The organism is Pseudomonadota bacterium (genome assembly GCA_039815145.1).
Classification (GTDB): Bacteria; Pseudomonadota; Gammaproteobacteria; order Steroidobacterales; family JBCBZW01; genus JBCBZW01.
Genome location: JBCBZW010000001.1, coordinates 115344 through 172526 on the forward strand (window position 1 = coordinate 115344; position 57183 = coordinate 172526).

A 57183-nucleotide genomic window follows, 5' to 3' on the forward strand; every position below is an offset into this window, starting at 1 on the left:
GGTACTTGGCTGGGCGCGCGATGCAATCCGTCGCCCCCGCCCCGAAGGCCGCCTCGAGCAGCGCCTCGGCGCCTGCCTCTCGGCTCATCGCGATCAGCACCAGATGCTCGCTGCCGGGAAGCGCCCGGAATTGGCGACACAGGTGAAGGCCCTCGCTCTGACTCGGCCCTTCGCCGCCGGCGAGCTCGAACAACACGGCCGCAGGCCGCAGGCGAAGGAACTCCTGGAAGGCATCGCGAAGCGACGCGGCGACCGCCACTTGATAGCCGGCTCGCGCGAGCGCGTCGCTGAGCGAGTCGCGCAGCAGCGGATCGGAGTCGATGATGAGTAGGCGCTGCGGTTCCGTCATCGTCACTCCAGCGCGGCGTACGGCCGCTTGGTTGGGGCATAAGCTGGGCGCATGACGAGGTTAACGACGGGTCTGGAAGTGACTTGAGATCAGGGCCCGGCAATGCTTGACAGGCACGAGGCTCAACCCGCTAGACTGCGAACCAGTTCACCGGCGGTACCCCAGGGCCCAGCCCGCCGCCTACCCTTTCGCCGTCCAGGCGGGTTTCCCATGAAGCTCCAGCAGCTACGTTATCTCCTCGCTATCGCGGATAACGAACTGAACATTACGGCCGCGGCCGAACGCTTGTTCACCTCGCAACCGGGCGTCAGCAAGCAGCTGAAGCTCCTCGAGGACGAGCTCGGCGTTCAGGTCTTCACCCGACGCGGCAAGAGCCTGGACAGCGTCACGCCCATCGGTCGGGAGATCATCGAGCGGGCCCGCCGCATTCTGAGCGAGGTGGAGAACATTCAACACCTCGCCGCCAATCAACACAGCGAACAGAGCGGCAGTCTCTCGATCGGCACCACCCACACGCAGGCCCGCTACGTGCTGCCGCCGGTGATCAAGCGCTTCCGCGACTGCTTCCCGAGCGTCTCCCTGCACCTTCACCAGGGAACGTCGGAGCAGATTTGGCAGATGATCCGTGGCAAGGAGATCGACTTTGCGATCGTCAGTTCGAGCGGCCAGCCCACGCCTCGCTCGGAGCTCATCATGCTGCCGTGCTACCGGTGGGATCGCACGGTCATCGTGCCGAGGCAACACGCCCTGGCGGAGAGCGACGAGAAGCTGACCCTGCCGCGCCTCGCCGAACACCCGCTGATCACCTATGTGTTCAGCTTCAGCGGCGAGTCGTCGCTGAAGCACGCCTTCGAGCAGGAGGGGTTGACGCCGGAGGTGGTCTTCACGGCACGCGATGCGGACGTGATCAAGACCTACGTGCGTATCGGCATGGGCGTGGGAATCGTCGCCAGCATGGCGGCCGAGTGCGATCCGCAGGGGGATCTCATGACCCTCGATGCGGCGGGCCTGTTCCCCCGCTGCACCACCTGGGTCGCCCTGCGCCGCGACGCGGTGTTGCCGCGGTACATGCAGGTGTTCCTGGAGCTGTTCGCCCCTCACCTAACGCATGAGCTGACCATGCAGGCGATGGAAGCGCCCGGTCAGACAGCCGTCGATGCCTTGCTGGCCGACACGGAACTCAAGCTCTACGGCCCCTGCGCGCAGGCAGAGGCCGACTGAGCATCAGGCTAGGAAAGCTCCGCATCAGCCTGGTCGCCAGCCCCGTGCGTCCAGCGGCGCGAGATCAAGGCGCGCGAAGTTCGCATCGCTGGTGCGCGGGGATGGTGGGCGGACCTGTGCAGAGATTCCCTAGGGCGCGGCGGCCCCGTCCACCTGCTGCAGGTCGATCTCGTGAATCCCGCACTCGCGTAGCAGACCGAAAAAGCGCGTGTCATCCACACTGCCCGCATCGTGCAACGACTGGGTGGTATGCACGTCGCCGATCGATACGTAGCCCTCGAACCACAGGGGGTGGTACGGCAACTCGTGGGCCTTCAGGTATTCGAAGACATCGCGGTCGCTCCAATCGACTACCGGCAGCACTTTCCATCGCTCCCCGCTGCCGCTGAGCACGGGCAAGGCACGCCGGGTGCTCGCTTGAACCCGGCGAAGACCGGAGAACCAGGTACCCACCTGCAGGTCGCGCAGGGCGCGCTCCATTGGCTCCACCTTGTTCTCACGGTTATACGCGGAGATGCCTTGCGCACCCTGCTCCCAACGCTTGCCGTAACGAGCCTCCTGCCAGGCCGCGCTGGTGGCGGGCCGGTAGACCTCGAGGTTCAGGGCCAAGCGCTCGGTCATCTCGTCGACGAAGCGATAGGTTTCGGGGAAGAGGTAGCCGGTGTCTATCAAGATAACGGGAATGTCGGGCCGCTGCTGAGTGACCATGTGCAGCATGACAGCGGACTGGGCACCGAAGCTCGACGTCATGGCCACGTTGCTCGGCAGGTGCTCGAGGGCCCAAGCGACGCGCTCGGGTGCCGTCATCGCAGCCAGGGTGTGGTTCGCATGCTCGACGGCGATCTCGCGGGTCTGTCCCTCATCGAGCACTTCCGTGGGTCTCATCAGGAGCTGTCGTTCAGCACTCATGGCGTCCTCATCCGGTAACCGCCGCCGCCAGGCGGTGGTAATCGCGACCGTGGTCCAAGGCTGGCACATGGCCTGCCCGCACCACGAAGTCACCAAAGCGCTCGCCCTCGTGACGATGCGCGGCGTAGTCCCCTAACAAGCGATCCAGCTCGGCGAGGATCTGCTCCTCACCGATGTTCTCCCGATACTGCGTATTCAGACGACTGCCGTCGGGCGCCGCACCGAGCAAGAGGTTGTAGGTACCAGGCCCCTTCCCCACGAGGCCGATCTCCGCAAGGTACGGCCGGGCGCACCCGTTGGGACAGCCGGTCATGCGGGTGACAATCGGGATGTCCCCAAGACTGTGCTCTGCCATCAACGCCTCGATGCGACTCAACAGCGACGGTAGGTAACGCTCCGCCTCCGCCATCGCCTGCGAACAGGTGGGGAAGGCGACGCAGGCCATGGCGTTTTGGCGCAGCGCTGTCGGCCCCTCCTTTCCCGTGACCCGATAGCGCTCGAGAAGTTCGCTCACCGCGTCTTTGCGTTGCGCATCGAGCCCGACGATCACCAGGTTCTGATTGGGCGTGATGCGGAAATCGGCACCGAACGCCGTCGCCAACTCACGCATGGCCGTGCGCATCTGGTGCTCCGCGTTGTCCGCGATGCGACCGTTCTCGACGAACAGCGTGTAGTTCCAGCGACCGTCCTCACGCTCGACCCAACCGTAGCGATCGCCGGTGGTATCGAATGCAAAGGGCCGCGCCGCCTGCAGTGGTTGCGCCAGGCGCGCGTTGAGCGTCTCGACGAACCAATCGACGCCGCGATCTTCGATCGTGTACTTAAGGCGAGCATGCTTACGGTTGGTGCGGTCACCGAAGTCGCGCTGCACGGTGACCACGTGCTCTGAGACGTCACGCACCTGATCGGGCGCGCAGAAGCCGATCACGTCGGCGAGGCGCGGGAACGTGCCCTGGTCGCCGTGGGTCATGCCGAGGCCGCCGCCCACGGTGACGTTGAAACCGACCAGCTCGCCGTCTTCCACGATGGCGATGAACCCCAGATCGTGGGCGAAGATGTCCACGTCGTTCACCGGCGGTAGGGCGACGACGGACTTGAACTTACGCGGCAGGTAGGTATCGCCGTAGATCGGCTCGACGTCAGGCCCTTCGACCTTCTTTCCGTCGAGCCAGATCTCGTGATACGCGCCCGTTTGGGGCGTCAGATGATCGTGCACCTGCTGTGCAGCCTCGAACACTTGGCGGTGAAGCGTCGAGTCATCCGGGTGGGCCGTGCACATGACGTTGCGGTTGACGTCGCCGCAGGCGGCCAGGGTGTCGAGCAGGGTCGCGTTGATCGAGGCCATGGCTTGCTTCAGGCCACGCTTGACGATGCCGTGGTACTGCACGGCCTGCCGTGTCGTGAGCCGCAGCGTGCCGTTGGCGTACTCGTCGGCGATGTCATCCAGGGCCACCCATTGCTGGCCGGTGACCAGTCCGCCGGGCACGCGCACGCGAATCATGAAACTGAACGCCGGCTCCAGCTTCTGCTTGCGCCGTTCGGCGCGCAGGTCGCGGTCGTCCTGCTGGTAGATGCCGTGAAACTTGCTCAGCTGCGTGTCATCGTCAGCCAGGGCGCCGGTGACCGCGTCGCCGAGGCTCTCCGAGAGGGTGCCCCGCAGGTGACGGCTGGCGGTCTTGATGCGCTCGACATCAGACAGGGGCGTATCGCTCATGCTCTCGCTCCTTGTGCTTACTCAGTACACGTCACGCTGGTAGCGACCGTTGGCGCGCAGCTCGGCCAGGTATTCGCTGGCCTGCTCATCGCCCCTCGCTCCGTGGGTTGCCACGATGCGCCGAAGGGTTTCGTCAACGTCGTTGGCCATACGCGAGGCATCGCCGCAGACATAGACGTGAGCGCCTTCCTGCAGCCAGGCGTAGAGCTCTGCGCCACGCTCTTGCAGACGATCTTGCACGTAAATCTTCTCGCGCTGATCACGGGAGAAGGCGACATCCAGCTTACTTAAGCTGCCCTGGCGCAGATGGCGTAGCCACTCGATTTGATACAGGAAATCGGTGTCGAAGTGCCGCGCGCCGAAGAAGAGCCAGTTGCGTCCGTTCGCGCCCAAGGCCTGGCGATGCTCGACGAAGGCCCGAAACGGCGCCACGCCGGTGCCTGGGCCGATCATGATGACCGGCGCGTCGTTGTTCGCAGGCAACCTAAAGCGACTATTGGGTTGGATGTAGACCGGGGCCGTGTCACCTTCAGCCACCGCGTCGGCAAGGTAGGTGGACGCGGCGCCCCAATGGCGCTCACCGAACAGCTCGTAACGCACCTCAGCCACCGTGAGGTGCACCTCCTCTGGGCTCGCCAACGGGCTGGAGGCGATCGAGTAGAGGCGCGGCGTGAGCTTGCGCAACATGCCAGCGAACTGCTCCGGCGCCAGCACCACAGGAAACTCGCGGAGCACGTCGATGACCTGACGCTGGCCAGCCCAGTCGCCGTAGACGCTGCGATCCCCGGCGAGCAGATCGGCAAGCACACTCGACTCGGCCACCTCGGCGTAGCGCTCGACGAAGCTGCGGCTGAGCACCGTCACTTCCAACCGCGATGCCAACGCCTCGTGCAGGGGCAACGCCTCGCCATCGTTCAGCGTGACCTCCTCGTCACCGCGCGCCTGCAGCCGATCCAGCAGCTGGGCGACCAGGGGCTGGGGGTTGCGCGGCATCACGCCGAGCGCATCGCCGGGTTCGTAGTCGAGGCCGCTGTCCTCGAGGGAGAACTCCAGGTGCCGCACGGGCCAGCCGGAGCCGCGCCCTGTGATCGGCTGGTTGGCCAGCAGCGGCGCGGGGAAGGGACTGCGCTTGTCATAGCGCGGCGCGTTCGCTACCGCGTGCAGGTGCACCGCCGGTCGCGGCGCCGCTGATTCGGTCGTGTCCTTGGCGAACACCTCTTGCACCTGGGCCAGCATGGCGTCGCGCCAAGCGTCGGCAGGGGCCTCGTAGTCAACGTCGCAATCGACGCGATCGGCCAGGCGCGTCGCGCCGAGGGCCGCGAGCCGCTCGTCGAAGTCTCTGCCGGTCTGGCAGAAATGCTCGTAGCTGGAGTCGCCGAGGGCGAGGACGGCGTAGTGCAGATGATCCAGGCGCGGCGCCCGCTTGGAGCCGAGGAACTCGTGCAGCGCCGCGGCCTCATCTGGCGGTTCCCCCTCACCGTGGGTGCTCACCACCACGAGCACGTGGGACTCCTTCTTCAGGCTCGCCGGGCGGTAGTCCTGCATCGCCTTGAGCTCCACCGCCATGCCTTGTTCGCCGGCCACGCGCGCGAGATCTTCGGCAATCGCCTGTCCGTTGCCGGTCTGGGAGCCAAACAGGACGGTAAGCGTGGGTGACGCCTCGGCCAGGGTGACGGGTGCCGTGGCGGTGTCGAGGGGCACGGTGGCACCCGCTGTTGCCGCAAGCCCTGCCAGGTAGCCGCTCACCCAGGTGAGTTGGGTCACGTTCAAGCCGTCGACGGCTTGACTGACCGCGGCAGCCTGAGCGGGGTCCAGGGGACCTTGATTGAAATCGAGCGCGGTGCTGGGTTGTGCCATGGCGGTGCCTTCCTCGGACTGAGGACGGGGAGTGTAGGGACGGCAACCCCGGGACCGAACGATCCTTTACTTATCCGCTTATAACGCTCCGCGATATTCGATTCGAAACAGCGTCTTACAGCGCTTGCCCGGCGATGACGGGAGCAACTTGTGACCTTTCGACGGCCCTCAGAGCAGCAGCAGGGACGCTACTGCGGTGACCACACCCACGGCCACGAGGTTGATCACGAAGCCCTCCCGAGCCATCTCGCGAATGCTGAGTCGACCGCTCGAGAACACGACGGCGTTCGGCCCGGTGGCCACGGGCAGCATGAAGGCGCAGCTGGCGGTCATGGCCGCAGGCGCCATCAGCAAGCGGGGGTCCAGTCCTGCCGCCACCCCAGCAGCGGCGAGGATCGGCATCAGCAACGCCGTGGTGGCGGTGTTGCTGGTGACCTCCGTCAGGTAGGTCACCATCACGCAGATCAAGCCGATCAACAGCCACGGCGGCAGCGCGCTGAGCCCGGCGAGGGCCTCCCCCAGGCTGGCGCTGATGCCGGTGGCTGCGAAGCCCTTGGCGATCGCGATGCCGGAGCCGAACAGCAGCAAGATGCCCCAGGGAATTTCCGAGGCCGTCTCCCAGTCGAGGAGGCGCCCGCCGCGACCGTTCGGCACCAGGCACATGAGCACCACGGCCAGCAGGGCCACGCTGGCATCGTTGGCGCCCGGCAGCCCCAGCCATTGGCTCCAACCCCCGCCGGGCTCCGTTCGCGTGATCCACGCGAGCGCCGTGAGCGCGAAGATGGCAAGCGTGCGCACCTCCTCCGCCCGCCAGGGGCCCGGGCTCGGAATGTCGATACGCTCCTTGGTACTGATCCCACGCGTTAGCCAAATGGCGATGAAAGGCACGAGGAGCAGCACCACGGGGATAGCAAACCCCATCCAGGAGAGAAAGCTCACCTCCGTGCCGGTGGTCTCCTGGTAGACGCGCAGGAAGATCAAGTTCGGCGGCGTGCCCACGGGCGTACCTATACCCCCCACGCTGCCGGCGTACGCGATGCCGAGGAGCAGTCCTCGCTGGAGCGCGCGATCGTCAGTCTTCTCGATGATGGCCACGACGATGGGCAGCAACATGAGCACCGTGGCGGTGTTTGAAATCCACATGCTCAAGGCGGCCGACACGGTCACAAAGCCGAACACCAGGGACCGACCACCACCGCGACCGAAGGCACGCACGGCGTTCAGCGCGAGGCGACGGTGGGCGCCGCTTCGCGCCATGGCGGTGGAGAGCATGAAGCCGCCCATCAGCAGCAAGATGAGGGGACTGCCCACGGACTCCCCCACCTGGCCGGGCGAGAGGATCCCAAGCAGCGGCAGCAGGGCCAGAGGCAGCAGAGAGGTGACCGGGATCGGGATCGGCTCGAAGATCCACCACACGGCAGCGAGGGTGGTGATGCCCGCCACCCACGGTGCCCCGGCGGAGCCGACGCCCTGCGCGGCGACCAGCATGCCCACCAGCGTCGCTATCACGGGTCCGCCCACCAGGGCTGCGTTTCGGATGATCTGCAAGTCGCTTCGGCTCCGCTCGACACACCACGGCGGCCTAGTGGCCGCGCGCTCATGTATTCTACGCGCGGTGCTCGCGCCCTGTGGACGGGACGCGGTCGACGCGGTTGAGGACGCAGGGGAAAGCTTGGAGATCTGGCAGGCAATTGCCCTGTGCGGCGTCGGCGTCGCGGCGGGTTGGATGAACGTGATGGCCGCCGGCGGCTCCATGCTGACCGTGCCCGTGATGCTCCTGTTCGGCCTCGACGGCCCCGTGGCGAACGGCACCAACCGGGTGGCCATCCTGGCCCAGAACGCCGTCGCCGTCCTCGCCTTTCGCAAGCGCGGCTACGAACAACCCCTGCTCGGCCTGTCCCTGGGGCTGGCGACGCTCCCGGGGGCGCTGGTCGGTGCGTTTACCGGCGTCCAGCTACGGGGTGAGCGCTTCGAACTCGTGCTGGCGGTAGTGATGCTCATCTCCATGGCGGCCATGTGGAGCCAAGGCCGGGAGAAGCAGCGACCCGACGCGCCTCCTACCGCCACACCAAGCCAACGGCCTAGCCGTCAGCGCCTGATCCTCGGACACCTGTGCATGATCGGCGTTGGTTTTTGGGGCGGACTGATTCAGGTGGGCGTGGGCTTCGTGCTCATGCCCGTACTCCACCGCGTCCTCGGCTTCGATCTGGTGCGCGTGAATCAGTACAAGGTGCTCGCCGTCCTCACCTACACGGTGCCCGTGCTCGCGGTGTACGCCTGGCAGTCCGGCGTGCTGTGGCTCACGGGCGCCGCCCTGGCCCTCGGCAATGCGATCGGGGGCTGGCTCGGCGCGCACCACACCATGACCCGCGGTGCGGGGCTGGTGCATCTGGTGTTCAACCTGGCGCTGATCGCGCTGGTGATTCGCCTAGTGTTCTTCTAGGCCATCGCGTGGGCCATCGCGCAACGCGTCTTGCTCGCCGCGCCGTCGGTAGGGCACCAGTTCGAGCACCTCGCCGCGCTCGTGACGCGCCTTCACATCGCGCCACCACGCCGCCGTGAACAACTCGCCGTGGAGTTCCAGGAAGCGATCGCGCAGTTCGCCGCCGAAGCCGAGGAACGAGGCGAACTGATGTGGGAAGACGTCGTTCTCCGCCACGTAGAACCAATCGGAGGGCCGCATCTCGTCTTCCTCGTAGGCGGCCTGCACCGGATCGCGGAAATTGCAGTCCGTAACGAGGCACAGCTCATCGTAGTCGAAGAACACGACCCGGCGCTGGCGACTCACGCCGAAGTTCTTCAATAGCAGATCGCCGGGGAAGATGTTGGCGTGGGCCAGGTCTCGAATAGCTTGTCCGTAGTCGATCACCACCTGCATGCGATCCTCACCGCTGGCCTCGCGCAAATATTTGTTGAGCGGGATCAGACGCCGCTCGACGTAGACGTGATCCAGCACCAGCGTGTTCTCGCCCTCGAGATGGGTGCTGGCGGTGGCTTCATTCAGCAACTCATCGCGAAGGGTGGGTTCGAAGCGATCCGCTGCGAACTTCATGCCGGCGAACTCCTGCGCCTCGACCAGGCGACCGACCCGATCGTGGGTCGCCACCAGGCGGTACTTGTCCTTCACGTCCTGCCGGGTGGTGGTTTTCGGGTAGGCGAAGTTGTCGCGGATCACCTTGAACACACCGCCGTAGGACGGCAGGGCGAATACGATCATCACCATGCCCTTGTCGAGGGCCGCGTCGCGGAAGCGTTCGCTGGACAGGGCGAGGTGCTCGCGAATCTCGTGGTAGCGCTGGGTCTTCCCCTGCTTGGCCCGCCCCAACATCGTGAACAGGTCCACCACGGACTTATGCGGCATGATCGAATGCAGGAAGATCACCGCGCTGGTCACGCTCTCTAGATCTACGTGGAAGTACGAGCGAGCGAAGCCGAAGACGAAGCTAACCTCATCGTCGTCGAGGAGCACCGCATCCACCTCGATACCCGTTTGCGCGTTGCGCAAGGCGATCAGCAACGGGTGTTGGCGGCTGGCGGAGGTCAGGCGGCCCACGAGGTAGGCGCGCGTATCGCGAAAAAAGACGGGACCGATCATCTCCACCAGCTGCGGCTCGCCTGCCCCAGCGCTCTCGAGGAACTCGCGCACCTCGCTCGCCACATGGTCACCGCTGCTCACGATGTCGCGATAGGTCACGGCGAAGGGGTAGTCGGCGAGCAACACGGTAAACAATTGTGTCAGGGACCCGCCCTGCAAGGCGTAGCGTCGCACGCCCAGCGGATGGGCAGACTGGGCGAGGGGCTGGCTGTCCTCCGACTGGAAGACGATGCGCTGCACGGCGTCGGCCACCCCGAACACCCGGCGCGCCACCGAATTGAAGTAGGTGCGCGTGAACTCGATGTCTCGGTAGGTGGCGATGTTCTCGGCGAAGCGCCGGCGCATGGCGTGCCAAACGCGCTCCTCGAGAATCGGGCAAGTCGGTGTTTGCTCAAACAATTCGCGCACGCGCGCGACGGTGGCGTTCACACAGTTGTCGTAGAGCTGAATCCGCTCCACCGCGTCCGCGCGACTTGCCGCCCACTTGCGTTGTTCGAAACGTTGCTTCGCGCGCTGTGTGATGGAGCGAAACTCGGAGTTGTAGCGCACAAAATCGATGAACACCTGGTGCGCGCAGGCATGCACGAGGCGCTCTTGCGCCTGGGGGTCGTTCGCCGACGCTCCGGGCCCTTCGCCGCTTGACGATGACTCAGGCGATCGCCTCACGCGCGGGTCCATGCTTTGTGTCACAGTGGGTCATCGCCTTGTCTCCTGGAGTGAGGGTCCCATGGTAACGGGTCGTCGTTATTCCGTGCTGCTGGTCGAGGATCAGGCCCTGGTGCGCGAGATGATCACCTCAGTGCTAGAGGCGAACGATTTCCGCGTCACCCCCGTGGCCTGCATGAACGAGGCAATCGACGCGTTCAGCGCCGCGTCGCTGGAGATCGACACGGTCTTGTCGGACGTGCGCCTGGGGGACGGCCGCAACGGCATCGAACTGGCCGATTGGGTGCGCGAGCGCCACGCGGACATGCCAGTGATACTGATGTCAGCGCTCACCGACGCGTCGTACGCGACCTATCACTTCTTGCAAAAACCCTTCACCGAAAGGGAATTACTAACCGTCATCGCGGACGCCACGGCCCAGGCATCCAAACCGAACCCCACCGTTACCTTGTAACGCACAAATCCTGCCCTAGCGAAACCGTTCAGCAGGCCCAACGGGCTTGGATAGACCCCAATGCCCTGTTTTTGTTAGGAACAGCTACCGTTATTCGTGCAGTGCCGCTACACTGCGCCTGACGAGCGGTCTGAGCAGCAGCGAACACTGGATGTACACCTGCGCCAAAGTCGCTCGTTTACGTTGATTTGTACAACAACGTGGTTATTTCTTGACCGGGAGTCTCCATGAAGAAAGCGAAACTGCTTAAGACCATCGACGCCGTGAAGGCGTACAAGTGGCCATCACCACAAAAACGCGCCGTAATCACCGCGCTAGCCCTGGGTGAAGAAGGCACCAGCGGGCATCTGTCTGACCTGTTGGGTATTCCCCTGCGCACCCTCCACGTGCTGTGGTCCTCGCTGCGCGCGGACGGCTGGGTGGAATGGGACGGCGAGCAGTACACCGTGAGCGACGACGTGCGCACCATCGTGGGTGTGTGGCAGCAACTCGCGAACGCCAACTAGCGCGCTGACCTACTACTGAGGGGGAACGGCGGGGCCGATTCGGCTCCCGCCAGAAAGTGGTGCCGGAAGAGGGACTTGAACCCCCAACCTACCGCTTACAAGGCGGTTGCTCTACCAATTGAGCCATTCCGGCAGTAAGGCCCGAAGAGGCCTCTGAGAACTCGAAGTGTAACGCGCCCGTCGCGTCATCCGCTATCGGCTGGCGCCGGGCGTTGTGCTGGTGGGTGAGGACCGGCGCACGACGAAAGGCTCGTCGGGCGCTGCCTTCGATCCGCCTTCAATCAGGCTCTGCCACAGACGCGATGGATCCCGCTCGAACACCTGCGCCGCGCTGGCAGGATGCACCTGCCATCCACCCGCGGCGATTTCCGCTTCCAGCTGACCGGGAGCCCAACCCGCGTAGCCGATGAAGATACGCAGGGCGCGCTCACCCACGGCGCCTCGCACCTGTAAGAGCCCTTCCAAGGTGGTCGGATCGTTACTGAGGTAGACGCCGTCCAGCACCGCCGTGCCGCCGGCGCCCTCGATCGCGAGCACGCTCACATGGCTCAGCTCCACCGGACCACCCAGGAACAGCATCCCCTGGTACCGACCGAGTCCACGAACCCCGGGAAACAGCTGGGCCGGCGCGATGTCCGAATGCTGATTGATGATGAGGCCGATGCTGCCGTCACCGTCATGGTGCAGCACCAACACGACCGTCTTCGCAAAGTTCGGGTCGTCGATAGCCTCGCTGGCCACGAGGAATCGCCCCGCGCCGGGCTCCATGGCGAAGGTAAAGGGCGCCAAGGCGCTGAGCAACAGCAGCAAAAGGCCTGCGCTTGCGATCAGGGTGGAGGATGAGCGACGTTTCATGCCGCTCAGCGTATCAGTCCTTATCCTGATCAGTCGCCTTCGGGGCGGCAAACAACGCCTCCAGCGCCTGGCGCGCGTCGTCGACCGCATCCGCGTGCGCCTCATTGGGTGAGGCGCCCTGCGCTTCCTGCTCACCTTCCGGCGCTCCGAACAGTGCGGCCAAGGCCTGCTCCGATTGGCGTGCTGCCGCGTCGTGGTCGACCTCGAACGCATGCAATCGCGGACGGAAGTAAGTGCAGTAGTTAGCCTGGGTACGATCGTTCGGCGGATCCGCTCGCTCGTGTCGACACTCATTCAGGCGCGTTCGATCGTGGTGACGGCACAAGCGACATGCGTGCAGATCAGCACGACAGTGCGGGCACCGCGCCAGGTGCGTGAGGGGAAGCAGCGCGAAGGGCAGCTGCTCGCCACAGCGCCAGCACACGTAGGGCTCCGCCGGCGGCTTGGGACGTTGGTTGCTTGGATCGTCCTCGAGGGGCATGCGGTGCTACGCCGCGGCGACTGCGCAAACGCCATTGCTGAGGCGACGACCCTGGCGCTCGAACCGGGATAGATCGACCCGCTTGCCAGGCGGCACTTCGAAATCCACGAAGTACACATCTGCCGTGCGTGTGCGATCGCGAATCTCGGGCTCGAACCCAAGCTCGCGAATAGCCTTCGCGTGACGATCCGCCCCGTCGCGCTGGCTGAACAAGCCCAGAGAGATGGCGTTGCGCAGGTCACCGCCGGGCTCGATGTACAGATCCTCCACGCCCGCCTCGCGCAGGGCGGCAGCCGTCGCCCGCGCATCCTCCCGCGAGGGCAGCGGCGGCAGCATCACCGAGTAGCCCACCCAAACATCCGAGGCGAGGCGACGCTGGCCAGGCTCCAAGCCCCGGGCCCGCACTGCCGCCGCAAACTCCGCCGCACCGGCGAGATCGAGAAAGGGGCCGACGGACGCACACTGCGCCTGCGCGCCCGGAGCGATCACCACCAGCTGGCTGCCGGCGAGTTCCACCGCCGGGCTGGTCGCCGCCACCGCCGCGGGGGGCGCGGGTTCGCCAGCTTCCTGTGGCTCAGACTCCGCACTGGCATCGGCCAGTACCTCACCGCTCACCTCGTCCTGCACGACCTGGCTGACGGGAGCCACCAACGCCAAACGCTCCACAGAAGCCGGCAGCGGGCGCGCCGAAGGGGCCGGCGCCGGGGCCACCCAACGACTCCACCCGAGCAACCCCAGGTTCACCAGTACCAGCAACAAGGCGATGGCTCTCATCGAATCTCCTCGACCCCCTCCAGCAGTGAGCGGGCCCCTTCGAGAACTAGATCATCCACGTGTTGGGCGTGTGCGGGCAACAGGGGCAGCAAATCGGGCGCATCGCCACCGGTGATGAGCAGCGGCGGCCATCCGGGTTCTGCCTGCGGGTCGGCCCCGGGGTCGAGCCTGCGCGCGGCGCTCGCATGGGCGAGCCGTACCAGCGCCGCGAGACCGTGATCGACCCCCGCGGCGACGGCCTCTCCCGTGTCACTGGCGAACAAGGAGGGGGGCACGGGTTCACGCCCGCCGGCACGGATCCGAGCTGTCGACTGGCGCAACGAGCGTCGTTGCAAGGTACGCCCAGGGGCGATGGCGCCGCCCAGGTGCTGTCCATCGCCATCCACCACGTCCACGGTGACCGCGGTGCCGAAATCGACCACCGTGCAGGGATATCCCACCAACCGCGCAGCCCCCAACATCGCCACCCAACGATCCACCCCCAGGTTGGCGGGCTGCTCGTAGCCGATGGTCAATCCGCGGAACTCCCGCTGCACCTTCCCCACTATCACCTGGCCCGAGGCGAGGCGCTGCAGGCGCGCACCTAATTCCTGGGCCATGTCCGGATGGCCAACGCTGACCACCACCGCTGCAGCTATCGCGGGCGGCAAGGCGTCCATCAGCGCGGCCACGGGCGCATGCTCGCCGAGCACCTCGTAGGGGCGAGAGCCGTGCGCCTCCAGGGCGTGTTCCTTCGCCGACGCCTGCGCCCACTTCACCCGTGAGTTGCCCATATCGATGAACAGCGCGGGATGAGTCATGGCAGGGGTCGCACCGAGACTTCGCCCGCGTGCACACGCAGGGGTGCCGGCATGTCGTCGAGGTGAACGCAGAGGGCCCCGTCGATATCGATGCCGCCGGCCACGCCGCGCTGCAGGCGTCCGTCGGTTCCCGACACCACCACTTCGCGCCCCCGGAGCATGTCCACCGGCGGCCAGCGATCGCGAAAGGCGGCAAACCCCAGCGCTTCGAACTGCACGAGGGCGGCACTAAGGGCCACGATGAGCCTGACGATAAGTGCGTTGCGAGCACGCGGATCGAGCCCCAGGGCGCAGAGGTCCGCCACCGCGTACTCCGTTTCCGTCTCGAGCGCGGCACGCAAGGCGCTCGGCAGGTGGAGATTGAGGCCGAGACCCACGACCACCTCGTGCACGCCATCGCCCTGCGCCCCCGCTCGCTGGCTGGCTTCGAGCAACAGCCCGCCAATTTTCCCGTAGGGGCGATCGCCCGCGCTCGTGCAAACGATATCATTAGGCCACTTGATCGCCAGGTGCTCCGCTCCTTGAGCGGCCAACACCTCGTACACGGCGATCGCGCAAGCAAGGCCCAACGGGGCAAGGCCGTGCGTCGTCCGCACCGGCCTGGCCAGGGAGAGGTGAATGGCGCTCCCCGGTGCGGTTCGCCACGATCGACCGCGCCGGCCGCGCCCGGTGTTCTGCTGATCTGCCACCACCGCGACCGCCCGGCCGTCGTCCGCCGCCAACGCACCGCGCCAGCGCGCCGCCTCACTGCTGGTCGAGTCCACCTCATCCAACACGCGAAGATCCGGCGCCAGAGCGCCCAGTTCAGCCCGACAGCCTCGCGAGATGCTCTCACCCTGCAAGGGCTCGAGGCGATGGCCGGAGCGCGACGCAGTCATCCGTTGCGTTCGCTGTTGCGTGCGAACAGCATGATCGCGTGCTTGCGGTCTTCCACACCGCGCAGCATGCGCGCGAGATTGCTGCGGTGGGTGTAGACCAAGAGCAGGGCCATGGCGAGGGCGAACACGACGAGCGCATCGGGCGCGGGCCCTGGCTGCAGCACCCAGACGGCGAGCGCGGCCGAGGCCGCCGCCACCATCGTGGAGAGTCCCACAAAGCCGCTCAACACGAGACAGAGTAACCACACCAAGAGGACGGGAATCACGACCACCGCGGCCAGCCCCAGGTAGGCGCCGACCAGAGTGGCGGCCCCTTTGCCACCGCGAAAGTTGAACCACACGGGGAACACGTGACCGACGACGGCGGCGGCCCCGCAGAGCATGGCGACGATGGGCGTCCCAAGGCTTGCGCTGGTGCCGAGCGGCACGTTCGCCACCCACGTCGCCGCCAGACTGCCCTTACCGATATCGATCGCGATCACCCCGAGAGCGAACGCCAAGCCGCGCGTGCGCAGGGCATTGGTGCCTCCCGCGTTGCCGCTGCCCTCCTCGCGGATATCACCGGCGCCGCTGAGTCGACCGACGATGAGTGCCCCCATCAACGACCCCAGCATGTACGCGAGCAGCAGGCGCAGCCCCAAGTCCACCATCGACGTCCCGTCCTACTTGTGCGGCACCGACGAGCACCGCTCACGGCGCCATTCTTTCCGGCCGCCGGGGATGTGACAAGGGTCGGCCTGGCACTCGCGCCGGCTCAGGGCCGTCAGCGGCGGGTGGCCGCGTAGATCGCCGCGATCGCAAGCCCTGCGCCCAACCCCTGAGAGGCGCTCATGGGCAGACCGAACAAGGCGATGTCCCAGAGGAAGGCCAGGGTGGGCTGGAGCAAGAGAATCAGCCCGATCAGCCCCGCCGGCACTCGCTCCAGACCGCTCGAGATGAGCAGCCAGCCCAGCACCTGCCCGACGACACCGTACGCGATCAGGGTGCCGAGGTTGGGTAGATCCGGAATACGCAAGCTCTCCCCGGACGCCAGCGCCAGCAGCGCCAGGAGGATCGCGGAGGCGGCGGACACGATGGCCAGATCGTTGGCGGCGCTGATCCCCGGGGAAAGCTGCCGCGCCCGGCGCAGGGACAGGATATAGCCACTGTAGAAGAACGCCGTCGCGAGCCCCCACAGCACGCCCTCGCGTTGCAAGGCCGGCAGTTCGCTCCACTGGATACCGATCAGCAGGGCCAATCCGGCCATGGCCAGGGGGATAGCCAACCAGAGGCTCAGGCGCGCGGGTTCCGCGAACACCACCACCCCCACCACGGCCAGCACGAACACTTGGAAATTGGCCAGCAGCGTAGCCAGCCCCGGTCCGACGAAGACGATACTGCGGTGCCAGGCGGCCAGGTCGGCGGCGAAGAACGCGGCCGCCACGAGCAGGGTGATCCACGGCCGGGGCCGAATCCACACCTGCTGGCGGGAGATCGCCAGCCAGGCGAAGAGCACCGCGCCGCCGAAGGCGCAGCGGTACACGGCGGAGACCGTGGGCGCCACGCTAGTGAGCTTGACGAACACGGCGGAGAAGCTGATCAGCACCGCGCCCAGGAGCAAGCGTGCCGTCGCGCCTCGACCGCCCTCCATCGACGACGCCGGCGCGCTAGCCACCTAGTGGGCCGATCCCCCGCCACCATTGCTCGCGCAGCGCGTCGGCCGCCGGGGAGGCATCCTCGATCAGGCTCAGATGTGCCGTGTCCACCGGCGGTTCGGCGAAGGTCACGTGGAACTGCATGAGCTCATCGCGCCTGAAGGCATGCAGGCTGGCCGTGGCCCCGGGGGCACTGTCGCGCAGCCGGGTACGCACGTTGTGCGCGTCCAGCCGGGTGCCGTCGAGCGCCAGCAAGCGATCGCCCGCCGACAATCCCGCGGCGTGGGCAGCGCCACCTCGGGTCACGTAGTCCAGCACCACCCCACCCCCCGCGATCCGACACCCGGCCCCGAGTTGCCCCGCGTGCCAGGCCCGCGGCGCGCCATCCTGCTCGGCGATCCGCCACGCGAGGCGAACGCCGACCTTCGCCAGCAACGCCTCCAGGGGCGGGTCTTCCGTGCCGTGCACCGTGGCCGCGAAGAACCCCGCCAGCGACACGCCGCTCACCTCTTCGGCAAGGGCCTCGAAACCGTCCTCGGCGATGCCCTCGCCGGTGGCGCCATGGCGCTCCCACAGGGCCTGCATCACCCGGTCGAGGGAACACTCGCCTGCGCTCTCGATGCGCAGATGCAGGTCCAGGGCGAGGGCGATGAGGCTTCCCTTCGAGTAGTAGGAGATCAGCGAGTTGTGGGCGTTCTCATCACGCTTGTAGAGCTTGATCCACGCGTCGAAGCTCGAGTCCGCCACGGACATCTGCTCCCGCCCCGGGGTGCGCATCACCCCGGTGATCACCTCTCCAAGGAGCTTGAGGTAGCGCGCGGTGGAGATCACCCCCGCGCGTAGCAAGGCGAGCTTGTCGTAGTAGGAGGTGATGCCTTCGAACACCCACAGGGTGCGCGTGTACTGCTCAGCGCGCAGATCGAAGGGTTGGAACGCCGCCGGCTGCGTGCGCTTGACGTTCCACAGGTGGAAGTACTCGTGACTGAGCAGCGCCAATAGGCGCACGTAGCGCGTGTCGTCGCTCGACATCCCCCGGCGGGGCAGCATGTCGCGGGCCACGATGCAGCTGTTGGAAAAGCGATGCTCCAAGCCGCCTCCCATCACGTCCGCCGCGTGGAGGAGGAACTCGTAGCGATCGAGCTCTTCAGGCCACCCTAGCATCGCATGGTGCTGGTGACAGATGGCGGAGAGGTCCTGCACCAGGCGATCGATGTCGCACCGTTGGCGTCCACTCAGGACCAGGCCGTGCGGCACGCCCTGCACCTCGAAGACCTCGCGTTCGATGTCGCTCATCTCCACCGGATGATCGATCAGATCCGCGTAGTCCTGCGCCTCGTACTCACCGTAGCCGCCGCTGTCGACGTCCACCGAGCGCAGGGAGGTGGCGACGCGATGCCCCCGATCATGGACACCCTGCGGGCGTTCGAGGCGAACTCGGAGGGATTCGTGCTCACGCCCCTCTGCCGCCAGGAACACGCACACACCGTTCACGTAAGCGCGCGTTTGGTCCAACCACGCCCCACGCACGCTGAGGTCGTAGGCGTAGACCCAGTAGCGAGCGACTAGTGTCACCTCTTCATCGGTCGTGGGGATCGGCGCGCATTGCCAGGTGGACTTGTCCACCTTGTGCACGGCCAGCTCGCGCCGTTTGCCCGACGACAGCACCTCACACTCCAGCCGCACCACGTGGCGGGCGAAGTCGCGCACCATATAGCTGCCCGGAATCCACGCGGGAAGCTGCAGGCGTTGCCCGTCGGCGGCCGGCGCGGGTAACGCCAAGGTCACCTCGAACAGATGCGCGTGGGGATCCGTCGCCCGCAGGGTGTAGGTGGGGTGGGAAGGCGTGTCGGTCATGGGATGTCCTTCAGGTCAGCGCGGATTGGCGCCCGCGGCCACCGGATCGCCAAGGTGCATCAGCGGCAGGGGCATCGAGCTGCTGCCGTCGAGGAAGTAGAGCTTGGTGGCCGGATCCTTGGCGATCTCTTTCAGCGCCTCCATCGCCTGCAGCTGCACGTAGGCAGGATTCTGGGCGATCGCCCGGTTGATCTGCTCGATCTCGTAGGCCTGCGCATCGGCCAGGATCCGCTTGCGGTTGGCCTCCTCCTCCGCCGCCTGGCGCTCTGCCTGCGCCGCCGCTACCTTTTGTTCCTGTTCGGTACGGAAGCGCTCGAGTTCGGCCTTCTGCTTCTCCACCTCCTGCTCGCGCTCCTTCTTGGCCTCGATCGCCTTGGTGATGAAGGGCGGCAGGGTGATGTCGCGGATCAGTACAGCTTCGACGTCGATCCCCTTGGGTTCCAGATAATCCTTCATGCCCAGGAGCAGGTTGCCCTGGAGGCGCTCCTGAGTTTGCTCCTGGAAGAAATCCTCGGCGCGCACGATGCTCTTGCCTTGCTCGCGCAGGAGCGAGCGCAGCTTCGGCGTGAGGTGCACCTCCACGGCGTCGGCGGCGGTGCCCGTGTCGCGCAGGATCGTGGGCGCCATCGCGGCGTTGATCCGGTACTGCACGCTAACCTCCAGCGAGGTCTGCAGCTGATCCTGCGAGGGCACGTTGGCCCGCTCCTTGTGGGTTTTCTCGCGGGCGTCGTAGTCGTGCCACTCGTAAAGCGGGTTGACGGGCACGTGCAGGCCTTCGCCGTAGCGCGTGTCCTGCACCTTGCCGAATAAGGTCGCCACGGCCACATGACCTGGCTCCACGGTTTTCACCAGACGCGAACCGAAGCTCAGCACGAGGATGAGGACGAGGGCGATGACGATCGCTGGAACGGCCAACTTAGGCATGTGCACACCTTAAGAGCGAAGTGAAAAGACGCACGCTACCACGCGTGGTGCGCAGGATGATCCTCGCCGACGGAGAAAAACACGCCGCGGCAGGTGGCGCAGACATTCCCCTCACAATGCAGCTCGGCGCTCACCAGCACGCGATCGTCCGCGGGTTGCTCCTCGACCCACGCGCGAACCTGCACCGGGGGGCCCAGTGGGGTCGGGCGGCGCAAGCGCACGGAAAACTCGCCCGTGACACAACAGCGCGGCACCTCGCCACCGTCCTCGTGGAGGAAGTGCCAGATCGCTGCCCAGTTCGAATGGCAGTCGAGCAAGGTGCCGATCACACCGCCGTTGAGCACGCCGGGAAACGCCTGGTGCTGCTGCGCCGGTTGCCATTGCGCCACGATCTCGCGCGAGGGTGCCGCCAGCGGGTAGCTGACCAGTTGCAGGCCGCTCGCATTCGAAGGCCCACAGCCGTAGCAGGTGTTGCGCGGGGCGAGGGTCGGTTGAATGCCGTGCTCGGCAGCCCGTGCGCGCACGTGGTCCGCGATCACGCCTCACCACGCTGCGGCAGGTGAATCTCCGCCAACATGCAGCGCACGCTGCCGCCGGAGCACAGTTCTATGGTGCTGATGTCGACGGCCAGCGGCTGCGCCAACCGGGCCAAGCGAGCCATCTGCGACGCGCTGAACGCATCGTGGGCCGATTGGCTCATGGCGAGCACGTTCTTGCGCCCCGCCACAGACAGCTCCAGAACGTTGCCGGCGAAGGACGCCAGCTGCAGCTGGGAGATCTCGATGATGTCGCGCCCGGTAGCCTCCAGGCGTGCCAGCACGGCGTTTCGATCCGCCTCGACGATGGCATCGCTGCAGATCACCACGAACTGCTCGCCCATCGCCATCATCACGTTCGTGTGATAGATCTCCGCGCCCTCGGGGTCGTGGGCATCGAACAGTACCACCTCGTAGCCGAGCACACGGGAGAACTCCTCGGCCGCACGATCGTGCGTGCGTGCCGAACGACATCCGTAGGCCACGCGATGGACGCGATCGAGCACCAGGCTGCCCGTACCCTCCAGGAAGACGTCTTGCGCCTCGTGGGCGCTGAGATCGATCACCTGCTCCACCGCAAAGCCCGCCGCGGGCAACGCCCGCTCGTACACATCGGCCCGGCGCTCCGCGCGACGATTCGGCGCGAGCATCGGGTAGAGCACGAAGCGACCATCGGCATGGGTGCTGAACCAGTTGTTCGGGAACACGGCGTCCGGCGTCCACACGGACGGATCGTCGTCGACCACAACCACCGTCACGCCCGCATCACGCAGGGCCGCCACCAAGGCCTCGAATTGGGTCAGGGCCTCACGCTGGGCCTGGTCTGCCGGCGGCGCCTCGTCGAAGCGCTGGATCGCGTTGGAGGCCTTCGTTTGAGGGTTAGAGGCGAACTCGCGCGGACGCACCATAAGCACGGCGTTAGCGCATTGAGGTTCTGGGAGAGGGGACATCGCGTTCAAGAGCGCTCCTGACAGCGGGACATAACATACGTCTCTACAAGCGAAATACCGGCACTCGTGACACAGGTTTGGGGAATCGCCCCCCTGCGTAGGTATTGCGCGCAAATTCCCCAAGAATACGCCGTGATTCGGCGACAGCCGGCACCTATTGCGGTGCGCAAGACGTACCCTTGGGCCCCGAAATTCTACTTGCTCAACGGATCAGGAGCTCATCATGAAGGTCATCATCACGGGCGCCTTGGGCGCCGCCCTCGCTTTGTCTGCGCTGCCGGCCCTCGCCGACCACGGCGGCACCCTTGAAAAGTGCTTGCACGCCGCATCCGCCGTGCGCCCGGGGCAGTTCGCCAAAGTGGAGTACCTCAACGTGACCGACGAAGGCGGCGCAGCGTACGAGATCGAAGTCGCTGCCAGCAACGGTACGGACTGGGAATTCGAGTGCGATGACGACGGCCGCATTATCGAGATGGAGCAGGAAGTGGACAGCGTCAAGCATCCGCTCTTCGCCGCCAAGATGAAGGTCGACGAGGCCACCGCTCGCGCCACCGCCCTGCGCCTGTACCCCGGCACCATCGACGAGGTCGAGTACGAGATCGAGATGAACGGCGACGCCAGCTACGAGTTCGACGTGGTCGACGAGTTCGGCGTGGAGTTCAAGATCGAGATCGACGCCACCACCGGCGACGTGGTCGAGGTGCAGGTCGAGAGCTGGGAAATCGGCATCGAAGACGACGAGAAGAAGTAAGGGCGAAGTACCTTTCGCGACCCCCGACGCGGCCCGTGGCGGGGGTCGTCGCCGCTGCCTGCCGTTCGCGCAGAGCACGGCGTCTCGGCGAGGATGGAATTCTCACAAAAGTGTAACTCCTCGCCCTCCGCCTACAACTCTCCTGCGTACGGAACGCTAGCCCTGCCGTGAGGAACGCTCACGAAGCGGTCTGGCGCCTAGTTTCGACCTCTGTCGAATTCGGGAGACCATCGTTGCAACCCTCGTTTGCCCTGCGCAGACTGACCGCCCGGTACGGTCATCGGCGCCCATTGGCGCCGACTCGTGCGGGGCGTTGGAACCGCCCGCCGAGCCGCCGTGCCCCACGGTTGCAACAGGGCAGAGAGATGGTATCCAAGAGCAATCCTGCGCTCGCGGCGGGTCATCCAGAGGTAGATGAGAAGGCGCTGCTGGAGGGGCTGCTGCGGCAGGACCCACGCGCCTACGAGACGCTGGTGCGCGCCTATGGTTCGCGCGTGATGGCAGCGGCGCGGCGCTACCTGCGCAGCGGTGACGATGCCGCCGATGTCTTCCAAGAGACCTTCATCCAGGTGATGAAGAGCATCGATAAATTCGAAGGTCGCTCCACCCTGTGGTATTGGGTGCGGGGGATTACGATCAAGCTGTCGCTGCTCAAGTTGCGCCAGCAGCGGCGCCGGAACGAGACCAGCATCGACGACCTGCTGCCGTCTTACGACGAGACTGAACACAGGATTCTGCCGGACAACCCGCGCTCAGCGGCGGACGAAGTGGAGACGGGCGACGTCGGCCAGTACGTCCGCGACGCGATCGCCGAGCTCCCGGAGCAGTACCGCACGATCCTGGTATTGCGGGATTTCGAGGGTCACTCCACGCAGGAGACCGCCGACATCCTGGGAATCCAGGCGAACACGGCCAAGGTGCGCTTGCATCGGGCCCGGGGCGCCCTGCGAACCCTGTTGGAAAGACTATTGGATCGCCGTGACCTGCTTTAAGAAAAACCTGAGTACCTGACATGCTAACTTGCAAGGAATTGGACGAATTCCTAGTCGACTTTCTCGACGGCAACCTGCCGTTGCGCACCAAGCTCGCCATGCACCTGCACTTGGGGCTTTGTAAGGACTGCCGCGAATACGTGCGCGACTACGAGCGCGCCATCACCCTCGGCCGCAAAGCCTGCTCGACGGCCGAGGACGAGGAAGTAGCGGACGTCCCCGAGGCGCTCGTGCAGACGGTACTGGCGAACCTCCAGAGCAACTCCAGGTCCTGATCACACCCGAACGGGGTGCCCGCCGCCCCGTTTGAAAAAATCGCGAGCGTTCGCTCGGTTTTCGTTCTACAATCGGCCCACGTCCGGTGTCGGAATCCCTCCGCGCCCCACGCCTGTCGAGCGAAAACCACCTCCCGAAAAGGAGAACGCGAGTGACCACCTCGTCTACCGCCCCGGCATCGGCTGATGCCCCCTACGTCCGCCAGGTCGCCGTGCTCGGCGCCGGCGTCATGGGCGCCCAGATCGCTGCCCACCTCACCAACGCCGGTATCCCCACGCTGCTCTACGAGTTGCCGGCCGAGGGCGCTGACCCGAACGCCAACGCCGCCAAGGCGATCAAGATGCTCGCCAAGCTCAAGCCGGCGCCGCTCGCGACCAAGGCGCAAGCCAAGCTCCTGCGCCCGGCCAACTACCAGAGCAGCCTCGAGCTGCTGACCGACTGCGATCTGGTGATCGAGGCGGTCGCCGAACGGATGGACATCAAGCGCTCGCTCTACGAGCAGGTGGCGCCGCACCTGAACGACAGGGCGATCTTCGCCAGCAACACCTCGGGCCTGAGCATCACGGAGCTGGCGAATGCCGTGCCCGAAGCGCTGCGGGCTCGCTTCGCCGGTGTGCACTTCTTCAACCCACCGCGCTACATGCACCTGGTAGAGCTGATCCCCCATGCGGGCACGGACGAGCGGGTGCTAACGAACCTCGAGTCGTTTCTCACCCACCAGGTCGGCAAGGGGGTGGTTCGGGCGAAGGACACGCCGAACTTCATCGGTAACCGCATCGGCGTCTTCTCGATCCTGAGCACGCTGGCCCATACGGCCGCCTACGACTTAGGGTTCGACACGGTGGACGCCCTCACCGGTCCCGCCCTCGGCCGTCCGAAGAGCGCCACCTACCGCACCTCCGACGTGGTGGGCCTCGACACGATGGCGCACGTGGTCGCCACCATGACCCACCAGCTGCCCGACGATCCCTGGGCGGCCCACTTCAAGCTGCCGGACTGGTACCAGGGCCTGCTCGATCAGGGCGCCCTCGGTCAGAAGACCCGCGCCGGCATCTACCGCAAGACCAAGGCCGGCATCGAAGTACTCGATCCGAAGGCCGGCGCTTACCGCCCCTCCGAGCAAAGCGCAGCCCCCGAAGTGGCCGCACTCCTCAAGGAACGCGATCCCGCCAAGCGCCTCGCCGCCCTGCGCGCCAGCGATCATCCTCAGGCCCAGTTCCTGTGGGCCCTGCACCGGGACCTCTTCCACTACTGCGCCTACCACCTGGCGGACATCGCCGACAGCGCTCGCGAGGTGGACTTCGCGATCCGCTGGGGCTACGGCTGGAAGCTGGGTCCCTTCGAGCTGTGGCAGGCCTGCGGTTGGCGCCAGGTCGCCCAATGGATCCGTGAGGACATCGACGCCGGTCGCACGCTCTCGAGCGCGCCCCTGCCCGAGTGGGTGGAAGCGGGTGATCGTCAGAGCGTGCACAGCGCCTCGGGATCCTTCTCCGCGTCGCGCGGGACCGATGTGCCACGCAACGATAAGATCACCCGCCGCCAGGCGCGCCCACAGCTGCTCCTCGGCGAGCCGGCGCCGCAGGACACGGTGATCGAGGAGACGGACGACATCCGTCTGTGGACCCTGGATCACAAGGTGCTGATCGCCAGCTTCAAGACCAAGCGCAACACCTTCAGCCCAGGCGTGCTCGCCGGCCTACGCCGTGCCGCTGACCTGGCCGAAGGCCCGGACTGGCACGGCCTGGTGGTGTGGCAGACCCAGGAGCCTTTCTCCTTCGGCGCGGACCTCTCAGGCGCCACGGGCCTGGTCGCCAGCGGCAACGTCGACGGCCTGCGCGACCTCGTCGCCACCTTCCAGAACACGATGATGCGCCTGAAGTACTGTGGCGCGCCGGTGGTGGCCGCGATCCGCGGCATGGCCCTCGGCGGCGGCTGCGAGCTGGCCCTGCAGAGTGACCGCATCGTGGCTGCCCACGAGACCTATATCGGGCTGGTGGAAGCGGGGGTCGGCCTGCTCCCCGGCGGCGGTGGCTGTAAGGAGCTCGCGATCCGCGCCGCCGATGCCACCCAGGCCGGCGACCGCTTCGCCCAGCTGGCCAAGTACTTCGAGAACGTCGCCATGGCCAAGGTGGCCGCGAGCGCCCACGAAGCCCGCGAGTGGGGCTTCCTGCGCGAAGGCGATCAGATCGTCATGCACCCGGACGAGATCCTGCACGCGGCCCTCGCTCAGGCCAAGGCGATGCACGCGGCCGGCTACCGCCCGCCCCATCCGTGGCAGACCTGGCCGGTGCAGGGGCGCTTCGCCAGCGCCAGCCTAAAGGCCAACATGGTCAACATGCTCGAGGGGCACTTCATCAGCGAACACGACTACGAGATCGGCTCGCGTATCGCCGACGCCCTGTGCGGCGGCGACCTCGACCCCGGCACCGTGGTGGACGAGGAGTGGCTGCTGCGCGTGGAGCGCGAGCACTTCGTCGCTCTGACGCTGAACAAGAAGACTCAAGCCCGCATCATGCACACGCTCGAGACGGGCAAGCCCCTGCGCAACTGATCAGGAGAGAATCGATGACCGAGAAAGCCTATATCGTTGCCGCGGCTCGGACCCCCGTGGGTCGCGCCTTCAAGGGCGGCTTCGCCACCACCCGACCCGATGATCTGCTCGCCCACGTCCTGCGCGGCGTGGTCGGTCAGGTGCCCTCGATGGACCCTGGCGCCGTCGAAGACGTCGTCATCGGCTGCGCCATGCCCGAGGGCGAACAGGGCATGAACGTGGCTCGCATCGGCACCCTGCTCGCGGGGCTGCCCGAGTCCGTGCCCGCCGTCACCGTCAACCGCTTCTGCTCCTCCGGCCTGCAGACCGTGGCCATGGCGGCCGAGCGCATCCAGGCCGGCGCGGCCGACGTGATGATCGCCGGTGGCACCGAGTCCATGTCGATGGTGCCTATGATGGGCAACAAGATCTCCTTCAACCCCGCCGTGCTGGCGAAGGATGAGAACGTGGCCATCGCCTACGGCATGGGCATCACCGCCGAGAAGGTGGCGCAGAAGTGGAACGTGAGCCGCGAGGCCCAGGATGCCTTCGCCCTGCGCAGCCACCAGCGCGCCATCGCTGGCATCAAGAGCGGCGCTCAGCAGCTCGGCGTCCTACCTTACGAAACCGTTCGCCACGTGCCGGGCAGCGATGGCACCGTGAGCGAAGTGCGCCACACGGTGGAAGTGGACGAAGGTCCGCGCCCGGACACGAGCCTCGAGGCCCTCGGCAAGCTGCGCCCGGTGTTCGCCGCCAAGGGCTCGGTGACCGCCGGCAACAGCTCCCAGATGAGCGACGGTGCCGCGGCCCTGGTGCTGATGAGCGAGCGCGGCCTGAAGGCGCACAACGTGGAGCCCTTGGGCGTGTTCCATGGCTTCTCCGTGGCCGGCGTGCCGCCGGAGGTGATGGGGATCGGTCCGATCGCCGCGATCCCCAAGGTGCTCGACCGCACAGGCATCAAGCTCGATGACCTTTCGTGGGTGGAGCTGAACGAGGCCTTCGCCGCCCAGGCCCTGGCCGTGATCGGCGAGGTGGGCCTCGATGAGGAGAAGACCAACCCCCTCGGCGGCGCCATCGCCCTGGGCCATCCCCTGGGGGCCACCGGCGCCATCCTGACCACCAAGCTCGTGCACAACCTGCGGGCCAGCAAGGCCGCCGGCCAGTCGGCCTACGGCCTGGTCACCATGTGCATCGGCACGGGCATGGGGGCCGCGGGCATCATCGAAGTGCTGTAAGGCGCCCCGCTTTCGTCGCCTGGAGGGCGGTGCCGAGCGATCGGCACCGCCCTTTTTCGTGACGGCAGCTGGAGTCCCAGGTTCGTCGGCCAGCACTCGGGGATGTGACGAAACGCACATCTCACGGGTCGACCAACCCCTACTTTGGGTTGCCGGACGCCGCGCCCAGCGACGGTGGCGCCGGCCGAATGAATCCCCCACACTGCGCCGCCACCCACAGGAGTGCGACATGGCGAACGACCCGCGCGGCGACAAGGCCAAGGATGCGCCCCCACCCTTCGACGTTCCCCAACTCCTGCGCTGGGCGGCGCGAGACACGGGGGAGGAGGACGTCAGCTTCCTCGAGAACGACGCCCTGCACGCTCTGTGCACGAGCCTCGCCGAGACCACGCAGCTGCACTTCATCGGCCGCAGCCGCGCCCAGAAACTGCTCCTCGCCAACCTGATCAAGCGCGTGCGCCTGCGCCAATACCGCGCGCGCCACCCCGAGATCGGAGAGATCGAGCTCAAGCGCCCCGTCTTCCTCATCGGCCCGCCGCGCACGGGCACCACGTTCCTCCATCGCCTGCTCGCCGAGGATCCCGCGGTGCGCGCGCCACGCCTGTGGGAGACGCTGCAGCCGCCACCGGCGCAGCCCGAGTGGCGCGAGGATCCGCAGTACTTCGAGCAGGACTATCGGGTAGAGATGTCGCGCAAGGCGATTGGCGCGCGCAAGCGCTTCACCCCGGGCCTCTCGAGCATTCACTCCTCCGCCGTCGACGTGCCGGAGGAGTGCTACGGACTGCTGGAGACGTCGCTGCTCTCCCACAGCTTCATGTTCTACGGACCTGTCACCGGTTACCTGGACTGGCTGGACGGTCGCAGCCACGCGGAATGGGTAGATGCCTACCGCCTCTACGCCGATCAGCTACGCCTGTTGCAATGGTGGTACCCAGGGGACTTCTGGGTGGTGAAGACACCCTTCCACCTGTGGGCCATGGAAGCCATCTTCGAGGTGTTCCCCGATGCGCTGGTGGTCCAACAGGGTCGCGACCCGGTGAGCTGCGTGGCGTCGTACTGCAGCCTGTCGGCCGAGGCCTACAAACCCACGATGCTGAAGGTGGACAAGGAGCAGGTGGGACGCCAGGCCCTGCGCTACCTCGGGGACGCGGTGAATCGCAACGTGGTCGCACGACGCCAGTTGCCCGCCGAGCGCTTCATCGACATCGACTACCCGGACCTGATCGCCGACCCGATGGACACGGCGCAGCGCATCTACGCCGCGATGGACCGCGAGCTTACGCCGGCGGCCCGCGAGGCGATGGAGGCTTACCTCGCCAAGCAGCGCGAGAGCCATAAGAAGGGCGGCCACCGCTACAGCCTGAGCGACTACGGATTGGAGGAATCGGTGGTGAGGGACGCGTTCGCCGACTACAACGCGATGGTGCGCGGCGCCTGATCACGCCGCGGTGCGTGGCCGGGGTCGACGTCAGCCCTGGCCGCTGGTGGCCTCGTGGGGCATCTGGCGGATCTTCGACGTGTCGTAGCCCACCTCATCCAGCATGGAGACGATCTGCGCGTACTCCGCCTCGTCGATCGACGGCGTACGCGCCATGATCCACACCAGGTCGCGCTTCTGGCGCCCGATGACGGTGGTCTCGTACTCGTCGTTCAAGTAGATGATGCGGTAGTCCAGCTTGACGAGCGGGAAGAACTGCATGCCCCACTCGGCATTCGTGTCCGAATTGCGAATGAAACCCTTCGGCTTGAAGGTCTTCTGCTTACCGTCGAAGGCGCCCTTGTTGAAGGTGAAGGTGGTGTTGATCCTACCGGGACCTGCGACCTCGTAGGTCTCCACCGGGTTGTAGGCCTTCTCCTCCATCGAGGTGACGATGCCGGCGACCACGTACCAATCGCCCGAGAAGCGCTCGAGATCTACGTAGCTGACGGTCTCCATAGGCTCCCCCTCATCGGAACACGCGGCAAGCCCCAGGGCGATGAGCGCGAGCCCTGCGAGGCGCAGGGCGAGCGACGTCTTCTGTGCACCCATCAGCGGGTACCTTCGCCCATGACCTCATCGGCGAGGGGATCGACCGTGGCGGCCGATAGCATGCGCGGCAGCTCACCGCCCTCGCGCTCGTAGCGCAGCATGCGGTTTTCGATAGGTGATTCCAGGCGCACCCACTCCCAGCGGTTGTCCACCTTGGTGTAGCAGACCTGCACTTCGCCGTCCGGCGTCTCGATGCGATAGCGGATGACCGGCGTGCGCACGCCGCTGACTTCCAGCTCTTCCTGCCCCATGCGGGAAATTTGCACGGGCACCACTTCACCGGTCTGGGGGTTGAGCAGGCGATCTCGATCGACGAAGGCCTGATCCCAGTAGGCGAAGGTGCTGAGGCAGCCTGTATCGACCGTACGCTCGTCGTCGGCGCCGAACTCCAGGTCAGCTTTCTTCTTAGCCGTCACAGAGCGCAGGGTGAAGCTGTCACCGCTCGCCTGGCCCTCGACCCGGTTGCGCTCGCTGTTGGCGCGGGTGCTGGAGGCGATGTCCTTGAGGCAACCGTCCACCCAGTGCTCCTCGCTGTGGTGGCGGTACTTGAAGGCGTTGATGAAGAGGAACTTCACGTCGAAGCGGGCCTCGCTATCCACCGCCTGGCCGTCGTCGGACTCGCGCAAGACGAAGTTGTGGTAGCCGATCTCGCGATCGTCGAGGAACACCTTGAACTCCCAACGCCGCTCGTCGACGCTGGCGAAGGCTTGCGCGCTCAGGGTCGCGCAGGCGATGGTCGTAGCAAGTAGAGGCAGGATTCGCATCACAGTTCCTTAACTCGAACCTTAAGTCCGGTGCGCTGCTACGCAGCTGCCCGGCGGCAGGGCAATTCACCATTATGCTGGGCGTGAGGGCCGGCGCCACGCGCTGCGACACTTCGCCACATTCGGCCGCTGCACACGTTGCGCTCGTTCTCGGCTTGCGTTCCCCGCTCCCGCCCGTTTGGCGGCAAGGGAAAGCCGAGCGGCTGTCAGCACAAGATTTCGGGTATGGCTCGCCATCGGTTTCGATAAGCCGCATTGACACCCACGACCGTCAATTCCCCAATACGCGGAACGACGCCTGCCCGGATGCACCCGCCGGCGTGGATAATAGACTGAAACTGCATGACTTTCGAACATTCGACAGGATCTGAGGGAAGGAAATCGTATGCGAATCTGCGTGTTCTGCGGCTCGAGCGACGGGCGCCACGAGCGCTACCGGGAAGCGGGCCGTGCCCTGGGCAGCATGCTGGCGAAGGCGGGGATCGGTGTGGTCTACGGTGGCGCCACCATCGGGGTGATGGGCGCGGTGGCCGACGGTGCCCTGGCCGAGGGCGGCGAGGTGATCGGAGTCATCCCCGAGGCCATGATGACGGTGGAGATCGCCCACCACCGGACCGACCTTCGGGTCGTGGGTACGATGCACGAGCGCAAGGCGCTGATGGCCGAGCTCTCGGACGCCTTCATCGCCCTACCCGGCGGCATCGGCACCATGGAGGAGGTGTTCGAGGTGTGGACCTGGGCGCAGCTCGGCTATCACGGCAAGCCGGTCAGCCTACTGGACATCGACGGCTACTGGGACGCCCTTCACCGCTTCGTCGACCACATGGTGCACGAAGGATTCCTGCGCGCCGCGCACCGCGAGATGTTGATCATCGAGGATGACGCGTCGACGCTGCTAGAACGCCTGAAGCAGTACCAACCGCCGAAGGTGGACAAACTCCTTCGCAGCGAGGAGCGCTAGTAAGGCCTGCCCGCAACGCGCCCGACTCGCCTACACTGCACGCCGCCGCCCACTCAGGATCCTCATGCGATGACGACCGATCAGCTCAAGGCCGCCGACGCCATCAGGCGCTTAGCGGGGACAGACGCCCTCGGCGAAGACGCCGTCGTTCTCGGCAGTGGCCTCGGTCGCTTCGGTGAGACGCTCACCCTGCGCGCAGAAATCGCCTACGAGGATATTCCGCAGTTCCCTCGCTCGACCGTGAGCGGCCATCGCGGCCGTCTGCTCGTAGGCGATCTGCCCAACGGGCGACCGATCCTGTGCATGCAGGGCCGCATGCACTACTACGAGGGCTACAGCGCGGCGCAGATCGCACTCCCGGTGCGCACCCTGCACGCCCTCGGCGTTGAGCGCATGCTCATGACCAACGCCGCCGGCGGCATCCACCCGGACTTCAAGCCGGGCGATCTCATGCGCATCGATGATCACATCAACCTCACCGGCTGCAATCCGCTCATCGGCCCGAACGATGACACCCTCGGCCCGCGCTTCCCCGACATGAGCCGGGCCTGGGACCCGGCCCTCGGCGAGCACCTGCAACGCGCCGGCGAGCGCAGCGGCGTGCCCCTGCAGCGCGGCGTGTACGTGCAGGTGACCGGGCCGAGCTTCGAGACGCCGGCGGAGATCCGCATGCTCGGGCGCCTCGGCGCCGACGCAGTGGGCATGTCGACCGTGCCGGAAGCGATTACGGCGCGGCACCTTGGCGTACGCATCGCGGGGATCAGCCTCATCACCAACTACGCGGCCGGCCTGCAGCCGAACCAGACCCTCACCCTGGAGGAGGCGATGGAGGAAGCGGCAGCGGCCTACGAACGCCTGCGCGATCTACTCCTCGCCTACTACGATCAGGATCCGCCGAGCGAGGACATCACCCCGTAGGCGATCGCCACGGCGAACAACACCACCACGCCGAAGAGGCTCCAGCGCCGCAACCAGGGTCCCGGGCGCAGCGCTTGCGGCACGTCAGGGCCCGTCACCGCCAGATGGTTGAGTAACGCAATGATCGGGCTGGTGATGAAGCCGACGGTGGTGACGAGGTCGATGAAGGCGCGGAAGCTGCTGAGGGCGAAGTGCAGCATCAGCACGGCCACGGCGGCCATGCTCAGCATGGCGCCGACGTACACGGGGTCGCGACGCCCGACCGCCGTCGGTTCAGCCTTCGACGAGCGCACCTGCGCCACCACGGCGGCGACCACTCGCGGGAACCCATCGGTGATCGCCAGCAGGGTGGTGAGCAACACGGCGAAGGCGCTGGCGCCCACCAGGGCACCACTCCAGGCGCCGAGGGTCTGCTCGTAGAGGCTCACCACCTGGGCCGCGAAGGCCGCGGCGCCGGCCTCAGGTGCCACGCCTTGCTCGTGCATCACCCCCGTGCCCATGAGCACGAAGCACAGGGCCAGCACGATCGAGGCCAGGTACCCGATGTTGAAATCGACCATGGCCTCGGCCAGCGGCGCGCGAAGCCCCGTCTGGCGCGCCCGGGCCACGCTCCACAAGCTGTGCATCACCGACAGGTCCAGCCCCGCCGGCATGAAGCCCGCCAAGGCGATCAGGAAGGCGAGCGTGGGCCCGTCGAGCGCGGGCGGCACCAACAGCGCCAGCTGCCAGTCGATTCGCGGCAGCACCAACAACGTGGCCGCGAGCGTGGCCAGGGTCAGAAAGGCCACGAACACCTTGGTCAGGCGATCGAGCAACGCGAAGCCCCCACCCAGGGTGAGCAGCACCGCCACCCCCACCAGCAGGCTCGCCAGCACCGGAGGCGCCATGGTGATCCCAAAGGTGGCCCCCGCCAGGCCCGCCAGGGTGATGCACAGGGCCGCCATCACCGTGCACAAGGTGGGCAGGAAGGTGAGGAAGTAGAGCACCAGCACCGCCCGCCCGCGGCGGCGATAGCCGTGCAACAGGGACTCGCCGGTGGCCGCCACGAAGTGCGGCGCAAACCGGAAGGCCGGGTACTTCAGGGCGTGCACGAGCAGGATGATGAGCACGAAGCCCAGGCCGTAGACGGCCCCCGCGCGGGTCGATTGCACCAGGTGCGAAACGCCGATGGCAGTGCCGGCGAACAACACGCCAGGGCCGATGGCGGCTGCGAGGCGGCGACGAGCGTCGTGGGTCAAGGTCGAACGGCTCCGGATCATTCGGGCGTCGCGAGGGGCGACTCCCCGTTATGCTACCGCCCGAGGCCACGTGGCCACGATCCGAACTGATATCATGCACTGCAGCGGCGGTTCCGTCGCTTCTCCACACGGCCACTTGAACGACGACATGACCCTCGATGTTTCCAGCGACACCGCGCGTCGGCGCTTGCGCGATGTGCTCGGCACCTTCGCCACCGGAGTCACGGTGGTCACGGCCCTCGACGAGGCGGGCGATCCGGTGGGTATCACCGTGAACAGCTTCACCAGCGTCTCGCTCTCCCCGCCGCTGATCCTGTGGTGTCTGAGTCGGGAGTCCGCCTCTCTGAACGCCTACTGCACGGCTCGCCACTTCGCCATCAACGTGCTGCACGAGAGTCAGCAAGACCTGGCCACCCGCTTCGCCAGCAATGAGCGGCACAAGTTTGCCGGTCTGGAAGGAGTGACCGAAGGTATCAGCGGTGTCCCCCTGCTGGCGAACTGCGTCGGTCAGCTCCAGTGCACCAGCCGCCAGTCCCACGACGGTGGCGATCACGTGATCCTGATCGGCGAGGTGCTCGCCGTGCAGGAGGCGGCGGGGGCACCCCTGCTCTTTCATCGCGGACGCTTCGCGGGGTTGGCGCAGGCTGAGGACGCCTGACCCGCTCCGTTCGATCGAAACATGCGCCGCCTAGACCGCTCTCATCGGCCGCCCATTCGCTGGTAACAGACCCCGCCTGCTGGCACGATTGACCGCCATTACGTGTGCCACGCCGCGGAGCTTGTTCATGTCCCAACTGCAACTCTCCAGTCTGGAAGAGCGCCTGCACCGTCTCGAAACGCATTTGCAGCGGGAAAACCCCGTACTTCTTGAGGTCGTTAAGGCCTTCCGCCAGCTCGATCAGGTCACCCATCGCCTCGGCCTGACGGAACCGAACGAGTCCCTCGCCTCGCAGGTGTCCTGGTTCCCCGTGGTCGCCCTGCTCGGCACCTTCTCGGCCGGTAAGTCAACATTCGTAAACTCCTACCTCGGCCAGCGCCTGCAACTCACGGGCAATCAGGCCGTCGACGACAAGTTCACGGTGGTCTGCTACGGCCCCAACGAGCAGCCCCAGGTGCTGCCCGGCCTGGCCCTCGACAGCGATCCCCGCTTCCCCTTCTACAAGATCAGTCATCAGATCGAAGAGGTGTCCGACGGCGACGCCGAGCGCATGGACGCCTTCCTGCAGCTCAAGGCCTGCAACTCCGAGGCGATCCGAGGCAAGATCCTGATCGACTCGCCGGGCTTCGACTCGGACGAGCAGCGGGCCGCCACCCTCGCCATCATCGAACACATCATCGACCTGGCTGACCTGGTGCTGGTGTTCTTCGATGCCCGCCACCCCGAGCCGGGCGCCATGCAGCAGACGCTCAAGCACCTGGTGGGCGACGTGAAGGATCGGCCGGACTTCAACAAGTTCATGTACATCCTGAACCAGGTCGACGCGACCGCCCGGGAGGACAACCCGGAGGAAGTGTTCGCGGCCTGGCAACGCGCACTCGCCAGCCAGGGCCTCACGGCGGGTCGCTTCTACCGCATCTACGACGTGGCCTCGGCGCTACCGATCGAAGACGAGGCGCTGGCGGCCCGCTTCGAAGCCAAGCGTAAGGTCGACGCCGACGAGATCAGCATGCGCCTCGACCGGGTGGAGGTCGAACGCGCCTACCGCGTGACTGGCGCGCTCGAACGCACGGCCCGGGCCGTGCGCGACGACATGATGCCGACGGTGCGCGAGGCGCGCCGCTGGTGGAAGCGCCGTTCCCTGATCCTGGATGCCTCGGTGATGGGCGCCCTGGCACTGGTGGCGCTCGCGGGCAGCTACATGTTCAACATGTGGGAGGGCCTGCACTTCAATCCGCCCTGGGCCTCCCTGAGTGAGCAATTCCCGTTCGTGGATTGGGTGCTGCTCGGCCTGCTCATCGCCGTGGTGGCCTACCTGCACCTCGTCCTACGGCGGGCGGCGAGTAGGCAGACCGTGAAGCACTTCGGTGAGAAGCTCGAGGGCAACACGCACAAGGACTGGATCCTGAACGCCATCCGCAAGAACACCTCCGGCTGGATGCTGGCGGTGGCGGATCAGCCGACCGGCTGGGGGCCCCTGACGCGACGTAAGCTGGACACGGTGCTGGCCAACGCCGGCCGCTTCATCGAGACCCTGAACGACCGCTTCGCCGTGCCCAGCGGCGAGGGCGACGGCGGCAAGAAAAAGGGCTAAACAGGGCACTAGCCCGCGCCAAAAAATCCGGGCAAACCAACCGGGCCCAAGGCGCATCCAACGAGAAAACACACCCTCGCTCCGGCAATCGGCCGGGGCGGGGGATCATCGCCTCGTTGGAAGGAGACTCCCATGGCCCGTACCCGACCCACCGCCGCGGCGCTGCTGCTCGGCTTTTCCATCTTCGCCATTGCGAGCGCGCCCATCAGCGCCGGCGCCGGCCATGCGCGCCACGGTGCCTACGACGTCGCGCTCTACAGCGATGACGACCGCGACGAGCAGATCGTGGTCATCCGCCTCGACGGCGACGCGGCCACGGGTGTCGAAGGTACGGATGCCGACGCCCGCCTCCTGCGCGGCCGCGATGCCGAACGCGCCTCCCGCCGCATCCACCGCCTGGCCGAGGACGGCGACGTCAACTTGGTGGATGTCGATTCGGAGGGCTCCGACAACGTGACGATCGTCGCCGAAGACGGCGACGGCACCGCCTACATCTCGATCGGCGAACACGGCATCGAGATCCACGCGGACGGCGACGACAGCGAAGACAGCGTCCACATCAGCTTCGGCAACCCCAGCCGCAACGCGCGCAACGCCGAGAAGGGCGCTGTGCGCATTCACGCCCGGGGCGATGACGATAGCGACCGCTCGGTGGTGTTGCTGAGCAATCTCGACGCCGAGGCCACCCGGGACTTCATCGATGATCTCGATGACGTGCCCCGCGCCCTGAAGCGCGAGATGCTGCGCGAGCTCGACCTCTAGGCGCGACGCAGGCGCCAGCAGTGGTGGATGCGCGGGTTGCGGGCGAAGTCCGTTGGAATGCTCTCGCGGGTGAGGTCGTCGATGACGACCTCGTGCTGAGGCCCAAGCGCCGCTGCCACCGCTGCCTGATCGAACTTGAAGCCACGCAGGTTGTTCGAGAACAGCAAGGTGCCGCCCTGGCGCAGTAGCGCCAAGGCCCGGCGCAGCAGTTCGACGTGGTCGCGCTGCACGTCGAAGGTCCCCTCCACGCGCTTGGAGGTGGAGAAGCTCGGTGGGTCGACGAAAATCAGATCGTAGCGGTCCTGCGGACCCTCGACCCCCGGCGCCAGCCAACCCATCACGTCCGCTCGGATGAAGCGATGAGCCGCCTTTGACCAGGGCCCCTCGGGCACGTTGAGGCCTAAGTTGCGCTCCGCCCAGTCGAGGTAGGTGTTGGAGAGATCGACGCTGGTGGTGGAGCGCGCCCCGCCCATCGCAGCCGCCACGGTCACCGCGCCCGTGTAGGCGAACAGATTCAGAAAGTCGGCTTGATCCGCCTGCTCCTTGACCCAGCGACGCAGGGGCCGGTGGTCCAGGAACAGGCCCGTATCGAGGTAATCATCCAAGTTCACCTCGAGGCGATAGCCGTGCTCAACCACCTCCAACCGCTCGTCTCGCTCTGCCTGACGGCGGTATTGGGTGGCGCCGCGCTGGCGCTGGCGTCGTTTCAGGTGGACCTGAGGCGGCGCGAGGGAGAGCACCTCGCCTACCGCGCCCAGGGCATCGTTCACCCGTTCGCGGGCGCGCGCCTGATCGATCTTCGCCGGCGCCGCGTATTCCTGCACGTGCGCGTGCACCTGGCCCTGCACCGTCTCGTAGAGGTCGATGGCGAAGCGGTACTCGGGCAGATCCCCATCGTAGAGGCGATAGCAGGTCACCTCCTCGCGTCGCCGCCAGCGCGCGAGGTTGCGCAGGTTCTTGCGCAGGCGGTTGGCGAGCTCTTGCCCACCCGCGGACAATTCGCGGGGACCCTCCTCCCGCGCCGGGCCTGCATCGCCCACCTGCCCTAGATCGAACTGCAACAAGCGACAGTCGATCGGACCGTTCATGAAGCGGTGCGTGCGGGTGGCGCGCAGGCCGAGTTCCCGACCCAGGGGCGGATTCCCCGTGAACACGGCACCGACCCAGCCCTCACCGTAGTGGCGGCGCAGGTGCTGCCCGAGGCTCGCGTAGAGCCCTGCAAGCTCGCGCTGCTCGCCGAGGCGCTCGCCGTAGGGCGGGTTGGCCAGCACCAACCCCTTGCTCGGCAGGTCCGACAGCGCCTGCTCGTCAGCTATCTCCCGGCGGCTGAGGGGCACGTGGTCGCCAAGCCCCGCCCGCACCAGATTGCCTTGGGCGATGCGCAGGACCTTGCCGTCCGCATCGAAGCCTCGGATGCGTCCGGGCACCAGGCGATCCGCCGCGGCGCTGGCGCGCGCGCGGGCTTCGCCGAGCAGACGCTCCCAACACTCACGGTCGTGGCCCAACCAACCATCGAAGCCCCAATAGCGACGGGCCGGCAGCCCGGGGGCCACATCGCCGGCGATCCACGCCGCCTCGATGAGCAGGGTGCCCGCGCCACACATCGGGTCGATGAACGCACCCCCATCGGCGGCGATCTGTGGCCAGCCGGACCGCAGCAGCAACGCTGCGGCCAAGGTCTCGCGCAGCGGCGCCACGCCTTGCTCCATCCGGTAGCCCCGCCGATGGAGCGGTTCGCCGGACAGGTCGAGGGAGATCACCGCCTGTTCACCGCGCACCAACACGTGCACGGGCACGTCTGGACGGGTCGGCTGCACCGAGGGTCGCTCGCCGCTGCGCTCACGCCATTGGTCGACGATGGCGTCTTTGACCCGTTGGGCCGCGAAGTGGCTGTGGCGAATGCGCGCCCGCTGCAGGGTGGCCACCACGGAGAGGGTCTGCTCAGGGCGAAGGTGCGCGCTCCAGTCGATCTCCCGAGCCGTGGCGTAGAGCGCGTCGCCGTCGCCGGCGGCGCCGCTCGCGATCTCCATCAGCACCCGTCCCGCCGTACGCGACCACAGGCACGCACGGTAGGCAGCCTCGAGACTGCCGGTGGCGATCACCGCGCCCGCCCGCTCCTGCACCTCCTCGAAGCCGAAGGCCTCGACCTCCTGCAGCAGAAGAGATGGCAGGTGCCTGGCGCAGGTGAGCGTGAAGCGCTGCGCGCCCGGCGAAGGGTCTGCGGGCGTGCTCAGATCAGCTCCAGTGGCGGCTCACGCATGGCTGCCAGCTGCTCTTTCAGCTCGAGAATCTGCTGCTCCCAGTAGCGCTGGGTACCGAACCAGGGGAACGCGCGCGGAAACGCCGGATCGTCCCAGCGGCGTGCCAGCCAGGCGCTGTGATGGAGCATGCGCAGGGAGCGCAAGGACTCGATCAGGTTGAGCTCCGCGCTGTCGAAGTCGCAGAACTCACGGTATCCACCGATCAATTTCGCTAGCTGCGCTTGCTGGCGATCCCGATCGCCCGAGAGCAGCATCCACAAATCCTGGATCCGCGGGGCTGTGCGCGCATCGTCGAAGTCCACGAACCAGGGCGTGTGCTCGCGCCACAGCACGTTGCCGGCATGGCAGTCCCCATGGCAACGGATCCAGCGACTGCGCGGCACGAAGCCCATGTGAGCATCCACCTCCACCAGCACCTGGCGCGCCACGATCTCCCAGGCCTCGAGCAGCTCCGCGGGCACCATCTCGCTGGCGAGGAGAAACTCGACGCTATCGTGGCCGAAGGCCTGGGCGTCGAGCACGGGACGATACTCGAATTCTTGAGCCGCGCCTGCCTGGTGCATACGCCCGAGGGTGCGGCCGAAGACTTCGAGATTGCTCAGGTCGTCGAGCTCCGGCGCCCGCCCGCCACGGCGAGGCGCGATGGTGTAGAAGAACCCCTCGTGTTCGAAGAGCGCCTCGTCGTCGCCGTCGTAGAGCGGCGCCACCACCGGGCACTCGAGCTCGTCGAGTTCGCAGGTGAAGTCGATCTCCTCCAGGATCTGCTCGGCACTCCAGCGCCCGGGACGGTAGAACTTCACGATCACCGGCGCCTGCTCATCGAGGCCCGCTTGGTACACGCGGTTCTCGTAGCTGTTGAGGGCGAGGAGACGACCGTCGCAGTCAAGGCCCTGTGCCTCGAGCGCATCGAGGATGAAGCTCGGCGTCAGTCTGTCGAAGGGATGCTCCGCGACATTCGAGTCCTTCACCACCTCCTCATCACTCCCTGCCATCGCTCAGCGAGGCTGCAGCACCGCTTCCACGTGGGGTTCCCCACGCTCGAGCATGCCCGCGTTGAACGGGGCCAGGTACTCATCGTGGATGGCCGCCAGGGCGTCCACGCGTCCCGCCCACTCCTGCTCCAGATCGCCCAAGCGACGACGGGCCCCGTCGGTCACCGGGGTGCCCGCCGCGTCGATCGCATCGATCAGGTGGCGCACCTGCACGTCGAGCATATTGGGCCAGTTGATGTCGTCCTCGAAGGTCTTGTGCAGGGGCTGGGTCACCGTCTGCTCCCACGCGTCGAGGCGCACGATGGCCTCGTCCGCCAGGCGCGTGAGCTGCGCCCCGCGCTCACCGAGGCCGTCCAGGCGCCCGCGCGCGCCCGACAGGGCCTCCCGCACCTCGCGGGCCCGTTCGAGGGTGCCCAACAGGCTGTTCATCAGCGTGACCGATTGGCGAAGGGCCGCGGACCGAGCCGCGTGACCTTCGGTATCGAAGGGCAGGCGCGGATCAGGCAGCACCTGGATCGGCACGCTCACCTGTTCGCCCGCATAGGTGAGCACGGCCCGGTAGTCGCCTGGCGCGACGCGTGGCCCGGACCAGCCCGCGAACAGGCGCACATCGTCGACGCAACGCAGGCGGTCTTCGCCGAAGTCCCATACCAAACGGTTGAGCCCTGGCGCAGCACCGGGGTTGTCGATGCTCACCGGGCTGCGCGGATCCTCGTTGCCCTTCACGCAGGCATCGTCCGCCAATCCCGCCGAGGAGTAGTGGCGCACGACACGACCGCTGCCCGCCTCCTCGATCTCGATCGTGATCGGCAGTTCCTCAGCAGCACCTTCGGGCGGTGTGAGGTGGTAGTAGAGCACCGCCCCGTCCGCGGGGTTCTTGCCTTCGTAGGCGCTGCGTCGCCCGCCGCCGCGCTCGAGCATGATCGCGGGCGCGGGCGTGTAGGCGTGCAAGGGTGTACGCAGGGGCTCGACGGTGGCACGCACGGTACTGAGGTCATCCAGCACCCAGAAGCCACGCCCTTGGGTGGCGGCGACAAGGCGGTCCTGGCGCACCTTCAAGTCCGTGATCGGCACGGGCGGGAGGTTCAAGCGCAGGGACTGCCAGTGCCCGCCACTGTCCGTACTGAAGAACATCCCTACCTCGGTGCCGACGTAGAGCAGACCAGCGCGCTGCGGGTCCTCGCGCACGACTCGCGCGAAGGTGTCCGACGGCAAACCGCGATCGATGCGGCGCCAGCTCTCACCACCGTTACGGCTCTCGTACACATAGGGGGAGAAGTCGTTCAGCTTGTAGGCGGTGAGCGCCAAATAGATTCGATCGGCGTCGTGGGGCGAGATCTCGATGGCGTTGACGTGGGCTTCCGGCGCCTCGGGCGGCGTGAGGTTGCGCCAGGTCTTACCGCCGTCGCGCGATCGGTGCACGAGGCCGTCGTCGGATCCCACCCACAGCTCGCCCTGACGATGGGGCGACTCCAGCACGTAGAAGATCGTGTTGTAGAACTCCGCCCCGGCCTGCTCGTTGGTGATCGGACCACCGCCACGGCCCTGCTTGGACTCATCGTCGCGGGTGAGATCGGGACTGATCTCCTCCCAACTCACGCCACGGTCCGCGCTGCGCAGCAGCTTGTGGGTGCCGTAGTAGAGTACCTTCGGATCGTGCGGGGAGACGGCCACCGGCGCGTTCCAGTTGGTGCGGTAGCGGTGCTCGCGCACGTCGCGGCCGAAGACGTACTCGGGATAGGGCTTGATCGGTCGCACGCTGCGCGTTTTCAGGTCGTACTCGGTGAGCGTGGCGTTGATCGTGGTCGCGTAGACATAGCGGGGGTTGGCCGCGTCGAAGGCCACGTGGGCGCTCTCGCCGCCGCCGACGGGGTGGAAATCCTCCATGCCGATACCGCCGTCCAAGGTTTGGCTGGCGATTGCCACGGTGGTGTTGTCCTGCTGGCCGCCGTAGATCCAGAAGGGGAAACGATCGTCCGTGGACACGCGGTAGAACTGGGCGGTGGGTTGATTGTCGAGGGTCGACCAGGTGCTGCCGCCGTCGAAGGTGACCGTGGCGCCGCCGTCGTTGGCGTTCACCATGTTGCGCGGGTCATCGGGGTTGATCCACAGATCGTGGTGGTCCCCGTGAGGTCCGCTCAGCCCTGAGAAGGTGCGGCCACCGTCGATGGACTTGAACATGCGCACGTTGAGCACGTACACGGTGTTCTCATCCTGCGGGTCTGCGGCGATGTGGTTGTAGTACCAGGCGCGGGCCTGGATCAGGCGCTCGCCGTTCAGGCGCGTCCATTGATCGCCGCCGTCATCCGAGCGATAGAGACCGCCCTCCTCGGCTTCGACGATGGCGTACACGCGCCGCGGGTTGGCCGGCGAGACGGCTACGCCCACCTTGCCGATGAGGTCGGGCAGCCCGCCCTCAAGGCGCTCCCAGGTATCGCCGCCGTCCGTGCTGCGATAGATGCCACCCCCTTCGCCTCCGGAGCGCACGAACCAGGGATTACGGCGGTGATGCCAGAGGGAGGCGAAGAGCACGCGCGGGTTCTCCGGGTCCATAGAGAGGTCCGTCGCCCCCGTGTCCGGATTGACCGCGAGCACCTGTTCCCAGGTGTCACCGCCGTCGCGACTGCGGTAGACGCCACGCTCCTCGCTGGGGCCCCAGGGATTGCCCTGGGCCGCCACGTAGAGCAGGTCGGGATCGCGCGGATGGACCACGATATCCGCGATCTGGCGGGTGGCCTCCAGGCCAAGGTGGGTCCAACTACGGCCGCCATCGGTGGAGCGGTAGAGGCCGTCGCCGTGGGAGGTGGTCACGCCCCGAATCGGCGCTTCGCCCGTCCCCACGTACACGACGTTGCGATCGGAAGGGGCCACGGCGATGGCACCGATGCTCCCCACACCGAAGTCCTCATCGGAGACGTTGCGCCAGGTGATACCGGCGCTGTCGGTATGCCAGACGCCACCGCCGGCTGCGCCCATGAAGTATTCCCGGGTGCGACCCGGCACGCCGGCAACGGCGGTAACGCGCCCGCCGCGCCAGGGACCGACGGACCGCCACTCGATGCCCTCCAGGCGTGCCGGATCCACCGCGGGCGCCGCCGGCTGCGCGTGCGCCGCCAGCGTGCCGCCAAGGACCGCTGCGACCAGCAACGCCGCGCGCCATCCCGAACGGATCTCATCGGAGTTTCCCGTCTGCCATTGCCACCGATCGAGCACGTTGGTCTCCTCGCCTCTAGTACTTCGCTGCCATGCGCGTGGTCGACAATGCGTGCAAAGCAGCATCGAGTTCAAGTCTGCCCACGCGCCCGGTCTCGGCTGGCAAGTGCGCGGTGGCTGAACCAAGATGCGGCCATGATCACCCTTCGTGAGCCCTGCGAGGGCCTGCTCGAGGCCAAAGGCTCCCGCTTTCTCGCCAGCGTAGTGCCCATCACGCAGTTCGACGCGCACCTGGCGGCGTCGCGGGCCGCACACCCGAAGGCGAACCATCACGTGATCGCCTGGCGTCGCCTGAACGAGCACGGGCAGGTGCAGGAGGTGGCCAAGGACGACGGTGAGCCCTCGGGTACGGCCGGCCAACCGATGCTGCGGGTCCTGCGCGGTCAGGGGTGGATCGAGGTGGGTGCGCTCGTGGTGCGCTACTTCGGCGGCATCAAGCTGGGCACCGGCGGGTTAGCGCGCGCCTACGCGGGCGCCATGAGCGAGGCCCTGAAGCACGCGACGCCTATCCCGTGGGTCGAGCAGGCCGAAGCCCTGTTGCGGGCGCCCTTCGACACCTCGGCCATCCTCGAGCGCGAGGTGAACGGTGCGGACGGCGTGCGCATCCTCGAGCGCCACTTCGACAGCGCCGGCGTTCGCCTTCGCGTCAGCGGTCCTTCCGCGCACATCGAGGCCCTGCGCGAGCGCTACGGCTGATCGGCGCATGTCCTCCGGCGCTGGCCCCGATTACACTGCGCCGTGCGCTCCCGACCGCGGGAGCGGATTCGATCGGAGCTGAAGGAGCTGCCATGTCCGTCCAGGTCGCCCTCTACTGGGCCATTCTCGTCGCCGCGTTCGCCGGTCTGTACTGGCTCGCCCGGGGTGGCAAGACCCTGCTCTGGCAGCGGGTGATGATCGCCCTCGTGGGCGGCGTGGTGGTCGGCTTCGTGTTCGGCGACCTGGCGATCTCGAGCAAGTGGATCGGCGACATCTTCGTCAGGCTGATCCGGATGATCGTGGTGCCCTTGATCTTCACCACCATCGTGGCGGGCGTGATCTCCATGGGAGATCCGAAGCGTCTCGGGGGTATCGGCGCGAAGGCGATCGGGCTCTACATGCTCACCACCCTCGGCGCCATCATCGTCGGCCTCACCTTCGGGGTGTTGTTCGAACCGGGCGCAGGCGTGGACATCTCGGGCGCGGTGCCCAAGACCCTGGCCGAAGCGCCCCCCATCGGCGAGCGCTTGCTCAACATCGTGCCGGAGAACCCCTTCGCCGCGCTCGCCAACGGCGACGTCCTGTCCATCATTTTCTTCTCGCTGTTTCTGGGGGTTGCGATCGTGCTGGCGGGGGAGAAGACGAGACCGCTGAGCGATGCGATCGAAGCGGCAGCGGAGACCGTGCTGAAGCTCGCGACAATCGTCATGGAGTTCGCGCCCTACGGCGTCTTCGCCCTGGTGGCCTGGGTGGCCGGCACGCTCGGCATCGATGCCCTGCGTCAGCTGTTCGTGCTGACCCTGGTGGTCTACGGCGCGTGTGTGGTGCACATGATTCTGGTCTACGGGGGGCTGATCCGCGGCGTCCTGGGCTTGCCGCTGGTGCGCTTCTTTCGCGGCATCCTCGATGCGCAGGCCGTGGCCTACTCCACGTCATCGAGCTCCGCCACACTGCCCGTGACCATCAACTGCGTCGAGCGCAACTTGGGGGTGAAGAACACGGTGGCCTCGTCCGTGCTGCCGCTCGGCTCTACGATCAACATGGACGGCACGGCCCTATACCAGGGCATCATCGCCACCTTCGCCGCCCAGGTGTTCGGCATCGACCTCGTGTTTACGGATTACCTATTGATCGCGCTGACCGTGACCCTGGTCTCCATCGGCACGGCTGGCGTACCTTCGGCCTCCCTGTTCCTGGCGGCCACGGTGCTCTCCACCTTCGGCGTGACGGACGCGCAGACGGCGCTGATCGTCGGCTTCATCCTGCCCTTCGACCGGATTCTCGATATGGCGCGCACGGTGGTGAACATCACCGGCGACGCCGCAGTGGCGGTGACCGTGGCGAAGTCGGAGGGAGAACTGGACGAGGAGAGCTTCCGCTCGGTCGCCGTGATCTGAGCTCAGCCGAGGCGACGCGGCAGCGATCGTAGCTTAGCGAGGCCGGCCCAGCGGGCCTCGTCGACGCGGGTCTGGAAGCTGCACACGGGGCTGGGACGAAACCCGAGACGCCCGGCTTCGGCCATCAGCAGGCAGCTGGCGTGCCACGGCTCGTGCACGGCGGCCGCGCGGTATCCCGGCGGCAGGGACGCACCGAGCGAGGCCACCAGGGTCTCCACCAGGGAGGCTGGCAGCCCACGGGTGCCGAACAGTCCCTTCGGGCCCTCGGCACCATCGAGATCGAAGCTAACGGGATCAATCACCAGTAGGTCCGGACGATCCCAGGCCAGGCGACGACTGATCGCCCGCGGGCGCCGCAGATCGCAGATCAAGCCTGCGTGGGGAAGGCACTCACCGTTCAAGCTGCGCACGCCGCCGCTGATCACAGCCACGTCCGCCAGGCGCAGGTGACGACGATCCGCCGTGACCACCAGTAGCCCCTCGCGGATCGCACACTCCGCGAGCTCGCGGCTGTTGTCGAGGAGCGTCTGGCGCGTCGCCAACTCCTGCAGGCGTCGCGCGAGGGGCCCTTCACCGGCGCCCAAGGCCAGGTGACGGCAGACGCGCGCCGCGGCGCTGAGCAGGGACTGGCGCCCGATGACTTCACCGTAGTGCGCATCGCCGATCAGAACTAAGCGCTCGACGCGCTCACCGAGCAGGGCAGCCACGGTGCGCCCGACCGTGGTGGTGGCGCCGAGGACGGCGAGCGTGGAGCGCCCGTAGTGACGACCGAGGCGGGCCATCGCCTGGTCCAGCGCGTAGTGGGTGGCACCGGAGGTAAGCGCGCCGCCGGTGCAGGTGCGTTGATCCGCATCGTGCAGGTCCTGCCCGTCCCGCGAGGCGTCCGCGGCCACGGCGGACAGGCCGATGTACTCCGCCCCGCGCTCGCGGCCAAGGGCGCTGGCACCACGCAACTCTTCCAGATCGACCGGGTCAGGCAGCGCCGCATCGGCACGGCCAGCCAGAATGATGTCGCCCACCGTGTTAGCACCACCGGCGGTGGTCACCCGGACATCGCGCAGCAGCAGCTCCACGCCCTCGGTGCTCTCGCCAGCGACAGCCACCCGCTGCGGATGGCTGGCGAGGGCGGGATTCATGAGCATCGCGTCCGCGCGATGGAGCACGTACGCGAAGCGGCGCGACGGCACGTCGATCCGGGCTGGCCTCGCCTGCGCAGCACTCTCGGCCGATCGAAGATGACTGGACATGGAATGCCCTCGGTGGTGTCTTTGGTAGGGTCGGGAAATAGTTCGCCAGTCATAGCGGACACGATTCAAAAAAAACGTCTCCCAACGCACAGATCCACTGATACCACTGGCCTATCGATCGTTTCGGAAATAGGTATTTCCGCCTGTGGAACCCCTCCCCTAGACTGCCGGCCTCCCAACCCCCCAGAGGTCTGCAACATGCTCGAATCCCGAGAAGGACAACGCGTCCCCAACGTGACGTTCCGCACCCGCCAGGGCGATCAGTGGGTCGATGTGACCAGCGACGACATCTTCGCCGGCAAGACCGTCGTGCTCTTCGCGCTCCCCGGCGCGTTCACCCCCACCTGCTCCTCCACCCATCTGCCGCGCTACAACGAGCTGGCGGCCACATTCAGCGCCCACGGCGTGGACACGATCGCGTGCCTGTCCGTAAACGACACCTTCGTGATGAACGCGTGGGCTGGCGACCAGGACGCCGAGAACGTGACCTTCATCCCCGATGGCAACGGCGAGTTCTCCGCTGGCATGGGCATGCTCGTGGACAAGGCTGACCTGGGCTTTGGCAAGCGCACCTGGCGCTACTCGATGCTGGTCCGCGACGGCGTGATCGAGAAGATGTTTATCGAGCCGAACGAGCCCGGCGATCCTTTCAAGGTGTCCGACGCGGACACGATGCTGACCTATCTGGCACCGAGCGCGGAGCCGGCCAAGCGGGTCACCGTCTTCACCAAGCCGGGCTGCCCCCATTGCGCCCGCGCCAAGGCCCTGCTGAAGGATCGCAACATGCCGTTCGAGGAGATCGTGCTCGGCGAACGCGGGCTTTCCTACAGTTCACTCGCCGCCGTCACCGGCCAGGGCACGGCGCCGCAGATCTTCATCGAAGGCGAGCGCATCGGCGGTGCCGATGACTTCGAGAACTGGCTAGGTCAACAGGGCCGCTAGGTTCACCCAGGCGCGGAGGTTCGCCGCGAGCCTCTCGCGCCGGCACCTCGAGGCTGGTCGCCCAGGCATCTCCCCCGTCGCCTGGGCGTCCATCCACACGCCGCTCAACGGCTTGCGTGTATCGCCTGCCAAAGGCGATGGGGCGTCAGGGGCATGTCGAGGTCTTCAACGCCTAGCGGTCGCAGGGCATCGAGTACCGCATTGACCAGGGCGGCCGGCGCACCGATCGTGCCCGCCTCTCCCGCGCCCTTCACCCCTAAGGGATTGCTCGGGCTCGGTACGCAGTCGAACTGCACGTCCAGACGCGGCGACTGGGCTGCGCGCAGCACCCCGTAGTCCATGAACGTGCCGGTGAGCAACTGGGCCGTATCGTCGTCGTAGACCACGTCCTCCACCAGCGCCTGGCTGAGCCCCTGGATCGCGCCGCCCACGATCTGCCCCTCCAGGAGCAGGGCGTTGCCCACGTGCCCCATATCGTCCTGCACCACGTAGCGCACGATCTCGATCACCCCCGTCTGGGGGTCCACCTCCACCTCGCACACGTGAGCGCCGTTCGGGAAGGTGCCGCCCGCGGGCCCGAAGGCCTCGCTGCTGGCAAGGCCCGCAGCCACGTCCTCGGGTCGGCGCTCAGGGTCATGGCTGGCCGCCGCCACCTCGGCCAGGGTCACGGCGTGGTCCGTACCCGCCACCGCGAAGCGCCCCCGCTCGAAGACGATGTCCGCCGTGCTCGCCTCGAGCATCTGCGCGGCGACCCGCACGCCCGCCTGCTCCATCGCCTCCAGCGTGGCCACCAGCGCGGATCCGCCGATCGCCAGGCTGCGACTTCCGCCGGTGCCGTTGCCCCTCGCGATCTGCGCCGTGTCGCCCTGGATCACGCGCACCTGCGAGACGGGCACGCCGAAACGCTCGCTGATGAGCTGCGCGAAGACGGTCTCGTGGCCCTGCCCGGTCGACTGGGTTCCCACGCGCGCCTCGATCACACCGTCTTCGCGAAAGGCCACCTCGGGACGATCCTTGCCGTACGCGGCACAGACCTCTACGTAGTAGGCAATACCTAAGCCGCGTCGTAGGCCAGCGCTGGAGGACGCCTCGCGTCGCTGCTCGAAGTGCTCGCCCTGCGCGCGCTGCCAGGCGCCATCGAGCAGTCGCTGGTACTCGCCGCTGTCGTAGGTCTGTCCCAGGGCCGAGGCGTAGGGAAACTGCTCCGGGCGAATGAAGTTGCGACGACGCAGCTCGCCGGGCGCGATCCCGAGTTGAGCGGCCGCCTTGTCGACCAGGCGCTCGATGAGATAGCTGGCCTCCGGCCGGCCGGCACCACGGTAGGCATCCAGGGGCGCGGAGTTGGTGACCATCACGTGGGTCTCGGCCCACGCATTGGGGATGTCGTAGGCGCCGGTGAGCATCGAGCTGCCGAAGAAGGCCACGCCGGCGCCGAGCTGCGAGGTGTAGGCACCGACGTTGCTGTAGGTGCGGGCCTCGAGGGCCACGAAGCGCAGATCCTCATCCAATCCGAGCACCGCGTGGCTGAGGTGATCGCGGCCGTTCAGGTCGCCGAGGAACCCCTCGCTGCGGGTGGCCTGCCAGCGCACCGCCTCGCCCAGCGCCATCGCGGCAAAGGCCACTACCACCGGTTCGCTCTGCAGGAACAGACGCATGCCGAATCCGCCACCCACATCTTCGGTGATGACGCGCAGGCGGGAGGCCTCCAAGCCCAGGGTGGCGCCGAGTTCGTGCTGGACGGCGTGCACTCCCTGGCTGCCCATACGCATGGTGAGCGAGCGGGAGGCCCCATCGCCCTGCGGTATCGCGAGACACCCGCGAGGCTCCAAGGTGACGGGGGCGACGCGGTTGTTCACCACATCGATCTCCACCCGGTGCGCGGCCTTGGCGAGGGCCTCGGCGGTGGCCTCGCGATCGCCCCGGGCCCGGATCCCGAGGAGGTTGCCCGGTGCCTGCTCAGGCCAGAGCTGCGCGGCATCGTCCGCCAGGGCTGCCCGCAGGTGCCCGACGGCGGGCGCCTCTTCCACGTCGAACTCGATGAGCTCGATCGCGTCGAGCGCCGCGGCCACACTGTCTGCCACCACCGCTGCTACGGCCTCACCCACGAAACGCACCCAGCCTCGAGCCAAGGCGGGTTGTGGCAACGATACCTCGGCACCCTCGCCCCCCTCGGGGTTGAAGGCATTGGGCCGCGGGTCAGCCACCCCTGCCTGATCGAGGTCGTTGATGGTGAAAACGCCCAGCACTCCCGGCGCCTCGCGCGCTGGCCCCACATCGAGTTCGAGAATCCGCCCGTACGCCACGGGAGAGCGGAGGAATACCAAGTGCCGCTCGCCCTTCTCCGCTCGCACATCCTCCGTGTAGCGACCGGCGCCGGTGATCAGGCGCTGGTCCTCCGTGCGCCGCTGCGCAGACGGGTGTGGCACGGAAATAGGCATCGCTCTCTCTCCCTTGGCGCTAGCCGGGTACGTGGCTGTAGACGATCGCCTCGCAGTGTAGCGTGGACGTCGATCTGTGCAGCGCTGGAGCCGACCTGCGAGTCGCGCACCGATAGCCCGTCGTTGCGCCTTCGATGCTAAACTTGCACCTCACGGAACGTGACCGTCATGCAAAGGACCCGCCAGCCCGTGCGCGCGAATCTCGCGGCCAGCTCCGCTCCCGCCTGCCCCGCCCCGCAGCATATTCCCCGCACGCCGGCCCTCGGCCTCGCCGAAACCGCGCCTGGCCTCGACCCGCACTTGAGTTACTGAATGCCCTCGTTCACACAGGTTTATCCCTTCTCGGCCATCGTCGGTCAGGACGAGCTCAAGCTCGCCCTGCAGATCGCGGCTGTGGATCCTTCGGTCGGCGGCGTGCTCGCCTTCGGCGACCGCGGCACCGGCAAGTCGACCGCGATCCGCGCCCTCGCGGACCTGCTACCGAAGATGCGGGTGGTCAAGGGCTGCCCCTACGGCTGCGCACCCATGCGCCCGGGCGGCTTGTGCGCCAGCTGCCAATTCGATCGCAACACGCCGGCCGAGGAGATGAAGTCGGGCCAAGCCCCGGTGCCCGTCGTCGACCTGCCCCTGGGCGCCACGGAGGATCGGGTGGTCGGCGCCCTGGATCTCGAACGCGCCCTCGCCCAAGGTGAGAAGGCCTTCGAGCCTGGCCTCCTGGCCCGGGCCCACCGGGGCTTTCTCTACATCGATGAGGTCAACCTACTCGAGGATCACCTGGTGGACCTGCTGCTCGACGTGGCAGCCTCCGGCGAGAACGTGGTCGAACGCGAGGGACTCAGCGTTCGCCACCCGGCCCGCCTGGTGCTGGTCGGCTCCGGCAATCCGGAAGAAGGTGAATTGCGCCCGCAGCTATTGGATCGCTTCGGCCTTTCCGTCGAGGTGCGCACGCCCACTGACGTCAAGGCCCGGGTGGAGGTGATTCGTCGCCGCGACGCCTTTGAGGACGACCCGAGTGCCTTCCGCGACAAGTGGAAGCGCCAGGACAGTAAGATCCGCCGAGCGATCAAGAACGCCCGCGAGCGCCTCGACGATACGGTGGTCAGCGACGAGACCCTCGAGCGTATCTCCGAACTCTGCGTGCGCCTGGGCACGGACGGCCTGCGCGGTGAGCTCACTATGATGCGCGCCTCGCGAGCCCTCGCCGCCCTGCGCGGCGACGGCGAGGTGCAGGACGAGCACCTGGTGGCGATCGCCCCGTCGGCCCTGCGCCACCGCCTGCGGCGCGATCCGCTCGACGAGGCGGGCTCAAGCGTGCGCGTACAGCGTGCGCTCGAGGACGCATTCCCGGCGTGAACCCCGAGGGTAAGAGGGATGCCGGCGGCAGCAGCGGCTGGGCCAATGCCGCGAGCGTCGCGGCCCTCTTCGCCGTCGACCCCTTCGGCACCGGTGGCGTGCGCCTGCGCGCCTGCCCAGGCCCGGTCCGCGACAGCTGGCTGAAGACGCTCCGCGAGCTACTGCCGCCGAGCATGCCGTGGCGCCGTGTCCCAGCGCATATTCGTGACGATCGCCTCCTCGGCGGACTCGACCTCGCCGCCACCCTGCAGGCGGGCCAGGCCATTGCACAGCGGGGTGTTCTCGCCGAAGCGCACGACGGGCTGATCGAGATCGCCATGGCCGAGCGCCTGGACCCCGCCATCGCAGCGCGCATCTGCGCCGCCATCGACACGGGTCAAGTGAGCATGCAGCGCGAAGGCTTGCGCGGCAGCAGTGCGGCCCGCTTCGCCGTGCTCGCCCTGGACGAGGGCGACCGAGAGGCGGGCGAGGAGCCGCCCGCATCGCTGCGCGATCGCCTCGCCTTCACTATCGACCTGCACGCCATCTCCTGGCGCGAGACCGGTGATGACTGGTTCGAGGCGGAGCGGATCGCGGCAGCCCGCGAGCGCCTGGGGAAGATCACCGTCGACGAGAAGCTACATGAAGCCTTAGGTGCCGCCGGGATCGCCCTAGGGGTCTGGTCCCTGCGGCCGACCCTGTTCGCCCTACGCGTCGCCCGCGCGGCCGCTGCCCTCGACGACTGCGACGCGGTGACCGACGAGCACATCGGCCTCGCCGCGCAGCTGGTGTTGGCGCCCAGGGCGACCCGCGTGCCAGCGCCCCCACCGCCACCGCCTCCCCCTGACGAAGAGCAGCCCGACGAACCGCCGCCCTCGATGCAGGACGAGGACAAGCCCGACGACGCCGATGAGTCGACGCCACCGCCACCGCCCGAGGAGTTGGGGGAACTCGACGAGCAGGTTCTCGAAGCGGCCACCGCAGCGATCCCCGAGGACATCCTGCGCGCGATCGCGGCCCAGGCCGGCGCCCTCGACGCCCGCAGCAGCGGCGGCAAGTCGGGTGCGGTGATGAAATCGACCCGGCGCGGCCGCCCCGTAGGCAGCAGCCCGGGCATGCCTGCCGACGGCGCTCGCCTCGCCGTCCTGGACACGCTTAGGGCCGCCGCACCCTGGCAGAAGCTCCGACGCAAGACGGACCGGCGAGCCACCGCGGGCGGTCCGCGCCTCGCGGTGCGCAGCGAAGACTTCCGCGTACTGCGCTTCCGCCAACACACCCAGACCACCACCATCTTCGCCGTCGACGCATCGGGCTCCGCGGCCCTGCATCGCCTCGCCGAGGCGAAGGGCGCGGTGGAACTGCTCCTCGCCGACTGCTACGTGCGGCGCGATGAGGTCGCCCTCATCGCGTTTCGGGGTCGTGACGCGGACTTGCTGTTGCCACCGACCCGCTCCCTGGTGAGGGCCAAGCGAGAGTTGGCAGGCCTACCCGGCGGTGGCGGCACGCCCGTGGCCGCTGGCCTCGATGCTGCTCGGCTCCTGGTCGATCAGGTCAAGCGGGCCGGGCAAACGCCGTTCCTCGTGATCTTGACCGACGGGCGCGCAAACGTCGCCCGCGACGGCAGCGGTGGACGCGACCGTGCGATGGAGGAGGCCCTCTCCGCGGCCCGTCTTCTGGCCAACGAACAGGTGCATACGGTACTCATCGACGTTTCACGCAAGCCTCAACCCCAGGCGGCGACACTGGCCCAAGCCCTCAACGCGCGCTACCTGCCACTTCCGTCTGCGGATGCCGCGCGCCTTAGCGATGCGATACGCGACGCCGGCCCGAGCGCGGGTTAGGCAGACCCTCGGCCGACGAGGATGAGTCGTCGCCTGCGCTTCGATGTGGACGGACGCGATTGGCCCAACGGCGAATACAGCCGCTTCGTGGAAGCGGGCGGCGTTCGTTGGCACGTGCAGGTGGCCGGCGACGGTCCCACGCTCTTGCTCCTCATTCATGGCACCGGCGCGAGCGGTCACTCCTGGCGCGACTTCATCGCGCCCTTTCGCGAGCGCTGCACCGTCGTCGTGCCCGATCTGCCGGGGCACGGGTTCAGTGCCCCCGCACCCTCCCTAGGGGCGATGTCCTTACCCGGCATCGCCTCGGCGCTGGGGTCCCTATGCCGCACCTTGGCGCTGCCCACTAGCGGACCGCAGATACTGGTCGGTCACTCGGCGGGCGCCGCGATCCTGATGCGCGCGGCACTGGACCGTGCCTTCGGTGAACCTGGCGACACGCTGATCAGTCTGAGCGGCGCTCTGCTGCCTTTCCCGGGTGTGGCGGGGCACCTATTGACGCCGGTAGCTCGCGGCATGGCCCGCTTACCCTTCGTCGCGGAGACCTTCGCCTGGCATGTGCGCAGCGATTCACGCGTGATCGCCCAGCTCCTGCGCCAGACGGGCTCGTCACTCGATGCGCGAGGCACCGACCTCTATCGACGGCTGGCGGGGAACACGGGCCATGTGCAAGCGGCGCTCGACATGATGGCGCAATGGGATCTGCACGCCTTGGCGAGGGATCTACCGCGCCTGCGCACGAGCACCTTGCTGGTGGGGGCCGACCGAGACGGCACGGTACCTGCGCGGCAAGCGCTGCAGGCGGCGGAACGCATCGAGGGTGCCCGCACGCTTACGCTCAAACACCTGGGTCATTTAGCGCACGAGGAGGCGCCCGATCGCGTCGCGCGCCTGATCGACGAGGTGATCGTCGCCGCCGCCTCGTAGATATTCAGGGCCCGGAAGGCGATCAGCCGGCACAAGGCCGGCTGATCGTCAGGGTCGTCGATAGGCGCTCGCGGAGGTCAAGGCGATGCGACAGTCAACTCTGGGTAGTCCGTGATCATGTCCACGCCGTAGAGCGGCTTGTACACGCCCTGGTGGCAGGTGTTGCAGTTCACCTTCGGCGCATCACCACTCGGTCCGAGGCGGTGCTCCGGATAGACACCTTGCAGGGGCACCAGGTACTCGTTGTTCAACGAGCGGGCCATGCGGATGCCGTACCAGGCCTTGGCGCGGGTCGGGTGGCTCTGCTCCCAGGAGTAGAAGGCACGACTGTTGTGGCAGTAGGTGCAGTTGACCCCCAGGGAGTTCGACATGTGGATCATCAGCCCGTAGGTGGCCTCCGTCTCCTTGATCGAGGAGGTGTTCCCTTCGGGCAGTGCCGTCCCGGCCGCCACGCGAATGTCATCCGCGCCGAGCAAGTAAGGCGTGAAGGGATCGTAGGGCACGGAGGCGTAGCCAACGGAGGCCGCCCCCAGGTTCTGGCCGGCACGGTAGCCGCTCGGCCCCCGCACCTGGCGCGGACCCGGGTCTTCGAACCACAGATACTCGGGCACGTTCTTGCCCCGGTGACAGGTGTAGCAATTCACCCCGGCGCCGCCGACGTGATCCGACCACTCGTTGTTGATGTGGGCGGTCATCTGCAACATGCGGCGCGCCACCACCTTGGTGTAGAGGCCATCGCTCGCGAAGTTGGCGCCCTCGTGGCAGTAGGCACAGCCCTGATCCGGCGATACCCACTGGGCGATATACGCCATCAGGCGGGTGAACTGGCCGACGCTGAGGTCTCCCAGCACCTGCACGTTCTGGTAGATGTCACCGGCCTTAGGCCCCGCAGCGGCCGCCGCAGCGGGCACGGCGGGCGCCTGGTTGGTGTCGAGCTCGCGCTTCTCCTCCGCTTTGCGCGGATTGTCCACGGTCTGCATCTGCACGCCGCGGAAGCCTATCTGCTCCGACTCCACGGGCGGACGCTCCCAACACCCGCTGAGGAGGACCGCGGTGGCCACCCCCAGCACGGCGATGGGCGCCGACATGCGATGAATTGTCTTCGGTGTATGACTCATGCAATCGCCCCTTACATCATCAACGCCGGATCCACGGGCGGCGGTACGGACACGGGATACGCAGGTGCGATGCCGTGTTTGACGCCCCAGAGGAACCAGTTGTCGACCACCGTTCCGGTGAGCAAGATGCCGATCCCGCCGGTCAGGGTGGTCAGCACTGCGAACCACCAGGCCCAACGGTGCACGGACTCCATCGTGCCGTTCCAGCCCATGGTCCAACGCCAGAACAAGGCAGCTCGCTCAGACGCGGTACCGCGGTCGGTGATCTGTTCGATCTCACGGTCGCCGCCGTAGCGGCTCACTGCCAGAATCGTAGCGCCATGCATGGCAAACAAAAGAGTCGAGCCATACAGGAAAGCGATCGACAGCATGTGGAACGGGTTGTAGAAGAGATTCCCGTAGCGCATGGAAAACGCTGCCGTCCAATCGAGGTGCGGGAAGATGCCGAAGGGCACCGCTTCGCTCCAACTGCCCACCAGCAGCGGGCGGATGAACCCCAGCACCAGGTAGAGCCAGATCGCCGAGGCGAAGGCCCAGGGCACGTGGGTACCGAGGCCGAGGTCGATCGCCCGGCGATACATTCTCACCCACCACAACAGAATGGCGGCGGTGAGGAACATGCCGGCCAGGAGCCACCAACCGCCTTCGTTCAGTGGCGGCAGCGAGAGTCCGTACTCAGGCGCCGGGGGCTCGAGCGCGAGCCACGGTAGTTGGCGCACGAATTCCACCGGATCCCAGTTCACCGAGGCCCACATATTGAGGCCGATGATCTCGAAGGCGATCAGCCCGCACACGAGCGAGGTGACGCCGAACCAGCCGAGGTAGATCGGCCCGATCTGCGCATTACCGATGAAGCCGGCCAGCCACAGGTAGAAGGGTTTCCCCTGACGTTCCTCGGAGCTGCTCTCCGTGGGGATGCCATCGGTGGTGATGGCCCGCACCTGAATGCGGGTGAAGATGTTCTGATACTCAGACATGACGAACGCTCCGCGTCAGCTCCACCAGGGGAGGTTGAGCCACCAGTTCCACCATTCCGGCCAGCCTTTGGTCCAGAAGGGGCCACTGATGACGATGCAAACGGCACTCCAGAAGCCCGCATTGAGCGCCAGGATCAAACCGAGGCGGTGAATGCCGAGGGTGCCGATGGAGTAGCCGATGGAGTCGCGGAAGTACGTGTCTTCGTGCTCCGGCGTTTTGACTTCCTTGCCCTTGCCTGGGTTGGTCGCCGAGAGGATCAGCGAGCCGTGCAGCGCGAGGGCGAAAGTGGTGGTGAAGAAACACGTGATGGCGAGCATGTGCGCCGGGTTGTAGTGGAAGTGCAGGTACTGGTAGCCGACGTTCGACACCCAGTCGAGGTGCGCCAGGATGCCGTAGGGGAAGCCATGCCCCCAGGCGCCCATCAGCAGGGGTCTGAAGACCACCAGCGTGACGTAGGCGAAGATCGCGAAGCTGAAGGCGATGGGCACGTGTAACCCCATGCCGAGCTTGCGCGATATCTCAACCTCCCGCAGGGCCCAGGAGCCAAAGGCCCCGATGGCGCAGACGGTGACCACTTGCCACAAGCCCCCCTCCATGAGCGGAGCTAAGCCCAAGCCGTAGCTCAGGTCCGGGGGCGCGATGTTGATCTGCCAGAGGTTCCACACCCCATCCTGGCCGGTGCCGTAAATGATGAGCAATGTGCCGAGGGCTGCGAAGAAGACCGCCGACACCCCGAACAGACCCACGTAGAACGGTCCCACCCAGAAGTCGAACAGATCCCCACCGAGTAGCGTGCCCCCTCGGACGCGATATTTTTTCTCAAAGTTGAGCATTGCCATTGCTCTTACCTCTGGTCGGAACAGAAAACGCTCTCGCGATCATCTCGATCGCATTGGATTCCGGCTCGGCGGACGGCTTCGGACGAGCCTAGGCTCGTCCGCCGACCGGTTTCCTACTCACTAACTTAGGAGCGACGTGCGCTCCTCGATCAGCGAGATTGCGGCAGGCGACGATGCATCCGCCGCGGACGGGCCATCCAGCCAGTTGAAGCGATCGGTGCTGAGCACGATGAAGTGGATCAGTACCGCCAGTACGAACAGGAAGGTAGCGGTTGCCACCAGCACCCTGCGCGGATCGAAAAGAAGCCATATACGCCACATGTTTCAGGCCCCCTTATGCGAGCAAGTCGCGGTTGGTGGTTTCGACGATCGCGTGGATCTCCGAAACGTTGTTCGCCGCCGAGTCCTGGTACCCATCAACCGCGGGGAACCAAGGACGCCAGACCCAGACGAGGAAGTGCGCGGCCACCGCCACAGCGGTGAACGCCAAGAAGCTCGCCTGAAATAGGCGATGGAACTCTTGCGCTTCCTCGGCCGTAAGCCCAGTGAGCGTGTTCCTGTCACTCATATTTAGACCTCCACAATGACCTTTCGGTCTGATTTGCCCCACACGAGATGGGGCGACCCAGCGCAACACCGACGCCGTAGCGTCAGCATCGCCCCCGAGGGGTGGTCACCCATCCCTCGAAGTCAGTAGCACTCCGGGTGACCGAAGCGCGAAGAACCGTCACGTGATCGCTCAAGCGTGGTCGCGTGCCGCCTCCAAATGCTTCGTATCCACCTGGTCCGCGCCATCAGTGCGGGCGCGTCGCTCGGCTGCATCACGCAAGCGCTTGGCTGCGGATATACGGGTGAGCACCGGTTCGCCGGCGAGCGCCGCTTCCAGCGCTTGCTGCGCATCGCTGGCCCAGGGCAGCTCGCTCTGCAATCGCGACGGGGTGGCGTCCACGTTGTCCAGGCTCTTGCCCAGCGGCAGGATGTTGAACAGGGCATCGAACAGCGCGTTGCACACCTCCTGCATCAGGTAGGTGGCGCCGGAGTAGCCCATAAAGGGCGTGCCCGTGTGACGGCGCACCGCCGTCCCCGGATAGGAGGCTTGTATGAACTGCGCACCGCCGCCCGCCTCGGCGAGGTACATGCGCTCGTTGAAGCTGCCAAACAGGATCAGCGGCTTCGAGTCGGCGATCGCGGCACGCACCGCGGCGTTGTCGGGCTTGATACCGGCGCTGCGCGAGAAGGCGAAGTTGCACGGCATGCCCAGGTCGTTCTCGAGGAAGTTGCGCAAGCCACGCGCATAGGT

General features: G+C 66.8%; 53 protein-coding genes and 1 tRNA gene (2 of these 54 running past the window's edge). 22 read left to right on the plus strand and 32 right to left on the minus strand.

Annotation, left to right across the window (positions count from 1 at the left end; all coding sequences use genetic code 11):
- Window positions 1–349 carry the start of an EAL domain-containing protein gene (locus AAF184_00500; GenBank protein MEO0420785.1) on the minus strand. It extends 1916 nt beyond the left edge of the window, so the window shows 349 of its 2265 coding nt (coding positions 1–349); the start codon lies at window positions 347–349; the stop codon falls past the left edge of the window.
- Between the two features lie 210 nt (window positions 350–559).
- Here AAF184_00500 and AAF184_00505 point away from each other — a divergent pair, with 210 nt between their 5' ends.
- Entirely contained in the window at window positions 560–1570 is a 1011-nt protein-coding gene (locus AAF184_00505) for a LysR substrate-binding domain-containing protein (GenBank protein MEO0420786.1), read from the plus strand.
- 129 nt (window positions 1571–1699) lie between these two features.
- On the opposite strand, the gene AAF184_00510 is transcribed toward AAF184_00505, so the two are convergent.
- From AAF184_00510 to AAF184_00525, 4 genes are all read right to left on the minus strand, one after another.
- Window positions 1700–2479: a phosphoadenylyl-sulfate reductase gene (locus AAF184_00510; protein ID MEO0420787.1), complete on the minus strand. Its 780-nt coding sequence runs from the start codon at window positions 2477–2479 to the stop codon at window positions 1700–1702.
- 7 nt (window positions 2480–2486) lie between these two features.
- The gene (locus AAF184_00515; protein ID MEO0420788.1) at window positions 2487–4193 is read right to left on the minus strand and encodes an NADPH-dependent assimilatory sulfite reductase hemoprotein subunit; all 1707 of its coding nucleotides are present in this window, start codon (window positions 4191–4193) and stop codon (window positions 2487–2489) included.
- A 21-nt stretch (window positions 4194–4214) separates the two neighbouring features.
- Window positions 4215–6050 (minus strand): assimilatory sulfite reductase (NADPH) flavoprotein subunit, encoded by a 1836-nt coding sequence (locus AAF184_00520; protein ID MEO0420789.1) that lies wholly within the window; start codon window positions 6048–6050, stop codon window positions 4215–4217.
- A gap of 168 nt (window positions 6051–6218) precedes the next feature.
- Window positions 6219–7598: an SLC13 family permease gene (locus AAF184_00525; GenBank protein ID MEO0420790.1), complete on the minus strand. Its 1380-nt coding sequence runs from the start codon at window positions 7596–7598 to the stop codon at window positions 6219–6221.
- Between the two features lie 124 nt (window positions 7599–7722).
- Here AAF184_00525 and AAF184_00530 point away from each other — a divergent pair, with 124 nt between their 5' ends.
- The gene (locus tag AAF184_00530; GenBank protein MEO0420791.1) at window positions 7723–8493 is read left to right on the plus strand and encodes a sulfite exporter TauE/SafE family protein; all 771 of its coding nucleotides are present in this window, start codon (window positions 7723–7725) and stop codon (window positions 8491–8493) included.
- Here the strand turns inward: AAF184_00530 and aceK are convergent.
- Window positions 8479–10230: a bifunctional isocitrate dehydrogenase kinase/phosphatase gene (aceK, locus tag AAF184_00535; GenBank protein ID MEO0420792.1), complete on the minus strand. Its 1752-nt coding sequence runs from the start codon at window positions 10228–10230 to the stop codon at window positions 8479–8481. The genes AAF184_00530 and aceK overlap by 15 nt on opposite strands.
- Before the next feature lie 142 nt (window positions 10231–10372).
- Between aceK and AAF184_00540 the strand changes: the two genes are divergently transcribed.
- Both AAF184_00540 and AAF184_00545 read left to right on the plus strand, forming a co-directional pair.
- Window positions 10373–10765, plus strand: a complete 393-nt coding sequence (locus AAF184_00540; protein ID MEO0420793.1) for a response regulator — start codon at window positions 10373–10375, stop codon at window positions 10763–10765.
- A 227-nt stretch (window positions 10766–10992) separates the two neighbouring features.
- Complete coding sequence (locus tag AAF184_00545; protein ID MEO0420794.1) at window positions 10993–11271, plus strand: hypothetical protein; 279 nt, start codon at window positions 10993–10995, stop codon at window positions 11269–11271.
- A gap of 57 nt (window positions 11272–11328) precedes the next feature.
- Here AAF184_00545 and AAF184_00550 read toward each other — a convergent pair.
- The 12 genes from AAF184_00550 to AAF184_00605 all read right to left on the minus strand — a co-directional run bounded on the left by AAF184_00550 (window position 11329) and on the right by AAF184_00605 (window position 20915).
- Window positions 11329–11404, minus strand: a tRNA-Thr gene (locus tag AAF184_00550).
- A 59-nt stretch (window positions 11405–11463) separates the two neighbouring features.
- Window positions 11464–12126 carry a YqgE/AlgH family protein gene (locus AAF184_00555; protein MEO0420795.1) on the minus strand — a complete coding sequence of 221 codons (663 nt, stop codon included), beginning with the start codon at window positions 12124–12126 and terminating at the stop codon, window positions 11464–11466.
- Window positions 12127–12139: 13 nt separating this feature from the next.
- Window positions 12140–12607 (minus strand): hypothetical protein, encoded by a 468-nt coding sequence (locus AAF184_00560; protein MEO0420796.1) that lies wholly within the window; start codon window positions 12605–12607, stop codon window positions 12140–12142.
- Window positions 12608–12613: 6 nt separating this feature from the next.
- Window positions 12614–13381 carry an SPOR domain-containing protein gene (locus AAF184_00565; GenBank protein MEO0420797.1) on the minus strand — a complete coding sequence of 256 codons (768 nt, stop codon included), beginning with the start codon at window positions 13379–13381 and terminating at the stop codon, window positions 12614–12616.
- Window positions 13378–14181 carry a type III pantothenate kinase gene (locus AAF184_00570; GenBank protein MEO0420798.1) on the minus strand — a complete coding sequence of 268 codons (804 nt, stop codon included), beginning with the start codon at window positions 14179–14181 and terminating at the stop codon, window positions 13378–13380. The genes AAF184_00565 and AAF184_00570 overlap by 4 nt, the downstream gene beginning before the upstream one ends.
- On the minus strand, window positions 14178–15059 hold the full coding sequence (locus AAF184_00575; protein ID MEO0420799.1) for a biotin--[acetyl-CoA-carboxylase] ligase: 882 nt from the start codon (window positions 15057–15059) through the stop codon (window positions 14178–14180). The genes AAF184_00570 and AAF184_00575 overlap by 4 nt, the downstream gene beginning before the upstream one ends.
- The gene (gene plsY / locus AAF184_00580) at window positions 15056–15709 is read right to left on the minus strand and encodes a glycerol-3-phosphate 1-O-acyltransferase PlsY (GenBank protein MEO0420800.1); all 654 of its coding nucleotides are present in this window, start codon (window positions 15707–15709) and stop codon (window positions 15056–15058) included. Before plsY ends, AAF184_00575 begins: the two co-directional genes overlap by 4 nt.
- A gap of 113 nt (window positions 15710–15822) precedes the next feature.
- Window positions 15823–16713, minus strand: a complete 891-nt coding sequence (locus tag AAF184_00585) for a DMT family transporter (protein ID MEO0420801.1) — start codon at window positions 16711–16713, stop codon at window positions 15823–15825.
- Window positions 16706–18547, minus strand: a complete 1842-nt coding sequence (locus tag AAF184_00590; protein MEO0420802.1) for a PDZ domain-containing protein — start codon at window positions 18545–18547, stop codon at window positions 16706–16708. The genes AAF184_00585 and AAF184_00590 overlap by 8 nt, the downstream gene beginning before the upstream one ends.
- Window positions 18548–18562: 15 nt before the next feature.
- Entirely contained in the window at window positions 18563–19471 is a 909-nt protein-coding gene (locus AAF184_00595; protein MEO0420803.1) for an SPFH domain-containing protein, read from the minus strand.
- A gap of 35 nt (window positions 19472–19506) precedes the next feature.
- Complete coding sequence (locus AAF184_00600) at window positions 19507–20010, minus strand: PaaI family thioesterase (GenBank protein MEO0420804.1); 504 nt, start codon at window positions 20008–20010, stop codon at window positions 19507–19509.
- On the minus strand, window positions 20007–20915 hold the full coding sequence (locus AAF184_00605; GenBank protein ID MEO0420805.1) for an arginine deiminase-related protein: 909 nt from the start codon (window positions 20913–20915) through the stop codon (window positions 20007–20009). Before AAF184_00605 ends, AAF184_00600 begins: the two co-directional genes overlap by 4 nt.
- Window positions 20916–21180: 265 nt before the next feature.
- On the opposite strand from AAF184_00605, the gene AAF184_00610 reads away from it, so the two are divergent.
- From AAF184_00610 to AAF184_00635, 6 genes are all read left to right on the plus strand, one after another.
- A complete protein-coding gene (locus AAF184_00610; protein ID MEO0420806.1) occupies window positions 21181–21708 on the plus strand; it encodes a PepSY domain-containing protein in 528 nt (175 codons plus the stop codon).
- A 365-nt stretch (window positions 21709–22073) separates the two neighbouring features.
- On the plus strand, window positions 22074–22700 hold the full coding sequence (locus AAF184_00615) for an RNA polymerase sigma factor (GenBank protein MEO0420807.1): 627 nt from the start codon (window positions 22074–22076) through the stop codon (window positions 22698–22700).
- 20 nt (window positions 22701–22720) lie between these two features.
- On the plus strand, window positions 22721–22975 hold the full coding sequence (locus tag AAF184_00620) for a zf-HC2 domain-containing protein (GenBank protein ID MEO0420808.1): 255 nt from the start codon (window positions 22721–22723) through the stop codon (window positions 22973–22975).
- A 152-nt stretch (window positions 22976–23127) separates the two neighbouring features.
- A complete protein-coding gene (locus AAF184_00625) occupies window positions 23128–25527 on the plus strand; it encodes a 3-hydroxyacyl-CoA dehydrogenase/enoyl-CoA hydratase family protein (protein ID MEO0420809.1) in 2400 nt (799 codons plus the stop codon).
- A 14-nt stretch (window positions 25528–25541) separates the two neighbouring features.
- Complete coding sequence (locus AAF184_00630) at window positions 25542–26741, plus strand: acetyl-CoA C-acyltransferase (protein MEO0420810.1); 1200 nt, start codon at window positions 25542–25544, stop codon at window positions 26739–26741.
- 229 nt (window positions 26742–26970) lie between these two features.
- Complete coding sequence (locus AAF184_00635; protein MEO0420811.1) at window positions 26971–28179, plus strand: sulfotransferase; 1209 nt, start codon at window positions 26971–26973, stop codon at window positions 28177–28179.
- Between the two features lie 30 nt (window positions 28180–28209).
- Here AAF184_00635 and AAF184_00640 read toward each other — a convergent pair whose 3' ends face one another.
- Together AAF184_00640 and AAF184_00645 are read right to left on the minus strand one after the other, a co-directional pair.
- A complete protein-coding gene (locus AAF184_00640) occupies window positions 28210–28770 on the minus strand; it encodes a lipocalin family protein (protein ID MEO0420812.1) in 561 nt (186 codons plus the stop codon).
- Window positions 28770–29534, minus strand: a complete 765-nt coding sequence (locus AAF184_00645; protein ID MEO0420813.1) for a DUF6134 family protein — start codon at window positions 29532–29534, stop codon at window positions 28770–28772. The genes AAF184_00640 and AAF184_00645 overlap by 1 nt, the downstream gene beginning before the upstream one ends.
- 385 nt (window positions 29535–29919) lie before the next feature.
- Between AAF184_00645 and AAF184_00650 the strand changes: the two genes are divergently transcribed.
- Together AAF184_00650 and AAF184_00655 are read left to right on the plus strand one after the other, a co-directional pair.
- Complete coding sequence (locus AAF184_00650) at window positions 29920–30495, plus strand: TIGR00730 family Rossman fold protein (protein ID MEO0420814.1); 576 nt, start codon at window positions 29920–29922, stop codon at window positions 30493–30495.
- Window positions 30496–30564: 69 nt separating this feature from the next.
- A complete protein-coding gene (locus tag AAF184_00655) occupies window positions 30565–31413 on the plus strand; it encodes a purine-nucleoside phosphorylase (protein MEO0420815.1) in 849 nt (282 codons plus the stop codon).
- On the opposite strand, the gene AAF184_00660 is transcribed toward AAF184_00655, so the two are convergent.
- Window positions 31380–32651, minus strand: coding sequence for a divalent metal cation transporter (locus tag AAF184_00660; GenBank protein MEO0420816.1), 1272 nt, complete (start codon window positions 32649–32651; stop codon window positions 31380–31382). The genes AAF184_00655 and AAF184_00660 overlap by 34 nt on opposite strands.
- A gap of 148 nt (window positions 32652–32799) precedes the next feature.
- On the opposite strand from AAF184_00660, the gene AAF184_00665 reads away from it, so the two are divergent.
- The 3 genes from AAF184_00665 to AAF184_00675 all read left to right on the plus strand — a co-directional run bounded on the left by AAF184_00665 (window position 32800) and on the right by AAF184_00675 (window position 35665).
- Window positions 32800–33309, plus strand: coding sequence for a flavin reductase family protein (locus tag AAF184_00665; protein MEO0420817.1), 510 nt, complete (start codon window positions 32800–32802; stop codon window positions 33307–33309).
- A 127-nt stretch (window positions 33310–33436) separates the two neighbouring features.
- Window positions 33437–34903, plus strand: a complete 1467-nt coding sequence (locus AAF184_00670; protein MEO0420818.1) for a dynamin family protein — start codon at window positions 33437–33439, stop codon at window positions 34901–34903.
- Window positions 34904–35035: 132 nt separating this feature from the next.
- On the plus strand, window positions 35036–35665 hold the full coding sequence (locus tag AAF184_00675; protein ID MEO0420819.1) for a hypothetical protein: 630 nt from the start codon (window positions 35036–35038) through the stop codon (window positions 35663–35665).
- Here the strand turns inward: AAF184_00675 and rlmKL are convergent.
- From rlmKL to AAF184_00690, 3 genes are read right to left on the minus strand one after another with little or no spacing between them, the layout of a single operon-like run.
- Entirely contained in the window at window positions 35662–37899 is a 2238-nt protein-coding gene (gene rlmKL, locus AAF184_00680; protein ID MEO0420820.1) for a bifunctional 23S rRNA (guanine(2069)-N(7))-methyltransferase RlmK/23S rRNA (guanine(2445)-N(2))-methyltransferase RlmL, read from the minus strand. The two genes, AAF184_00675 and rlmKL, sit on opposite strands and share 4 nt — an antisense overlap.
- The gene (locus AAF184_00685; GenBank protein MEO0420821.1) at window positions 37896–38894 is read right to left on the minus strand and encodes a serine/threonine protein kinase; all 999 of its coding nucleotides are present in this window, start codon (window positions 38892–38894) and stop codon (window positions 37896–37898) included. The genes rlmKL and AAF184_00685 overlap by 4 nt, the downstream gene beginning before the upstream one ends.
- Before the next feature lie 27 nt (window positions 38895–38921).
- Window positions 38922–42131, minus strand: coding sequence for a glycosyl hydrolase (locus AAF184_00690; GenBank protein ID MEO0420822.1), 3210 nt, complete (start codon window positions 42129–42131; stop codon window positions 38922–38924).
- 135 nt (window positions 42132–42266) lie between these two features.
- Between AAF184_00690 and AAF184_00695 the strand changes: the two genes are divergently transcribed.
- Both AAF184_00695 and AAF184_00700 read left to right on the plus strand, forming a co-directional pair.
- On the plus strand, window positions 42267–42827 hold the full coding sequence (locus tag AAF184_00695) for a YigZ family protein (GenBank protein MEO0420823.1): 561 nt from the start codon (window positions 42267–42269) through the stop codon (window positions 42825–42827).
- A 92-nt stretch (window positions 42828–42919) separates the two neighbouring features.
- The gene (locus AAF184_00700; protein ID MEO0420824.1) at window positions 42920–44224 is read left to right on the plus strand and encodes a dicarboxylate/amino acid:cation symporter; all 1305 of its coding nucleotides are present in this window, start codon (window positions 42920–42922) and stop codon (window positions 44222–44224) included.
- Between the two features lie 2 nt (window positions 44225–44226).
- Here the strand turns inward: AAF184_00700 and AAF184_00705 are convergent, their stop codons facing one another.
- Window positions 44227–45471, minus strand: coding sequence for a hypothetical protein (locus AAF184_00705; protein MEO0420825.1), 1245 nt, complete (start codon window positions 45469–45471; stop codon window positions 44227–44229).
- A gap of 198 nt (window positions 45472–45669) precedes the next feature.
- Between AAF184_00705 and AAF184_00710 the strand changes: the two genes are divergently transcribed.
- On the plus strand, window positions 45670–46413 hold the full coding sequence (locus tag AAF184_00710; protein ID MEO0420826.1) for a glutathione peroxidase: 744 nt from the start codon (window positions 45670–45672) through the stop codon (window positions 46411–46413).
- 104 nt (window positions 46414–46517) lie between these two features.
- On the opposite strand, the gene AAF184_00715 is transcribed toward AAF184_00710, so the two are convergent.
- Window positions 46518–48851: a xanthine dehydrogenase family protein molybdopterin-binding subunit gene (locus AAF184_00715; protein MEO0420827.1), complete on the minus strand. Its 2334-nt coding sequence runs from the start codon at window positions 48849–48851 to the stop codon at window positions 46518–46520.
- 168 nt (window positions 48852–49019) lie between these two features.
- On the opposite strand from AAF184_00715, the gene AAF184_00720 reads away from it, so the two are divergent.
- The 4 genes from AAF184_00720 to bchO are packed head-to-tail and all read left to right on the plus strand — an operon-like array spanning window position 49020 to window position 52948.
- Window positions 49020–49163, plus strand: a complete 144-nt coding sequence (locus AAF184_00720; GenBank protein MEO0420828.1) for a hypothetical protein — start codon at window positions 49020–49022, stop codon at window positions 49161–49163.
- Complete coding sequence (gene bchI / locus AAF184_00725) at window positions 49164–50204, plus strand: magnesium chelatase ATPase subunit I (protein ID MEO0420829.1); 1041 nt, start codon at window positions 49164–49166, stop codon at window positions 50202–50204.
- A complete protein-coding gene (locus AAF184_00730) occupies window positions 50201–52024 on the plus strand; it encodes a magnesium chelatase subunit D (protein MEO0420830.1) in 1824 nt (607 codons plus the stop codon). Before bchI ends, AAF184_00730 begins: the two co-directional genes overlap by 4 nt.
- Window positions 52025–52045: 21 nt before the next feature.
- Window positions 52046–52948 (plus strand): alpha/beta fold hydrolase BchO, encoded by a 903-nt coding sequence (bchO, locus tag AAF184_00735; GenBank protein ID MEO0420831.1) that lies wholly within the window; start codon window positions 52046–52048, stop codon window positions 52946–52948.
- A gap of 77 nt (window positions 52949–53025) precedes the next feature.
- Here bchO and pufC read toward each other — a convergent pair whose 3' ends face one another.
- The 6 genes from pufC to bchZ form a co-directional block, all read right to left on the minus strand.
- On the minus strand, window positions 53026–54066 hold the full coding sequence (gene pufC, locus AAF184_00740; protein MEO0420832.1) for a photosynthetic reaction center cytochrome PufC: 1041 nt from the start codon (window positions 54064–54066) through the stop codon (window positions 53026–53028).
- 11 nt (window positions 54067–54077) lie between these two features.
- Complete coding sequence (gene pufM, locus AAF184_00745; GenBank protein ID MEO0420833.1) at window positions 54078–55043, minus strand: photosynthetic reaction center subunit M; 966 nt, start codon at window positions 55041–55043, stop codon at window positions 54078–54080.
- 15 nt (window positions 55044–55058) lie between these two features.
- The gene (pufL, locus tag AAF184_00750; GenBank protein ID MEO0420834.1) at window positions 55059–55883 is read right to left on the minus strand and encodes a photosynthetic reaction center subunit L; all 825 of its coding nucleotides are present in this window, start codon (window positions 55881–55883) and stop codon (window positions 55059–55061) included.
- 120 nt (window positions 55884–56003) lie between these two features.
- Window positions 56004–56204: a light-harvesting antenna LH1, alpha subunit gene (gene pufA, locus AAF184_00755; GenBank protein MEO0420835.1), complete on the minus strand. Its 201-nt coding sequence runs from the start codon at window positions 56202–56204 to the stop codon at window positions 56004–56006.
- A 13-nt stretch (window positions 56205–56217) separates the two neighbouring features.
- Window positions 56218–56451, minus strand: coding sequence for a light-harvesting antenna LH1, beta subunit (pufB, locus tag AAF184_00760; protein ID MEO0420836.1), 234 nt, complete (start codon window positions 56449–56451; stop codon window positions 56218–56220).
- A 171-nt stretch (window positions 56452–56622) separates the two neighbouring features.
- Window positions 56623–57183 carry the end of a chlorophyllide a reductase subunit Z gene (bchZ, locus tag AAF184_00765; GenBank protein ID MEO0420837.1) on the minus strand. Its footprint extends 882 nt past the window's final position, so 561 of the gene's 1443 nt are visible here — the last part of the coding sequence; its start codon lies off the right edge, out of view; its stop codon occupies window positions 56623–56625.

What these genes read in the sequence shown, in the direction of transcription:
- AAF184_00635 (MEO0420811.1), top strand. Translation starts at nt 26,971, where the DNA reads ATGGCGAACGACCCGCGCGGCGACAAGGCCAAGGATGCGCCCCCACCC.
- AAF184_00590 (MEO0420802.1), bottom strand. Translation starts at nt 18,547, where the DNA reads ATGACCGACACGCCTTCCCACCCCACCTACACCCTGCGGGCGACGGAT.
- AAF184_00545 (MEO0420794.1), top strand. Translation starts at nt 10,993, where the DNA reads ATGAAGAAAGCGAAACTGCTTAAGACCATCGACGCCGTGAAGGCGTAC.
- plsY (MEO0420800.1), bottom strand. Translation starts at nt 15,709, where the DNA reads ATGGTGGACTTGGGGCTGCGCCTGCTGCTCGCGTACATGCTGGGGTCG.
- AAF184_00505 (MEO0420786.1), top strand. Translation starts at nt 560, where the DNA reads ATGAAGCTCCAGCAGCTACGTTATCTCCTCGCTATCGCGGATAACGAA.
- AAF184_00640 (MEO0420812.1), bottom strand. Translation starts at nt 28,770, where the DNA reads ATGGGTGCACAGAAGACGTCGCTCGCCCTGCGCCTCGCAGGGCTCGCG.
- AAF184_00555 (MEO0420795.1), bottom strand. Translation starts at nt 12,126, where the DNA reads ATGAAACGTCGCTCATCCTCCACCCTGATCGCAAGCGCAGGCCTTTTG.
- AAF184_00610 (MEO0420806.1), top strand. Translation starts at nt 21,181, where the DNA reads ATGAAGGTCATCATCACGGGCGCCTTGGGCGCCGCCCTCGCTTTGTCT.
- pufB (MEO0420836.1), bottom strand. Translation starts at nt 56,451, where the DNA reads ATGAGTGACAGGAACACGCTCACTGGGCTTACGGCCGAGGAAGCGCAA.
- AAF184_00700 (MEO0420824.1), top strand. Translation starts at nt 42,920, where the DNA reads ATGTCCGTCCAGGTCGCCCTCTACTGGGCCATTCTCGTCGCCGCGTTC.
- AAF184_00520 (MEO0420789.1), bottom strand. Translation starts at nt 6,050, where the DNA reads ATGGCACAACCCAGCACCGCGCTCGATTTCAATCAAGGTCCCCTGGAC.
- AAF184_00630 (MEO0420810.1), top strand. Translation starts at nt 25,542, where the DNA reads ATGACCGAGAAAGCCTATATCGTTGCCGCGGCTCGGACCCCCGTGGGT.
- bchI (MEO0420829.1), top strand. Translation starts at nt 49,164, where the DNA reads ATGCCCTCGTTCACACAGGTTTATCCCTTCTCGGCCATCGTCGGTCAG.
- AAF184_00540 (MEO0420793.1), top strand. Translation starts at nt 10,373, where the DNA reads ATGGTAACGGGTCGTCGTTATTCCGTGCTGCTGGTCGAGGATCAGGCC.
- AAF184_00705 (MEO0420825.1), bottom strand. Translation starts at nt 45,471, where the DNA reads ATGTCCAGTCATCTTCGATCGGCCGAGAGTGCTGCGCAGGCGAGGCCA.
- AAF184_00615 (MEO0420807.1), top strand. Translation starts at nt 22,074, where the DNA reads ATGGTATCCAAGAGCAATCCTGCGCTCGCGGCGGGTCATCCAGAGGTA.
- AAF184_00560 (MEO0420796.1), bottom strand. Translation starts at nt 12,607, where the DNA reads ATGCCCCTCGAGGACGATCCAAGCAACCAACGTCCCAAGCCGCCGGCG.
- AAF184_00645 (MEO0420813.1), bottom strand. Translation starts at nt 29,534, where the DNA reads ATGCGAATCCTGCCTCTACTTGCTACGACCATCGCCTGCGCGACCCTG.
- AAF184_00670 (MEO0420818.1), top strand. Translation starts at nt 33,437, where the DNA reads ATGTCCCAACTGCAACTCTCCAGTCTGGAAGAGCGCCTGCACCGTCTC.
- AAF184_00655 (MEO0420815.1), top strand. Translation starts at nt 30,565, where the DNA reads ATGACGACCGATCAGCTCAAGGCCGCCGACGCCATCAGGCGCTTAGCG.
- AAF184_00710 (MEO0420826.1), top strand. Translation starts at nt 45,670, where the DNA reads ATGCTCGAATCCCGAGAAGGACAACGCGTCCCCAACGTGACGTTCCGC.
- pufM (MEO0420833.1), bottom strand. Translation starts at nt 55,043, where the DNA reads ATGTCTGAGTATCAGAACATCTTCACCCGCATTCAGGTGCGGGCCATC.
- AAF184_00575 (MEO0420799.1), bottom strand. Translation starts at nt 15,059, where the DNA reads ATGACTGCGTCGCGCTCCGGCCATCGCCTCGAGCCCTTGCAGGGTGAG.
- AAF184_00620 (MEO0420808.1), top strand. Translation starts at nt 22,721, where the DNA reads ATGCTAACTTGCAAGGAATTGGACGAATTCCTAGTCGACTTTCTCGAC.
- AAF184_00510 (MEO0420787.1), bottom strand. Translation starts at nt 2,479, where the DNA reads ATGAGTGCTGAACGACAGCTCCTGATGAGACCCACGGAAGTGCTCGAT.
- AAF184_00675 (MEO0420819.1), top strand. Translation starts at nt 35,036, where the DNA reads ATGGCCCGTACCCGACCCACCGCCGCGGCGCTGCTGCTCGGCTTTTCC.
- AAF184_00605 (MEO0420805.1), bottom strand. Translation starts at nt 20,915, where the DNA reads ATGGTGCGTCCGCGCGAGTTCGCCTCTAACCCTCAAACGAAGGCCTCC.
- AAF184_00570 (MEO0420798.1), bottom strand. Translation starts at nt 14,181, where the DNA reads ATGACTCATCCCGCGCTGTTCATCGATATGGGCAACTCACGGGTGAAG.
- pufL (MEO0420834.1), bottom strand. Translation starts at nt 55,883, where the DNA reads ATGGCAATGCTCAACTTTGAGAAAAAATATCGCGTCCGAGGGGGCACG.
- bchO (MEO0420831.1), top strand. Translation starts at nt 52,046, where the DNA reads ATGAGTCGTCGCCTGCGCTTCGATGTGGACGGACGCGATTGGCCCAAC.
- AAF184_00720 (MEO0420828.1), top strand. Translation starts at nt 49,020, where the DNA reads ATGCAAAGGACCCGCCAGCCCGTGCGCGCGAATCTCGCGGCCAGCTCC.
- AAF184_00695 (MEO0420823.1), top strand. Translation starts at nt 42,267, where the DNA reads ATGATCACCCTTCGTGAGCCCTGCGAGGGCCTGCTCGAGGCCAAAGGC.
- pufA (MEO0420835.1), bottom strand. Translation starts at nt 56,204, where the DNA reads ATGTGGCGTATATGGCTTCTTTTCGATCCGCGCAGGGTGCTGGTGGCA.
- AAF184_00595 (MEO0420803.1), bottom strand. Translation starts at nt 19,471, where the DNA reads ATGCCTAAGTTGGCCGTTCCAGCGATCGTCATCGCCCTCGTCCTCATC.
- pufC (MEO0420832.1), bottom strand. Translation starts at nt 54,066, where the DNA reads ATGAGTCATACACCGAAGACAATTCATCGCATGTCGGCGCCCATCGCC.
- AAF184_00650 (MEO0420814.1), top strand. Translation starts at nt 29,920, where the DNA reads ATGCGAATCTGCGTGTTCTGCGGCTCGAGCGACGGGCGCCACGAGCGC.
- AAF184_00515 (MEO0420788.1), bottom strand. Translation starts at nt 4,193, where the DNA reads ATGAGCGATACGCCCCTGTCTGATGTCGAGCGCATCAAGACCGCCAGC.
- AAF184_00665 (MEO0420817.1), top strand. Translation starts at nt 32,800, where the DNA reads ATGACCCTCGATGTTTCCAGCGACACCGCGCGTCGGCGCTTGCGCGAT.
- AAF184_00565 (MEO0420797.1), bottom strand. Translation starts at nt 13,381, where the DNA reads ATGAGAGCCATCGCCTTGTTGCTGGTACTGGTGAACCTGGGGTTGCTC.
- AAF184_00715 (MEO0420827.1), bottom strand. Translation starts at nt 48,851, where the DNA reads ATGCCTATTTCCGTGCCACACCCGTCTGCGCAGCGGCGCACGGAGGAC.